Below are 57671 nucleotides of genomic sequence, written 5' to 3' on the forward strand. Positions count from 1 at the left end.
TTCTTCCTTCTTCCTTCTTCCTTCTTCCTTCTTCCTTCTTCCTTCTTCCTTCTTCCTTCTTCCTTCTTCCTTCTTCCCCTTCTACCCCAACAAACAAGCTGCGGGAAAAATCAGATATTCTAAGAAAAACAACTTCCAGATAAACTGATAAAATGCAGCAATTTCTATTTTATCGTCCAAATCAACTTTGACACTCCAAAACCACATCAAACCCAAAGCCACCAAATGAGAAACTGCCAGAAACACTAAATTAACATTAGACAATACGATCGCTCCCGCCAAAGTCGCGCCCAAATAACAAACCGTCAACACCCAGCGAGATAAATTAAACACGGCCTGCTTGCCCAGCTCAATCGTAAACGTAGTAATATTATATTGCTTGTCCCCTTCCATGTCGGGGATATCTTTAAAAATGGCGATCGCAAACGTAAACACCACGACAAAAATCGTCAGCACCCAAACTTCCGCAGGAATGTCAAAAGACACACTCTCCAAACTCCAGCCAGAAAAAGCGCTTTTCGCCGTTCCCAAACCCAACACCCAATTAAAGTGCAAAAATAACCCTAAATTTACGATCGCGCCCCGCACCGTAAAAATGCACAGTGCCGCCCAAAAAGGAAAACGCTTCAGCCGAATTGGCGGCAGAGAATAAGCAGTCCCGATCGCCAAACTAACGCCAACGGTAGCCAGCAAAAACGGGCCTTGTAAAACAGCAGTCAAAATTGCTAGAATTCCCGTGGCAATTACAATTAATTCCCCGGTTTTACGAGAAAACACTCCCGAGGCGATCGGCAAATACGGCTTATTAATTTTATCAATTTCAACATCTTCTAACTGGTTCAATCCCACAATATAAATATTGCCGCAAATGCAAGCCAACCAGGCAAAAGCTAGGGGCCAAAATACAGGATTCACAAACAGCCGCGCGCTTTGGGCGATCGCGTACAAAGCCAATACACTCAAGCTAGTGCCCACAATTGTGTGCGGTCGAGAAAACTCCCAAAACGCCCTCACCCAGCTTTGCGGAGCCGAGCCATTTTTATCAATCCAAGACTTGTTAATCGAATCGTTGCTCATAAAACTCACACCCGCACAAAAAAAATAACATTCTGTAGGGTGCGCATTGCGCACCTTACTGATTCATGTCAACAATCGCCTAAAACCCTTTATATCTCTCGTTTATAACCTAGTATCGCTCCCTCTCGCATCCCCCTTAAGAAGACTCACTTTGAGCGCTCTTCTCCCTTTTTAAGGGGAGTAGGAAGTGAGTAGGAGGCAAGTTAAGGAGCGAGCGAGGGATTAATAGTCAAACAGTAGACTGATACTAGGTTTAATCTTAAGTTGACACCCATGCTCCGAAGAACACCTTACCCCTTAAGCCAAGACTCAAAACTTCTCCGATCTATCTCTGTTATTTTACAGCACAAATCAGCCCGAAACGAATCAATCCGCTCTGATATCCACGGCTCATCAATCCGAGAGCAAGTGCAGCTTGAATAGTCGTCCAACCGCTAGTCAGCAAACCCCAAATCGCGCTCGGAGTCAAAGCAGAATCGATCACCACATCCCAAAAAGGAGCAACAGCTTTTGACCAATCAGCGGTGCGAATACTTGTCAAAGGCAAACTGCGGACAATTTCCTCGTATTCCGGCAAAGAAATCACATAAGGCAAAGCATAAACCCGGTAAATTTCTGCCAATTCCTTTCTCTCTTCATCAGTTAATTCTCCCGCCGTTTCTCCCACCGGGCGGTGACACCAAGTTGCCAAAATCAAAGTTCCGCCCGGCTTGAGTACGCGGCAGCATTCCTGCAAAAACTTAATTTTGTCGGGCATATGTTCGCCACTTTCGAGCGACCAAACCAAGTCGAATGACTCGTCAGAAAAAGGCATATTCAAAGCATCGGCTACCAAAAAATTGACATTGCTTTCTAGCCCAGCAATTTTAGCGCGTTCGGTCGCTCTGTTGGCCTGTACCGGACTCAGAGTAATCCCGGTCGCTGTAACGCTAGCGCCCGTTTTATTTGGTTCGGGCGATCTGCTAAAATTACGATCGCTCCCGCCATCCAACTTTAAATTATTTTGAGCGATCGAACTAAACTTTTCGGTCAAATACAGCGTGCTGCCGCCGATCCCGCAACCGACATCGAGAATGCGGTAAGGTTCACAGAGTGCCTTCTCTGAGGGGACTCCAGCCCAGCCCAGCAGTTCTTCTATCAAATCTATCTGAGCCTGTCGGCGCTCTTTTTTCAAATTGCCATCCGGGCCGTAGTAACCGTGGTGCATATGTTCGCCCCACACCTGCTCCCACAAACCGCTAGAAGCGTCGTAAAGTTGCTGAATTTGCTGGTAAAGTGTTGATGTCATCGCCGGATTGCAAGTTATTAAAGGAATTCTACCGTTATTTTCCCGATGTTGTCATAGAATTTGGCGATTGAGTTCGATCGACCGCAGGCACTCGCCAGACAGAGATGTCTTAATTTCAAGCCCGACGATCGATTTGTGGGCTGCCTCTAAAATCTCAAATCTAAAATCGATTTGTGGGCTGCCTCTAAAACCTCAAATCTAAAATCGATTTGTGGGTTCCCTCTAAAATCTAAAATCTAAAATCTAAAATCTAAAATCGAATGACTGTCTCGCGAACCATTGCTTTGGGCTTTCTCGCCGTCATCCTCGCAGGTACTCTACTACTGATGATGCCCTTTTCCACAATTGATGGAACTTGGAGCGATCCAATAACAGCACTGTTTACCTCTACTTCCGCTGTCTGCGTCACCGGCTTGTCGGTTGTGGATGTCGGAAAATATTACTCTTTTTGGGGGCAACTGTGCCTCGTTTTACTGGTGCAAATAGGAGGCTTGGGCTACATGACAGCCACGACTTTCTTGCTGCTGTTATTGGGTCGCCGCTTTTGCTTGAAAGACAAAATTGCCCTGCAACAATCTCTCGACAAATCCGGGCTAGCCGGCGTAGTACAACTCGTGCAGTCAATTCTAGCAACAACGCTTTTGTTTGAATTAACTGGAGTGTTTTTGCTGATGACGGTTTTTGTCCCCCAATACGGATTTAAAGAGGGTGTGTGGTCTGCTATATTTCACAGCGTTAATGCCTTTAACAATGCAGGTTTCAGCCTGTATTCAGATAATTTAATCCAGTACATCAATTCGCCTGTGATTAACTTCACAGTCAGCGGTTTAATCATATTTGGGGGAATCGGCTATCAAGTAATTATGGAAATGTACCTGTGGCTGCGCGATCGCTTCAACAAAAGCCCTATTTGCACAGTGTTTTCCCTAAATTTCAAAGTCGTTACCAGTACAACTGCTGTTCTTTTAATTTTAGGAACCCTAGCTTTTTTGGTGCTGGAATACAACAACCCAGCAACTTTCGGCCCTCTCAATTTTCCTCAAAAATTGATGGCAGCTTGGTTTCAATCTGTTACTCCCCGCACGGCGGGATTCAATACAATTGACATTGGCAAAATGAGCGAAGCCGGGTTATTTCTGACCGTTGCGCTGATGTTTATCGGCGCAGGTCCCGGCAGCACCGGCGGTGGCATCAAAACCACAACTTTTCGGATATTATTTTGCTGTACCGCAGCAGTTCTCGAAGGCCAGGAAGATGTGGAGTGCTATCAGCGCCAAATCCCGCCAGCAATGATTCTGAAAACCATTAGCGTAGTCTTCGGTTCCCTGTTGGTCGCGTTCACATCTGCAATTTTAATTGAGATGACCAATCCCCAAGTAGAATTTATCGCAGCTCTGCTTGAGGCAGTTTCAGCCTTTGCCACGGTCGGTCTTTCCACAGGAATTACAGCCAAGATTTCAGCGATCGGTAAGTTGGTTTTGATTGCTACAATGTATGTAGGTCGGGTTGGCGTGTTGCTGCTGATGAGTGCTGCCTTCGGCGACCCAAAACCCAGGTCTTTTAAGTATGCTGAGGAAAGTTTGTTAGTCGGATAAAAAAATCCTGCCTCGTTGCTGATAATCTAAACAATGGGTGACAACCCAAATCAACTTTTACTACTTACCCAAAAATCAAAAGGAGGCGGCGCTGTGTCTGCTAAAATTTAAACAGCAAGACGCTCAGCGCTGGATATTCAGTGAACCTGTCATCTTTAAATTTTTTTCGGACTTTGCGCGCCGAAAACAAGCAGTTTGCAGTTATTGGTTTGGGACGCTTCGGCAAAGCTGTGTGTTCGACTCTGCACGGCTTGGGTTACGAAGTCTTGGGAGTTGACACCGATGAAAAAAAAGTAACTCAAGCTTTGACCGATCGTATTGCTGCTCACGTTGTGCAGTTAGATTCTACAGAGCCTAGCGCTCTTGCGGAAGCTGGTATATTTGAATTTGAAACAGTGATTGTTGCGATCGGCAATTACCTAGCAGAAAGCATTACCACCACCCTAAATCTTAAGGAAGGCGGGGTAAGTCACGTAATAGCCAAAGCTTCTTCGGAAACTCACTTAAAACTGTTGAAAAAAGTCGGCGCAGATCATGTCGTTTTTCCCGAACGAGAAATGGGCTGCTCTTTAGCCCGAATTCTTACACAACCCAGCATTTTAGAACGGTTTGACCTCGACCCAGATCACAGCATCGTTGAGTTGCTTGTCCCTGAAAAGTTTGACGGTAAAACCATCTCGGAATTGGATCTCCGGCGCAGGTACGGTTTGAACTTGCTAGCAGTCGGTCGCGCCGACAAGTTCGAGATCAATCCGCAGCCAAACGAACGCTTGAAAAAGGGCGAGGCGATGGTAGTAGTTGGTTCTAATAAAGATATCAATCGCTTGCCAATTTAACAGCTCGCCATTTTACGAACATACAGCCACACTCCTCAACTCAGAAACCCGGTTTCTTAGGTTCCGAGTGCGTAATTCCTAAGCAAGTCTTGCGGGATTTGTGAAAATTTTAGCCTCCCACAAACCCGGTTTATCTTAGATAAACTGGGTTTCTCTGTCGATTTTTATGTTCTAATTTTTAACCGAAATATCTAAATTGAATTTCTCCAATGCTGGGGTTGCTTCCGCTTTGGCGACCCCATCTAAGAACATAGCCAGACAAATTGCGAAAATCTCAACAAGGTAGCAGCACCCGATCGCGCTCCCGCAACTGTCTTAAGCGCTAGCCCTGAAAATTCAGCCAACGTTCAAGATTTTTTGCAGGTAAGCTTTGCCCAAAACCACCACCGCCAAGACTAGAGCGAGTTCAACAAACCAAGGACAGACCGCCACAAACCAAATTAACGAACACACTCCAATAATTGCAGCTATGGGAGCCGGAATTCCGTCTAGCGTTCTGTTGTCAGTCCCCACAGCCACCAACAAAGCAATAAAGCAGACCGCCAACGGAATCAAGCAAGGTGTGAACATGATTTTTACCCCATCAATTTTTTTACATATGGCATCTCAGCATATTTACAATACATCAAAGATTCGGAAATGCACCATTAATTGCGATATGATTTAAGATTAACAAATTAATACTCTGGGGTGATATATTTTGTAATTTTTAGCTTCGCATCTCTCTAAAGGCAGAACTAGGTTGGCATCAGGCAGGATTTGGGAATTTTTATTTCGGCAGAAGTGCTTTTGCTTTCTACCTTGAGATTAATTGCGATGCGCCCATATCTGCAAGTTATAGTGAGGATTGCAGGCAGTTACTGTAGAGCGTGAATCAATGCTGGGCAAATTTTTTCGCAAGCCAGAATCAGAAAACAGCGATCGCGTCCCCCCGGGTCAATACCTCGCCAACGGCTTTCCCGTGCTGACCTACGGCGATACACCCTCCGTCAGCATTGAGAGTTGGGAATTTAAAGTCTGGGGATTGGCAAAACCACAAACCTTCACTTGGTCGGACTTCCAGGCTATGCCCCAAAGTAACTTTACTGCGGATTTTCACTGCGTCACCCGGTGGTCAAAACTCGACGTGCAGTGGACGGGAGTCAAAGTCACAGATTTCATGAACTACATAGAAGTCGATCCGAAAGCTCTGCACGTCCTGGAACACTGCTACGGCGGCTACACTACTAACATTGCGATCGCCGACTTCCTCCGAGAAGAAAACTTTTTCGCCCACACCCTCTTCGGCGAACCCCTATCCCCAGACCACGGCGGCCCGATGCGGCTGGTAGTTCCGCACTTGTACGCTTGGAAAAGCGCTAAATGGATTAACGGCCTGGAGTTTACCGAAACCGAAGAACTCGGTTTTTGGGAACGCAACGGCTACCACCAGCGGGGCGAACCTTGGGCCGAGGAACGCTACAGCGGTCTGTTTTGATGCGGTCGATCGGGAGCAAGGACTTGCCCAGAGGTTCTATATACGGTATTTGTTAAGGGGGTATCCGCTCTTTTACCGCTTCAATCTGGTCCCATCGCATATAGTCGATCGTATCTTTGGGAGGGATCGCGGCGCTGGATCTATTTAATTTAACCTAAAGACGTAAACCCAAAGATCGCAGTTTGTACGTAATTTACCCGATAGATAAACTACTTTAACTTTCATACGCAAGTCCCAAAAAACAAATATTCCCAGTTTCGGGTTAATATAAAACTTCTCTACCTGTCAGCGGGCAAAAATATCACCGTATATATACTTAAGTGTTTGTTATTGAGGATTTAGACTTGAGAATAAAATAAAAAATTAGCATAAACCCGCTCCAAATCAGTTTGGTTCCTCGGCGCTCCCATGCCGGCGACTGCAAGGTTTAAAGCCACAATTTGTATAATTATTGGTGTGTATTTTGAGGGAGCGCTCGCCCTGCAAGCCGATGCGATCGACAGCATTTGTGAAGGATGTGTAAAGGCTGGGTAAAGAATATGTCAAAAATTACATAAAGTGCCAAAAATACAAAAAAGTATCGCATAATGAAATTATTAAGAGCCTATCGAAAAAGGAACAGATTATGAATACCAAACTATTATCCGCCCTCACAGCTACCGCAGCCGCCACAGCTATGTTGGGCGCCGCAGCTCCAGCTCACGCATTCTCCTTTGGTACCAACGGCATCTCATTCCAGCAAGACACAAGTGTCACCTTTAAGTTCAAAGAATCTCACGGTCAGTACCAATCCTCTTTGGGAGTCTACACTGTGAATGACTCGGCGATCTCTAAAGTGGCCAACCTGTTTTCGGAAACTAAATCCTCAGACAACGAGTGGGAAAACGAATGGAAAGGAACTCTGGGCAATACAGTCACGGGTCCTGCCTCGGTAGTATTCACATTCCTGGCAAATCAAATTTATACTTTGGGACTCGACAGCGGCGACGATGGCACTGTCTACTCAAGCTCAGCCTTGAACTCCAACACCCAGCTAGCCGTGTTTGGCGGGCAATCGCAACTGTGGAACGCACTCGGCAAAGAAACAACGAACGTCTTCCAAGCTGCCGGAAACTTCACAAACGGAACAGGTTCTCTGTTTAATGGAGGCACGCTAATCTCCTTCGACGATCGCGGTAACAGCAACGACGCAGACTTCCAAGACTTCGCAGTGAGCGCAGAAGCAGTTCCCGAACCAATGACAATGACTGGTTTGGCTCTCGGTTTGGGTGGCTTGGTTGCAGCCCGCCGCCGCCGCGCTAGCAAGACTGCTTCCTGATTTTTTCAACTGCAACAATCTGCTCAATTTCGTTTGGCAAAATAGAATACAATTTGGAGGCGCGCTAATATAACATCGGCTCGCCTTTTGCTTGATTTGAAAAGTCAGATGCCAGAAGTCAGAGGGAAGTTCGGCAACGAACCAGTGTACGGGATTTAACGGATTTAAGGGATGGATGTTGAGGGAAGAAGTTAAGGGGGAAGAAGTCCGAGGGGAGAAAGAGCATTTTTCCCACTCTCCGACTCTCCCTGTCTCGCCCTCTCCCAACTCAAAATTCAAAACTCACTCACGGTCAAATGTTCGATCGTACAAAGTCACTGGTACGGGTTGAGGAATTTTAAGGTCGGCCCGGACGCACGCTACTTTAATCATCACCACAGCCCTGGTTTTTGTCCGTCCCACCTGTGCTTCTTCCGGCAGCGTCCAATAGCCGACAATAAGATGCAAAGAACCATCGTTAATGCTTGAATTATCAACTTCCGGAGTTGGTGGCGACAAAACGCCTTCGACTTCGGAAATAGCTTTAAACAAGGTTTCAATTACTAGAGAAGGTCGGTATCGCAGGCTAAAATTAAAGGCAGGTCTGTTCGCCTGTGTGGCAGGGCTGTTAGTACCCCCACAGAATTGGTAAATACGATCGCATTGGGCATGATAACTCGCTCTCCCCGAGCGCTCAGAATTTGAGTTAAACGCATCGAAATCTTTTCAACAGTACCTTCAAAGCCTTCTAAAATTATCTGATCTCCCAATTGAAACGGTTCGTACAACAGCAGCAATATTCCCGCTAAAAATTTTTTGAAGATATCTTGGAAGGCGAAACTAATAGCTACTCAACCCAGTCCTAACAAACCGATAATATCTCCCGGACGCAAAGCCGGGAACGCAATCACGCAGACGATCGAACTTTCAGCCGCCCCAGTGAGAGTGTCAAATAATTCAAGAACGCCACGCTAACACAAAAGATTGAGATCGATCGCCCGACAGGAATGTTTGACTCTCGCTGTGCGGGTGACTCCATAGACTCGCTCGCTAATCGATCGAACACAATCAAAATTTAAGATTAGCCTCGCCGCCCCCGATCGAGTAAAATCACAGCACTTGCCCGCCGATGGCTTAATCTGCTAAAACTAACAAAGTTTGATGATTTCTCAGAAATAACATACATGGTTGCTACATCCGTCAAGATTAAACACGAAGTCAAAGACTTGTCCCTCGCCCCCTTGGGAAAGCAACGCATCGAGTGGGCCGGCCGGGAAATGCCCGTTTTGCGGCAAATTCAAGAACGCTTCGCTAAAGAAAAGCCTTTCGCTGGCATTCGCTTGGCTGCTTGCTGCCACGTAACCACAGAAACCGCTCATTTGGCAATCGCCATCAAACTCGGCGGTGGCGACGCCGTACTGATCGCCAGCAACCCCTTGAGCACTCAAGATGACGTAGCGGCTTGCTTAGTTCAAGACTACGGCATTTCCGTCTTCGCCCTCAAAGGAGAAGATGCGGCTACCTACGAACGTCACGTCTACACAGCCCTAGACCACCGCCCCAATATTATCATCGACGACGGCAGCGACGTGGTAGCTGCCCTGATCCAGCACCGCCCGAACCAAATTTCCGACTTAATCGGAACTACCGAAGAAACTACCACAGGCATCGTGCGCCTGCGAGCAATGTTGAAAGACGGTGTGCTGACTTTCCCCGCAATGAACGTCAACGACGCCGACACCAAGCACTTTTTCGACAACCGCTACGGCACCGGTCAATCTACCCTAGACGGCATTATCCGCGCTACCAATATTTTGTTAGCCGGTAAAAATATTGTGGTTGCAGGTTACGGTTGGTGCGGCAAAGGCACGGCACTGCGCGCCCGCGGCATGGGCGCTAACGTAATTGTCACCGAAATCGATCCGATTCGGGCGATCGAAGCAGTGATGGACGGTTTCCGCGTCATGCCGATGGACGAAGCAGCAACAGTCGGAGATATATTCATTACCGTTACCGGCAACAAACACGTCATTCGTGCCGAACATTTCGAGACCATGAAAGACGGCGCAATTGTTTGCAATTCCGGTCACTTCGACATTGAAATTGACCTCAAATCCCTTGGCACAAAAAGCACCGACGTGAAAACAGTCCGGTCTTTCACTCAAGAATATCGCCTCAATAATGGCAAGTCGATTATTGTGTTGGGCGAAGGCCGTTTGATCAACTTGGCAGCAGCCGAAGGACACCCCAGCGCCGTCATGGATATGAGCTTTGCTAACCAAGCTTTAGCCTGCGAATATCTGGTTACGAACAAAGGCAAACTAGAGCCTGGTATTCACTCAATCCCCGTGGAAGTTGATAAAGAAATTGCCCGTCTCAAATTGGAAGCAATGGGTATTCACATTGATACCTTGACTGCCGATCAAATTGAGTATACCAACTCTTGGACTTCGGGCACTTAATCATCGATCTATCCCCACCGTAGGGACACGGCAATGCCGTGTCCCTACTTCATAAATTTCCTTCTTCCAACTTCGGCATTCGGTCTTCCTGACATCCGTTACATAATCCGTTGCCGAACTTCCTTCTGCTATACCTATTACCAATTATTAAATCAAAATGGTTGAATGGATAACTAACACAATGCAGTCGATGGGTTATCTCGGAATTGGCCTGTTGATGTTTTTGGAAAACCTTTTCCCCCCCATACCCTCAGAATTGATTATGCCTCTGGCAGGATTCACGGTATTCAAGGGCGGAATGGAGTTTTCACCGGCGATCGCAGCAGGGGTAATCGGTACAGTTCTGGGGGCGATTCCTTGGTACTATGCGGGTAAATTATTGAGCGAAGAACGCTTGAGGAATTTAGCCGACAAATACGGCAAATGGATCACTGTATCGGGCGCCGATATTGACAAAGCGAATAGATGGTTTAACAGACACGGCAACAAAGCCGTGTTTTTGTGTCGCCTCGTACCCGGAGTTCGCACCCTGATTTCCCTGCCCGCTGGCATCAACAATATGCCTTTAATTCCTTTTTTACTTTACTCAACAGCCGGCACTCTTTTGTGGGTGAGTTTCCTGACTTTTGCCGGATATAAACTCGGGGAAAATTATGGACTTGTCGATGATTATCTGGGCCCTGTTTCCAAAATAGTTGTGGTGAGTATTGTCATTTGGTTTATTTTGTGGGTTGTCAAAAAAAATATGCAGAAGGAAAAATATCGCAAATAAATGCAAATTTTGTGAAAATAATCTGCGTTGATTCGCGTTCATCTGCGGCGACAATCACCATTTTGACCCAGCCCAAAAACGAATACAAGTTTCCTAAAGGATTCGTGAGCGACCCCAAGTTTTAGACCCGAGTTCAAAATCCCAGATGAATCTGTGGAGTAAATCTAAAATCTAAAATCTAAAATCTAAAATCCACTTTGACCCAGCTCAAAAACGAATACAAGTTTCCTACAGGATTCGTGAGCGGCCCCAAGTTTTAGACCCGACTTCAAGATCCCAGATGAATCTGTGGAGTAAATCTAAAATCTAAAATCTAAAATCTAAAATCCACTGACTCGCTTCCAGCATCTTCCCAACATTAGGGCTGAAAGATAGAGAGGCATATTTGATAGAAACTTCTGCTATATTTGCTACTTTTTTAAAGTTACTTTTAAATTTACGATCGCCCAAAAGTCACAGTGACGGCCAGCCGATCGCCCAAAAATCCAACTTAAATTTATACAAATATTTAGGCGTGTTTGAGGTTTGGGCAGATAATCGTGGCAAAATAGGGAACATTGCTATCCGCGCTGTTAAGATATGTACGAAAAGATTGTAGCCCCGACAACTGGTTCTAAAATTACTTTCAAAGACGGTTCGCCGATCGTCCCCGATGACCCGATTATTCCCTTCATTCGCGGTGACGGTACGGGTGTGGACTTGTGGCCAGCATCCCAGAAAGTCATGGATGCTGCGGTAGAAACAGCTTACGGCGGCAAGCGGAAAATTAACTGGTTCAAAATATATGTAGGCGACGAAGCTTGCGATGTCTACGGGACTTACCAATATTTGCCGCAGGATTCCTTAGACGCCATCAAAGAGTACGGAGTCGCCATCAAAGGGCCGCTGACAACCCCAATTGGAGGCGGCATTCGATCGCTAAACGTAGCTTTGCGGCAAATCTTTGACCTTTACGCCTGCGTGCGACCCTGCAAATATTATGCTGGAACACCATCGCTGCACAAAACTCCTGAACTGCTAGACGTAATTATTTACCGGGAAAATACAGAAGATATTTACCTGGGAATTGAATGGCCCAAAGGCAGCGAAATCGGCAAAAAATTGATTGAATTCCTCAATAATGAGTTAATTCCGGCAACACCCGAACACGGCAAAAAACAAATTCGCCTCGATTCAGGAATAGGAATTAAACCAATTAGCAAAAGCGGTTCTCAACGTTTAGTGCGGCGCGCCATCGCCCACGCTTTGCGGTTGCCGAAAGACAAGCAGCAAGTGACTTTGGTGCACAAAGGCAACATCATGAAATACACCGAAGGAGCTTTCCGAGATTGGGGTTACGAACTGGCAACCACCGAATATCGCGATCAGTGCGTGACTGAAAGAGAGTCTTGGGTTCTCGCCAACAAAGAACAAAATCCTGACATTAGCTTGGAAGACAATGCCCGCCTAATAGATCCGGGATATGATGCTTTGACTCCAGAAAAACAAGCTAAAATTCGTCAAGAAGTTGCCGACGTTTTGTTTGCAATTTGGGACAGTCACGGCAGCGGTCAGTGGAAAGAAAAGATTATGGTCAACGACCGAATTGCTGACAGTATTTTCCAACAAATTCAAACTCGACCGGGCGAATATTCGATTTTGGCGACGATGAATTTGAACGGGGATTATTTGTCCGATGCGGCGGCAGCAATTGTCGGCGGATTGGGCATGGGGCCCGGCGCGAATATTGGTGATGAATGTGCTGTTTTCGAGGCAACTCACGGCACTGCACCGAAACACGCGGGTTTGGATAAAGTCAATCCCGGTTCCCTGATTTTGTCCGGGGTGATGATGTTAGAATACATGGGATGGCAAGAAGCCGCAGATTTGATTAAGAAGGGTTTGGGAGCGGCAATTTCTAACGGTGAAGTTACTTACGATTTGGCGAGGTTGATGGAGCCGCCGGTGCCTGAGTTGAAGTGTTCGGAGTTTGCTGAGGCGATTATTAAGCATTTCGCCGATTGAGTTTGAGGGCTTTTTTTGAACGGGCTAGAAGCCCGTTCCACAACCAGTAAACTTGCTTTGTGGGGTGGGCGGGACGCCCTCCCGAAAATACAATTTAGATGCGGGGTTTATAATGATGGAACAGCCATTCCGCGCTCAACGGCGGGACGCTTCTGCACGGTTTCTACCCAACGTTTGAGGTGGGGGTGGTTGTCGAGGGTTAATCCTTGAAATTCGTAAATAGCAACCCAGGGATAGGTAGCAATGTCGGCTATAGAATAGTCGCCGCAGATGTATTCGTATTTTGCTAGTTGAGTGTCTAATACTCCGTAGAGGCGCAATGTTTCTTTTTCGTAGCGCCCGATCGCATAGGGAATTTGTTCGGGTGCAAAGCGTTTGAAGTGGTTTAGTTGACCAAACATCGGGCCGACGCTGGCCATTTGAAACATCAGCCACTCCATAACTTGAAAGTATTTTTGTTTGTCGGTGGGCAGAAATCTGCCACTTTTTTCGGCAAGATAGATCAGAATAGCCCCGGACTCGAAGACGGTGAGGCCGTTATCTCGATCGACTATCGCCGGAATTTTGCTGTTGGGGTTGATGGCGATGAACTCGGGGCTAAATTGGTCGTTTTTTGTGATGTCGATGACGTGCACGCTGTAGGGTAAACCTATTTCTTCGAGCATGATCGAGACTTTGCGGCCGTTTGGTGTGGTAAAAGTGTAGAGGTCGATCATAAGTTGTCCGCCTTTTCTCAAGCAAGTATAAACTATATTATAATAATTTAAGGCAAATATCTAATCATAATGGACATTATTGAAATTCTCAAAGACGATTATCAAAGATTTCCCCAAAATCAGACTTACAGCATTTATGCAAAAGATGTTTATTTTGAAGACCCTGTGAATCGATTTACAGGAGTCGAACGCTACCGCAAAATGATCGGGTTTATGGGGACTGTTTTTAAACAAATTAAACTCGATTTGCACGGCATTTCGCGATCGGGAGATACTATCGAAACTCGCTGGACTCTGAGCTGGATCGCACCGCTACCTTGGAAACCGAAAATGGCGATCGCCGGTAGGAGCGAACTTAAAGTCAACAATGACGGTTTAATCGTTTCCCACATCGATTACTGGAACTGTTCGCGACTAGACGTGCTCAAACAACTGGTAATACCATTTTAAATTTTAGATTTTAGATTTTAGATGGGGAATGAGAGTAACCCCTTTGAGTAAGGTGCTTATACAGCACCCTACCGCAGGGCCCCGTGCATCAGTCCTGTTAAATTAATTTCTGTTACATTCCGTTACAATATAGAAGTAAAGAATTTTCAGGCGAGCTAAACAATCAATGCGCTTAATATTAATGACCGGAAAAGGCGGCGTCGGCAAAACCTCCGTAGCCGCTGCGACTGGGCTGCGATGTGCCGAATTGGGATACAAAACCCTAGTGCTGAGCACAGATCCCGCTCACTCCTTAGCCGACAGCTTCGACATGGAACTCGGGCACGATTCGCGGCTGGTAAAACCGAATTTGTGGGGAGCAGAATTAGACGCTCTCAGGGAATTAGAAGGCAATTGGGGAGCAGTTAAGCGCTACATTACTCAAGTCTTGCGAGCGCAGGGACTCGAAGGCGTGCAAGCTGAAGAATTAGCCATCTTGCCAGGAATGGATGAAATCTTCGGTTTAGTGCGAATGAAGCGGCATTACGACGAAGGCGAATTTGATGTTTTAATTATCGATTCTGCTCCGACTGGCACAGCATTGAGACTGCTAAGCTTGCCGGAAGTTGGCGGCTGGTACATGAGAAAATTTTACAAGCCGCTGCAAGGCATATCAGCCGCCCTTCGACCTTTAGTTGAACCTATTTTTAGACCGATTGCGGGTTTTTCTTTACCCGACAAAGAGGTGATGGATGCACCTTACGAATTTTACGAACAAATCGAAGCTTTGGAAAAGGTTTTAACTGACAATACTGTGACTTCGGTAAGGTTAGTTACCAATCCAGAAAAAATGGTAATTAAAGAATCTCTGCGCGCTCATGCCTATTTGAGTTTGTACAATGTAGCCACAGATTTAGTAGTAGCTAACCGAATTATTCCCGCAGAAGTAACTGACCCATTTTTTAAACGGTGGAAAGAAAGCCAGGAACAGTACCGTCAGGAAATTCACTCAGATTTCATGCCGCTGCCAGTTAAGGAAGTGCCACTTTATTCTGAAGAAATGTGCGGTTTGCCCGCTTTGGAACGCTTGAAAGAAACGCTTTACAAAGACGAAGACCCCAGTCAAGTTTATTACAAAGAAAATACGATTAAGATCGTGCAGGAAAACAATCAATATAGTCTGGAACTGTATTTGCCCGGAATTGCTAAGGATCAGATCCAGTTGAGCAAAACGGGAGATGAGTTGAATGTTCGGATTGGGAATCACCGCCGTAATTTGGTGTTGCCGCAAGCTTTAGCGGCGCTGCAACCTTCGGGGGCGAAGATGGAGGATGATTATTTGAAAATTAAGTTTGCTTGATGCTACGGGTAGGGACACGGCATTGCCGTGTCCCTACAATTAATCGGGCGGTAGTTACATCTCTCGCGAGCATTATGGCTGGGAGTCCTTGCCCGTGCTACGATTATTTTGGGGTAGGGAAACGGCATTGCCGTGTCCTCCGTTACTGCTGGCTAGACACAATTAACAGGACTCAGCACGAAGGACTTCGTTTAATGCTTCATCAATCACTGCATCGCTGACACCTCGACGCTTCAAACTTGCTACTAAGGCTGTTACTGTCTCGCTTTCAAATCGTTCTAAATCAACGCGCAAACCTTGACCGATATAAGCACGAATTAATGGCTGATAACCCGAAAAACCCAACAATGGTGCAACTTTCTTTAGATCTTCCACAACATCTTCGGGCATACGGATCGTTACGCTAGTCATTGGACGGTTGCGGTTTAATCGCTGCTTTAATGCTTCAACCTTCATACTCTGCCCTCTCCTGACGAGTTGCTTTACGTGCTGAAATAATCCGAATGACATTTTCTTCACGCTCAATGTGAACCACATACAGTAGATTCCACCGACTATCTAGCCCAATCACAGCATCACGCGCTTCCTCATTGCGGCTGGCATCAACGACAACTAGAAATGGGTCAAAGAAGCATTCAGCAGCTTGTTGAAAAGTAACCCCATCATGATTTGTGGGATTGATCCGCGCTTTTCCCTCGTCCCATACAAAGGTAATGCCATTGAGCACGAAGTATACATTCATGCTCCCTAGTATAGGTAAAATGTATTTACAATGTCAATACGTTATTCACAAAAAACGATTTTTTTCAAACTACTGCCGCAGCCTGTGCTGCTTGTTGGGGCTTTTCACTGTTTCTGCATGAACACGAACGACAGGGGTTTGTTTATTTTTTTCACTATTGAATAGCTTGTATCCGAGCCGCTCATAAAGACGAATGTTGCGGCTCTTTTGCCCGTGAACAATTCAAAACGCTGCGCCTGCCCAAAGCAGGATTCGATGTGTATCATAGCAGACCATAACTCTTCGCGGACTCCAACGAAATGTCTGGGAGATTACGAAGCATATCATCCCATGTCTTCTGTGCTTGCAATGCTTCTATAACGACTTGAAGCGGCTCTGAGAATATGGCTGGAAAATCTGCCTCTTCGGAAAACTGAATCTTGAATGCTAATTGCTCTTGGGGTGGAGTGAACTGAGCGTTGACTGCTTCTTTGTTACCTCTTGCATCAACTCGATACCAACCAACTTCAGGTAAATGGATGGCATTGAAACCGTGCAAACTATACGGCGCACCCTTGTCATCAATACTCAACCGCTGGTAGCAAAGACCTGCTGGAATTTCATTTGCTCTTAGTAACGCTGCTAACAAGTGACTTTTCGCATAGCAATACCCTGTTTTGTGCTGAAGTACATCTGAAGCTCTACAGGTCACAGGACTCATTTGATAGTCATAACTGTGACGAATTTCATCTCGCACCCACTCAAAGCAAGCCTTAGCTATCGCCGTTGGTGTCTCATATCCCGATGCGATTTGTTTAGCACATTCCCGAATTTTAGGATGCTGCCAATCAATAACTTCACTCACTTTCAAGTATTCTTCCATGTCAACCGCTAGGAACGCTACAGCCTCAATTGTAAACACCTTACCAACAAAGTTCAACTGTCTTGGGCACTAACATTTCCATCCTCTGTACCCTCTGCGCTCTCTGCGGTTTGTTCAATCTTTTCCCCATTAACCTCAATCTTTTTCTGCTGACGTTCCGAGGCAGCTTTTTGCAGCATTTTCAATTTTTCGGGATCGGCATTCGATCGCCAAAACAACTTATGAGCCTTAATTTTAACGCAATTTTCCTCCAAACACTTCACCCATTCCCGATGCTTTTTAACTGCGCCACGATCTAGAATCCCTAATTTTTCTTCTTGGCGAGTGAGTTTCGCAAACTTGTCATAATGGGGATAACTAGCAGTAACAAAAGCTTCTTTTCTAACTAAAATGGGCGGATTGTACACATCAGAATAGTCTTGATAGCTGACAGAAAGGTTGCGCAAATGTATGTGCATAGCTGTGTGGAGGGCTGGATGCGGGTTAGTGTCAAAATCGGGATAAAATAAATAGGAAATTTGAGGTTTGCGAGCGTAAAATTTGATGATTGTCGCGCCGTCAAGTCTGCCAATTGTGCGGTTGGCGCAGCCTTCGTAGAGCCGGAGTAAAGGGTCTAGTTCTTCTAAAGCAGAGACATGAACTGAAAGGGAACCGGGCTGTTTGTAGCCGATCGCACTATCTTCGCAGCAATCTGCAACAATATCAGCTTTGCCCAAACTATATAGCATTAAATCAGCCAAAGTGCAAGCTTTTTGATAATTGTCAAACAAACCTTTGATGTCGTTGCGGATTTGAGCCGGGAGTCGGCGGATTGAAGGTCGATCGCCCAAACCGTTGAGAGCGAGATATACCAGCAAATCCTGGCGGCGCTTGTCGGCGATTGTCTCCCAATCATCCGCATCCGTTGCTTGCAAAATCACTCTCCAAGCGCGATTAAAACTGTGAAATTCCTCCTTAATTGGCGATTCTTCCGCTAATTCGCCTTTAACCGGAAGGCGGCCCCGATCGCTCACAAAAGCCATCAAAGGAGCCAGCATTTCCGCATAATCCTCAAACCGCTTAACTTGCGATCGCACTCTGGGAGTCGATAAGTGCGATCGAAACCGAGAAGCACGAAAACCTTCACCCTCCGCAGCATCCCGAAACACAAAATAAATCCCCAAAGCCACAGGAATTGCATCAACACTCAAAACTTGGTCGATATAAACCTTCAACTCTTCTTGTTCGTAATACTTCTGAAAAGTATTTCGAGAAGTAATAACCCCATCCCCATAAGCAATTTGACCTCTAGCGCTATCATCAATCAAAACTTGAGCCGCTACAACTAATAAATTCTTAGTTAATTCCCAAGCATTCAGCAAAGCTTCTCGGCGTTCCGCCAAAGATTCAATTACATTAATCACATAACCAATATTCACAATATCGGCACAAGTTCGCGGAGTATCCGGCTGATAGTATGGGTCCCAACCAGAAATAGCATAACCCTCTTGTGCAATATATTTAACATCGCCGCCGTAACCGCAACCGTAATCAAAAAAAGTCGTCCCATCGATTGCTAAATCAGCTTCTAAAACCAAACGCAAAGGTTTAGAAAGAGAGTGCCGTACCATCGCAGCTTTGTGTCGCTCGATTTTAGGAATTGAAAGGTCGCTATTCTCCTCTTTCAAACGCTCGACAACAGCATGATCTTGAATTTCCACACCGCAATATCCCAAATATTTGAGCCAACCCTCGCGAGTGCCGATAACGCTAGTATTGTCAAGCAGCCCCCATCCTTCCTCGCTGCGAGTGAGTCGAGAAAACTTTTCGTAATTCGGATAATCCGCAGCTACAAAAGTTTCCTTGCGGTGCAAAACCGGGGGATTTTCGCTGTTGCTGTAATCGAAATATTTAACTTCCCCTGTTTCCAGATTAATTTGGAGGCTGGTTTGCAAAGCAGGGTGAGCATCTGTATCGAAATCAGGGTAAAAAAGATAAGATATTTTAGGTTGATGGAGTGAAAATTTAACTAAAGTTGCTTCATCAATATTTTCGAGAGTGCGTCTGGCACACTTTTCGTAGATTCCGAGGACAGGGTTGAGTGCTTGCAAAGCAGAAACATGAACGTAAAAAGCCGTAGGTAATTTTTTTCCAACCTTGCTTTCCCGACAGCAGCGAGCCACTTTTGCCACCATATTGTCAACACAAAAATCATTAATTTGGTCGGGCGGTGGCGGCACAGCCTTTACATAATCTTGCTCAGAAATTGCCTCGTTTTCATACAATAAAACTTCCCGAGCAAAAATCATCAAAGGGGTTAGCATTTCTCCATTATTTTCTAATGAATCGCTCTCTAAAATAGAGTTGGTACTGGTATCGTAATTCATAGCTAAATTAATTATTTTTTAATTAACCGCAGAGAAAGCAGAGGACACAGAATGAAGGAAGACAGAAAGAATCTATTTTTTAGTTTTTTACAAAAGGAATATAGTTGATGTAGTGGCAATTTCAATTGCCGAATTTATGTCTTAGTCTCTTATAGAGGGACGATACTTAGTGTAGTAGTAGCGATTTTAATCGCCGACGTATCTCCCAACTAAAAACAGACTTAAACATTAACAAAACATTCGAGTTTCCACAAATTCTTGAACCCGGGCTAAATGACTGGACAAACTCACTAAGATGTTCTCAATCTTCTCAATACTTGACAATTTCCCCCCTGATGGTTCAGATTGAATGCCTCGCGCTTGATGCTCCAATTGTGCGGCTAAATCCGACATCAGAGCAACTCCCACATTAGCCGAAGTTCCCTTGAGACGGTGTGCTTGATATTCCACAGTTTGCCAATCTTTAGCTTCTACGGCTCTTTGGGCAGCAGCCACATCAGCTTGCGCGTCTGCCACAAAAGCTTGCAAAAGTCGCTCGGGCAATTTAATATTAACTCGTCCCAGTTGCTCCAATCTGCTCTTGTCGAACAGTCCGTCGCAGTCTCTATCTTCCCAAGTTTGAAGTGCGATCGCCCTTGGTGCCGGCACAGCCACAACCTGCGCTTTTTCCAAAACTTCTGTATAACTTGTTGCTAATTGAGATTTATTTTCCGAATTAATACTTTTAACTCCATACTTATTTTCAAACTGAACATTTCGGGCTTCATACTTTTTCAGCGCCGCTGCCAAAGCATCTAAATCTACAGGTTTGCTGAGATAATCGTCCATCCCCGCCGCCAGACACTTTTCTCGTTCCCCCGGCATAGCATGAGCAGTTAAAGCCATCACAAAAGTATGCCGATCGCTTCCTTCGATTTCCCTCAACTTTTGCGCCGTTTTGTAACCGTCAAGTACGGGCATTTGACAGTCCATCAGCACTAAATCATAGCTTTTTTTTGCCAGCAAATCCAGCGCTTCTTGACCGTTGACCGCGCAGTCAGCGTGATAGCCTAAAACTGCCAACTGTTCGACAAGCACTTGTTGATTGATCGGGTGGTCTTCCGCCAGCAAAATTCTCAAGGATGACGGCGAATTGGGAGTAACATATTGAGAATTAACTGCTGGCAACTTGTAAGTATTAGCAGCCTCCAACCTCCCAAACTCTCTCGTTCCCTTAACCGGTGCCAGCACAGCCTCAAGCAGGCGGCTCGGCCGCACAGGCTCGATCAAATACCCGCTAAAACCGCGACTGCAAAGCGCTTCAGCGTTCGGCTGTTCCCGCAAAGCAGTCATGGCGATTAACGAACCCACTGTCGAGGTAGATCGCACTTCCCTAGCAAATTCCTCAGCATCCAACTCTGGCATTTGCAAGTCCACAAGCACCACATCCCAGCTTTTTTCCCCCTCCCCCGAATGTTGAGAAATCCTGCCCTGGGCCTTGTTCAACCAGCTCAAAGCCTCAGCAGCAGTTTCTGCCTCGTCGCAGCGGGCACCCCAACTTTGAGCGAGCGATCGCACTGCTGCCCTCCTCAAAGCGCTTCCAGAGACTACTAACAGCTTCTTTCCCGCAAGTTCGGGCTCTTGAGGCTCAACTTGCAACTGTTTTTCCAAAGGTACAGTAAACCAAAAAGTCGAACCGCTGCCTAGCAAACTGCGAACTCCAATCTCGCCTCCCATCATCTCCACTAACTGCTTGCAAATAGCCAAACCCAAACCCGTTCCGCCGTAAGGCCTAGTAGGAGAATCGTCTACCTGAGAAAAAGATTGGAACAGCTTAGTTTGCCCTTCTGCCGAAATTCCAATGCCAGTATCCCGCACCGAAAATAGCAATCTTGCCCCTTGTCTACCGTCTGCCAGTCGGTTGCCCTGTTTCACAGTTACGTGAACTAGAACTTGACCGCGATCGGTAAATTTTATGGCATTCCCCGCCAAATTCAGCAAAACTTGCTTCAATCGGCCAGAGTCGCCCACCAACTTTCTCGGCACTGAACTGTCAACTAAAATATTCAATTCAATACCTTTTTCCTCTGCCAAATGCGCTGTCATTTCTATCACCGACTCAACGCAGCTATCCAAATCAAAATCCGCCTTTTCCAGCCGCATTTCTCCAGCTTCAATCTTAGAGAAATCGAGGATATCATTAATAACGTTCAGCAAATGTTCAGCACTGCGGTAAATAGTCTGAGCGCACTCCTGCTGTTTCGGTTCCAGAGTAGCGCGCAGCAGCAATTGAGCCATTGCCAAAACCCCATTCATCGGAGTGCGAATTTCGTGACTCATGTTCGCCAAGAATTGCGACTTCACCCGGCTGGCTTCTAAGGCAGTTTCCCGCGCTTCCACCAACTCATTAATCTTGTCGGCAACCATCACAATTCCCCCCACTTTTTCGTCGGGATCGTACCAAGGATGAGCAGCCCACCGCAGGTACAGAACCGATCCGTCTGCTCGTTCCCAGGCATCTTCGCTCACAGACACTACCTGGCCTTTGAGCACTTCTTGATACATGGCTTTCCAGCGATTTGGCGTATCTGGAAACAATTCGTAATGGCTGAGATTATTTAGGGAGGGCAACTCCAAATTAAATTGACTAACCCATTTTTTAGAGTTAGCCATATAGCGCATTTGTGTATCGAACATCGCCATTGCTACAGGCACGCAAGTAATAATTTGTCTCAGTTGCTGCCGTTCCCTTTCCAGAGCATCTTCCGCCTGTTTGCGCTCAGTAATATCGCTAATCATACCGGCCATTCGCAGCGGTTTTCCATGATAATTCCGCTGAGCTTTTCCCTGAGAAGTGCAGTAGCGGTAAAAACCCGAAGAGTGCAGCAGGCGAAACTCTACATTATAGTCTATTTCTTGTTCCAAGTGAGCGGCGATCGCCCGGACGATGCCGTCCTTGTCCTCGGGGTGCAGGCGGTTGTAGAGAGCTTCCATAGTCCTGCCAAATTGCTCTCGCGACAAACCGATAATTTCCAAAAGGCGATCGTTCCAATAAACCTCATTTTTACTTAAATCCCAATCCCAAATTCCGTCGTTCACTCCCTCTAAAACTAACCTGTACCGTTCCTCGCTTTCCTTAAGTTTTTGGCTGGTATGAAAAGCCTGAGATTCGGCGCGGTAAACGCGCATAGCATTATACAAACTGCGGGATAAACTCTCGGGAGAAAGCTTGTTTTTAGCGATATAATCAGAAGCTCCAGCCTTCATCAATTCCACAGCAATTTGTTCGTCGCCTTGACCTGTTAGGACAATTAAGGGAACTTTTAGCCCAGCTTCCCGTAGGTTTTGTACCAAACTCAGTCCGTCTCCGTCCGGCAATCCGTAGTCGAGGAATACGCAGTCAAATTCGCACTCAAATATCTGATTTAATAGCAGGCCGTTTTCTGTCTCCTCAACCTCGCTTAAATGTTGAGATTTATTTTGTTTGGATAGTTTCGCCCCTACCTGGGTAGAATTTTTACTTACCGAGAGTTTTGCCAGGGTATCGGCACAGTTTTCTGCTTCAATAACTTCTGCCGAAACGCCTGCCGACTTGAGCGAGCGTTTGACCGCCATCCGATCGACTGCATCGTCATCAACAATCAGAATTTTGATAAGTTTGTCCATAACAACCGAATTGTGGATTACTCCGAAAAAGCTGCGGTCTACAAAAAGTAATTAAAATAAATGCACCGCTGAAAAATCACCAAAGCTACCTTGAAAAATTTCCTGTTAAAATTTATGTTAATTTAGGGAATTTCGCTTAGCATCCAGTATCTATTGAGGGTAGCCATAACTTCCACGAAATTAGAAAAAGTGACAGGTTTAAGAATATAGCCCGCTACATTCAAATTATAAGCTTCTACTTTATCTCTATCTTCATTAGAAGTTGTGAGGACGATCACCGGAATCGACCTCAAACATTCATCCAGTCGCAATTCTCGCAAAAACTCGATCCCGTTCATTCTCGGCATATTTAAGTCCAGCAGAATTAACCGGCGCGCTTGAGGCATTGCAGGCTCGATTTTCCCTTCTCCGCGCAATATAGACAGAGCTTCTAATCCGTTGGCTGCCATGTAGAGAGGGTTAACGATGTTATTTTTTTTGAACGCTCGCCGGACGTTCATTACATCAACCTCATCATCTTCAACCAAGAGGATATGAATTTTTTTGTCTTCCATAAATTAGTCACTTTGCAGATGTTTTGTAAGCATCAGTCTCGTTGGCGAGGTCGATCGCGCACCGATCGCGAACCCAGCAAGTCTCATCTCTATTGTCCTTTGTCAAGAATCATTTATGCCTCAGCCGATCGCGGTATCTACCTGCAGGGGTACTCGCCCGTCCGGGGCCTAAGTGGAGCAGCCGAGATCCAAAAACTCGCCAATAACGCCCGATCGAGCTACTGTAAAATCTAAAACTTATCTACATTATTAATCGCCATGTCAGCCGATCGCAAACTCTACGAAGGCAAAGCCAAAATCCTGTACTCCACCGAAGACAGCGAAATTTTGCTGACCCACTTCAAAGACGACGCCACAGCCTTTAACGCCCAGAAACGCGGCAGCATCGTCGGCAAAGGCGAAATCAACTGCGCCGTATCCGCGCACCTGTTTCGGATGCTAGAAGCCAAAGGCATTCCCACACACTTCATCGACACGCCGGCCCCCAACCAAATGCGAGTCTGTCGCGTCCAAATCTTGCCCTTGGAAGTCGTAGTCAGAAATATTGCCGCCGGCAGTCTTTGCAAGCAAACAGGACTCGCCCTAGGCACAATTGTCAATCCGCCGCTGGTGGAATTTTATTACAAAAATGACGATTTGGGAGACCCGCTACTGACCCGCGGCAGAATCCAGTTAATGCAGCTAGCTACCCCCGAACAAGTAGACCAACTAGAAATCGCCGCCCGCGAAATTAACGAAATACTCAAAGAATTTTTCACCGAGTGCGACATCACCCTAGTAGACTTCAAACTAGAATTCGGTATCGACCAACATCAAAATCTGATCCTCGCCGACGAAATCAGTCCCGACACGTGCCGCCTCTGGGACAACACAGAAACTGACCCCGATGCCCGTGTTATGGATAAAGACCGATTCCGGCGCGACTTGGGATCGGTAGAAAGTGCTTACCAGCAAGTTCTCCAGCGGGTTTTAGCTCAGAAAGTTTAGAGGCCTTAACAATGCGCTAAAATTGCACAGTTTGTCACCCTTCTGCTTTCGATGTCAGCAATCAGCGGTCAACAGTCATCAATTAGCGGTCAGCGCGAAATTCAACCGACTTATATAACTAATGACTAAGACTAATGAATAATGACTAATGTGGTGTGTTGATTGCCCAAAAAAGTGAACAAAAATGCGTTTATCTGCTGTATTGGTGGCAGTTTTTACTGCCTCAGCAACATTCGGGTTATCAAATTCGGCAAACGGCCAAACATCCTACTCTGAATCAGCAGAGGAAGCTTTGGCTGCCGTTCCGCCCGCCCCGTCGATCGAATTACCCGATCGCCCCATTCCAGAATTAACCCAAAATCCTCCTCAAAACCGCAAAGCCGCTAAAACCAGCAAAGCCGAAGCCCTAAAAATAGCGGCGGCCCCTGACAGAGGAGAGAACGACCGCAAACCCCCAGACCGATTCACAGACCCGGCCTCCCCGGTTTCGCCTTCCTTGCTTCAACTCAAACCCGAGCTAGCATCCAACCCCTCCCCTGCCTCTAGCAGCCAAAACGCCTTGGCAGAGGCGCAACAGGGCAGCCCGCTCCCCCCATCGGAAGCGGCTGTAACGCCCGCCTGGATCGCAGCAGAGCTAGGGAAACCAGAGGAATCAGGGGCGATCGCTCAAAACGCCCCAGTTCCCCCCAGACCGGCCCCGACCAGACCGCCCGCCAACACCGTTCCTCCATTGCCCCCAGGCCCAGCACCGCAGCCCAGACCAACCCCCGCACCCGCCGGGGCGGCCGAACCCCAAGTGCTAGTTGCAGAAGTTACCGTCACCGGGGCGACGGGAGACTTGGAACGCGAGATTTACCGAGTCATCAGCACCCAACCGGGACGCACGACCAACCGCACCCAACTGCAACAAGACATCAACGCCATTTTTGCCACGGGCTTTTTCAGAAACGTGCGGGCAGTACCCGAAGACACCCCGTTGGGCGTCCGGGTGACTTTTATTGTGCAGGCAAATCCGGTGCTGCGGGGAGTGACAATCACCGGCCAGCAAGTGCTGCCCCAAAGCGTAATTGACGAAAGCTTCCGCGATCAGTACGGCCAAATTCTCAACCTCCGCCGCTTTGAGGAGGGAGTGAAAAAAATTAATGCGTGGTACCAAGAGAACGGCTATGTTTTGGGCCAAATCACTGATGCCCCGCAAGTAGGAGAGGACGGCACAGTCACCCTGGTAGTGGCAGAAGGCCAGATCGAATCCGTTGATGTCCGCTTCCTGAACAAGGAGGGAGAGGCAACGGATGCCACGGGTCAGCCGATCGGAGGCAACACCCGCCGCTTTGTCGTCACCCGCGAAGTAGAACTCAAGCCCGGAGACATCTTTAACCGCACCAAGGCGGAAAGAGATTTGAGACGGGTGTTTGGTTTGGGAATTTTTGAAGACGTGCGGCTTGCCTTGGAACCGGGAACGACTGACCCCCGCAAGGCAAGGGTAATTGTCAACGTCATCGAGAAAAATACTGGTTCTCTGGCTGCTGGTGCGGGTTTGAGTTCCGCGACGGGTTTGTTCGGTACGCTGAGTTACCAGCAGCAAAACTTGGGCGGTAGGAACCAGAAGTTGGGCGCTGAAGTACAAATCGGCGAACGCCAAACGCTGTTTGACCTGAGTTTTACTGACCCCTGGATTTCGGGCGATCCTTACCGCACTTCTTTCACCGCTAATGTTTTTAGAAGACGATCGATCAGCGTGATTTTTGACGGCGGCGAACGGGAAGTCAGATTGCCCAACGAGGATCGACCCCGCATCGTTCGCACCGGTGGCGGCATCAATTTCACCCGTCCCCTGTCGCGCAATCCTTTTGCCGATTCTGAGTGGACTGCTTCACTCGGTTTGCAGTACCAGCGAGTCTCAATTACCGATCGCAAAGGCCGTCGCGAATCCGAGGACGAACTCGGCAACCAGTTGAGTTTTAGCGATTCCGGCTCCGACGACTTGACAACACTGCAAGCAGGTGTTGTGCGCGATCGGCGCAACGACGCCCTCCGCCCCACTAGCGGTTCTTTGCTCAGGTTTGGGGTGGAACAATCGATTCCTGTAGGTTCCGGCAGCATCCTGTTAAACCGCCTGCGGGCCAGCTACAGCTTTTACCTACCAGTCAGGTACACTAACTTTGCCTCCGGCCCTCAAACCCTGGCATTCAGTTTTAGAGGCGGCACCGTATTCGGAGATTTGCCTCCCTACGAAGCCTTTGCCTTGGGCGGCGCCAACTCGGTGCGCGGATACGACGAAGGCGACCTGGGAGCCGGTCGCAGCTTCCTAGAAGCCAGCGTTGAGTACCGTTTCCCGATTATTTCGTTTATCGGCGGAGCGCTATTTTTGGATGCGGGCACCGACTTGGGCACGGGCAAAAATGTCCCGGGCGACCCGGCCGGTATCCGCGAAAAGCCCGGTAGCGGTTACGGTTACGGCCTCGGCGTGCGGATTCAATCTCCTTTAGGGCCAATCCGGATCGATTACGGTATCAACGACACCGGCGACAATCAAATTCACTTTGGGATTGGTGAGCGATTCTAAGGAAAGCAGTTGATAGTTGGCAGTTGGCAGTTGGCAGTTGACTACTGACTACTGACTACTGACTACTGACTACTAACTAATGACTAATTACTAATGACTCAACGTACCTTAAAATCTGAATTTGAACTGTCGGGAATCGGTTTGCACAGCGGCGAACAAACTCGCGTCCGAGTTTTGCCTGCTGCGGTTGGGGAAGGTCGCTATTTTGTCAGAATAGACTTGCCCGGTGCTCCAATAATTCCTGCAAAAATTGATGCGGTTTGTCAGACTGCACTTTCAACTGAACTGGCAGGTATCGAGGCTCAAATTCGCACTGTAGAGCATCTATTAGCCGCTTTGGCGGGGATGGGAGCGGATAATGCTCGAATTGAGGTTGATGGGCCGGAATTGCCGCTGCTGGACGGTTCGGCTCTGGTTTGGGTAGAGGCGATCGCCCGTACCGGCTTAGTTCCTCAAGAACCGAAGCAAGACCCCACATCCTCCTGCGTCCTAGAACAGCCTATTTGGGTGCGTCACGGGGATGCTTTTGCAGCGGCTTTACCGTCAGTCGAAACTCGCTTTAGTTACGGAATTGATTTTGAAGAACAGGCGATCGGCAATCAATGGTACAGTTGGTCGCCAGAGGCAGAAAGTTTTGCTAGCGCGATCGCCCCAGCCCGCACTTTTGGACTTGCCCGCCAAGTTGACCAATTGCGACAAGCAGGTTTGATCAAAGGTGGTACCCTAGAAAACGCCCTAGTTTGCGATCGATCCGGCTGGCTCAACCCGCCTTTGAGATTTGCCAACGAACCGGTGCGCCATAAAATCTTAGACTTAGTAGGCGACCTCAGCCTGCTGGGAACTTGGCCAAAAGCTCACTACTTGGCTTACAAAGCCAGTCACAACTTGCACGTCCAACTCGCCTTAGCACTGAAATCCCAAGCTTGGGCCGTGAAGGAGACAAGTTAGAAAAGGTGGCAGCCAAGTCACCGTTACAATTCACAACCCAAGACGCGATCCCTCGCGTTTCTACCACACTCAAAAGTCTTCAAGCAATGTCCACGCTGACTGAAGTTAACACCCTCAATACTGCTAATTCTGAATCCGTTCCCACCGAAAACGGTGAGGATTCTCCAGCGGTTAAATCTACTTTTACTCTCGAAGAAATTCAGAAATTATTGCCTCATCGCTATCCTTTTGCACTGGTTGACAAGATTGTTGATTACGTGCCGTCCGAGAGGGCTGTAGGAATTAAAAATGTGACTTTCAACGAACCGCATTTTCAAGGGCATTTTCCCGGACGGCCGATTATGCCGGGGGTATTAATTGTTGAAGCGATGGCTCAAGTTGGCGGTATGGTTCTGGCTCAGTTGCCCGACATTGAGCAAGGATTGTGGATGTTTACGGGAATTGATAAAGTCAAATTCCGCCGTCAGGTTGTACCGGGCGATCAGTTGCTGATGACTGTAGAATTGCTGTGGGTAAAACGCCGTCGCTTCGCAAAAATTCAGGCTCTGGCTGAAGTAGACGGACAAAAAGTTTGTGAAGGAGAATTGATGTTTTCGATGGTAGATTAAATTGGGGAATTGGTGAGGGCTTGCGCGTAGTTTTGAGTTGTGAGTTTTGAATTTCAATTAAAACCGCGAAGCGTTCCGAGGAACGAAGTAATCTTAAAATTTGAAAAATTCCCTCTTCCCTCTTCCTTCTTCCCTCTTCCTTCTTCCTTCTTCCTTCTTCCTTCTTCCTTCTTCCGTCAACATCCATCCGTTAAATCCGTTAAATCGGTTCAATCCCTTACACTGCGCCTTGCCAAACTTCCTTCCCACTTACCAGCAAAAAACAGACAAATGCTTACTTTGATTCACCCAACTGCTGTGATTCATCCCGGTGCTGAACTTCACCCGACTGTAGAAGTGGGAGCTTATGCTGTAATTGGAGAAAGAGTGAAAATCGGGCCGGAGACTAAGATTGGTGCTCATGCAATTATCGACGGGCTAACAGAAATAGGTGCTCGAAATCAAATTTTCCCCGGTGCGGCGATTGGTTTGGAACCTCAAGATTTGAAATACGAGGGTTCTCAGACTAGGGTGAAAATTGGCGACAGCAATCAGATTCGGGAATACGTGACAATTAACCGCGCTACTGGAGCGGGGGAAAGCACGACAATTGGCAATCATAATCTATTGATGGCTTATGTTCATGTGGGGCACAATTGCGCGATCGCCGATCGAGTAATTATCGCGAATGCTGTAGCCTTAGCCGGACACGTTAAAATCGAGTCTCAAGCCAGATTGAGCGGTGTTTTGGGCGTTCATCAGTTTGTCCACATCGGCCGCTTGTCTATGGTGGGCGGCTTGAGCAGGATCGATCGAGATGTGCCTCCTTATATGCTAGTCGAGGGGAATCCTTCGAGAGTGCGAGCAATCAACAAAATAGGCCTCGAACGCGCAGGTTTTACCGCAGAAGATTTGCTAGTTTTGAAGAAAAGTTTTCGTATTTTATACCGTTCTGGCTACACTCTAAATCAAGCTTTGGAAGAGTTGGATTTGTTGCAGGAAAACCCCCATTTGCAGCACCTGCGGAGATTTGTGCAGCAGTCTATAACGAAAGGGCGGCGCGGTTTGATTCCAGGCAAGAAGTGAATGAGGTAGAATAAACCTATGAACTAAGCGACTGTTGCCCTATGAATGTATATACTTCAGTCAAATCTACATCTCCTGAAACAGAACAAGATGGCTGCATTAGGTTCTCAGATGTTAGTTGGCAGCAATTTGAAGCGATAGAAGCAGCTTTTAAAGATGTCAGAGGTGTGAAGTTTTTCTATCTCGATAAAAGACTGCAAATTATGACTGTCTCGCCCGAACACGAAATAATCAAGAAAACTCTCTGTATGCTCCTAGAGGCATATATGAGAGCAAATGGGATTCGATTTTACGGCAAGGGCGGGCCGACTCTGGGTGACAGAGAATTAGGCGGTAGAAAAGAGCCGGATGATTCCTATGATATAGGAACCCAAAAAATAGTCCCAGATATTGCTATTGAAGTCGTAATTACCAGTGGCGGGATAAATACTCTAGAGTTCTACAAAAGATTGGGCGTTCGGGAAGTCTGGTTTTGGCAAAATAGTCAGTTATCTCTCTATTACTTAACAGGTGAAAATTATGAGCAGGTGGCCAGGAGTACATTCCTTCCCGATCTAGACTTAGAATTACTCCTACGCTGTGCTAATATGCCCGATCAATATGATGCTGTTACCGAGTTATTAGCAAACATCTCACCTGTTTAAAGTCAGAATATGAAAATTTTTATTAGCACTGGTGAGGTTTCTGGCGATTTGCAAGGATCTTTGTTAGTTGCAGCCTTAAAACGTCACGCTGTCGCCGCTGGTTTGGAGTTAGAAATAACAGGATTGGGCGGCCCTCGTATGGCAGAAGCTGGGGCTACTATTTTAGGCGATACTGCGGGCATTGGTTCTATGGGTCTTATAGAATCTGTACCCTATATTTGGCCGACGATTAAAGTTCAGCAAAAAGCTAAACAATATCTCAAAAACTTCCCCCCCGATGCTGTTGTATTGATTGATTATTTGACTCCAAATCTCGGCATTGGCAGCTACATCCGCCGCTGTTTGCCGGATTTGCCGGTGGTTTGGTACATCGCACCTCAAGAATGGGTTTGGTCGATTTCTCCTCGCAATACCGATCTGATTGTCAATATTTGCGACAAACTTTTGGCAATTTTCCCCGAAGAAGCTTGTTATTATCAAAAAAAAGGAGCCGAAGTTAGTTGGGTTGGGCATCCTTTGGTGGATAGAATGCAGTCTGCGCCCAGCCGGGAAGTTGCCCGCAAAACTTTGGGAATTGAGCCGGAACAGGTGTCGATCGCCCTAATTCCCGCTTCCAGACACCAAGAACTCAAGTACCTGATGCCGGTTATATTTGAGGCCGCTCAAATTATTCAAGCTAAATTGCCGGAAGTTCATTTTTGGATTCCGCTTGCTAACAAAGCTTTCCGCAGCAAAATCGAACAGGCGATCGAGAATTACGGTTTGCGGGCTACTTTGTTAGAAAATCAAACTCTGGAAATCTTGGCGGCTGCGGATCTGGCGATCGCTAAATCTGGTACTGTTAATCTGGAGCTAGCTTTGCTCGACGTTCCGCAAGTTGTCGCCTACCGCGTCAGTCTGATTACGGCGATTATTGCTCGCCACGTCCTGAAATTTTCGATTCCTTTTATGTCTCCGCCCAATTTGGTGCAAATGAAGCCGATCGTCCCAGAGTTGCTGCAAGACGAGGCGACTGCGGAAAATATAGTGAACCACGCACTGGAATTGCTGCAAAATGCCGATCGACGCCAGCAAACTTTGGCAGGTTATCGGGAAATGCGCGAAAGTCTCGGAGATGTGGGTGTGTGCGATCGGGCCGCTGCGGAAATAATGAAAAATGTTAAATTAAATACAGCAAATTAAAGCAACTTTGTTATTGAAATGTTATGCCAAGCAATCGGAAAAAGCGACCGATCGCTGTTGATTTATTTGCAGGCGCGGGCGGCATGACACTGGGCTTTGAACAAGCAGGTTTTGACGTACTTGCATCAGTCGAAATTGACCCAATTCACTGCGCTACACACGAGTTTAATTTCCCGCTGTGCTCTATTGTGTGCAAAGATGTCGCAGACCTTACGGGATCGGAAATTCGGAAAAAATCGGCGATCGGCCGGCGCGATATAGACGTAGTAATCAGCGGTTCGCCCTGTCAAGGATTCTCTATGATGGGCAAGCGCGATGTGGACGACCCGCGAAATTCTCTAATTTTTCACTTTCAGCGCTTAGTTTTGGAACTCAAACCGAAGTTTTTCGTAATGGAAAATGTGCCGGGGATTGCATCAGGAGAACACAAAGAACTCCTGAATGTTTTAATTAGCTCTTTTCTGAAACGTGGTTATAAAGTAGAAGAAAATTATCAAGTTCTCAACGCTGTTTACTATGGAGTGCCGCAAGCTCGCAAACGATTGTTTTTGATTGGGTGCAAAGAAGGTTATGAGCTACCCAAATACCCTCAGCCAACGACTGTACTGCCAAAAATTAAAATTCCTAAACGCTATAAAAAAATTAATTTACCTGCTGTCCCGACAGTTTGGGATGCGATTGGAGATTTGCCGGATGTGGAAAAGTACAGCGAGTTGCTGCACCGAGATTGGGTGATGGCGGAGTACGGAAAGTGCAGCACTTATGCGAGTATAATGCGCGGAATTGATGGTTTGGATGATGATTATTCCTACGATCGCGAGTACGATCGACAAATCCTCTCTTGTAGTTTGCGAACTAAACATTCTCTGGAATGTATGGAAAGGTTTCATGCTGCCAAACACGGCGAAAAAGAGCCGATCAGCCGTTTTTACAAGCTTCACCCCGACGGAGTTTGCAACACTCTCAGGGCGGGAACCGACAGGGCGAGGGGGGCTTATACTTCGCCGAGGCCGATTCACCCGATCGCGCCTCGGTGCATTACCGTCAGAGAAGCTGCGCGGCTGCATTCCTATCCTGACTGGTTTAGATTTCACGTCACAAAATGGCACGGTTTTCGCCAAGTCGGAAATTCTGTACCGCCGCTATTGGCGAAAGCTGTAGCAGCCCAGATTATTAGCGCTTTGGGCGTGACAGCAATTAAGCCGAATCTCAAGCTCAAATGGGGAGATGATTCGTTGCTTAAACTGAATTGGTCGGAAGCAGAACACTATTATCTAAAAAGTTAAGCATGAGATTTAACTATCTCTAATTGGGAATTGGTGAGTAGTAATTGGGACTTGAGAATTGCAGTCCTGGACGCATCGGGACCCTGAAACCGGGTTTTTTACCTTGGGTGCGGTCTACAACGCGTATTTTCGTAAAAAAACCCGGTTTCTAAACAATCGTGCGTCAGTCCTAAATTGGTAATTGCTAATTGCTAGTTGGTAAACAAGTAGTGATTTTTGCCTTTCATCTGCTTTTACAGACCGGGTTAGATCAAATCGCATCACTACTTATGCAGGACTACCCCCAATTAAGCGCGGGCTACCGTCCCCTGTATCAGTGGGCACAGTTCGATGACCGGCACGAGATGTCCCCCGGTAATTAAACAAACCGGGAATGTATTCCGGCCCATTGTGCAGTTTTTTAAGGTGACCGTGGGGCAACTATTTCGACTACGCCTCTGCTATCCAAGGCGTAGCGATCGTCCTATACATCAAATAGCAACATCAACATCTAGATACTATTTAAGATTTTAGATTGTGAAAGTCTCCCGATAAAACATTTTGATAAATTTCGCTGAGTTTTGCAACAATTACGAGTCTTTTGGAATTCTAGAGCTATCGTGTAAAAAGTGTATTTTCAGGAGACTCAACTACTATGGGTTGGTTTAAAAGACTGTTCGGACTCGAAAAGCCTGAAGCCCCGGCTGAACCGATGGCACAAGTAGTACAGCAAGCTGCCCAAACGCAATCTATCGCTCCTGCTAAAGTCGGCCCAGACGGAAATTTTGACGAAAGTGGCTTAGCGAAGCGGGTTGCTTTAGCTTTTGACGGCGATGCCGAAGTTGCTGATATCGATACTGTTCATGTGGCTCAGCTCAGCAGCACGGTTGTTCTCAAAGGTCAAGTTCCGACTCAGGAAATTCTCGACAAGTTGGTGGCGATCGCCTCTGCTGAAGAAGGCGCAACAAACGTGCAAACCGATCAGGTGACAGTCGGCTAGAGCCTATTGGCTCACCTCTGCGATCCCTCCTCGCTTCCCTGTTTAAGGGGAGTTGAGAGGGGATGCCAGAGGCTGGTCAAAGCTGGGAAACTAGATCTCGAAAGTTTTTTAGCCATAACTTAGTTGCTGGAGTCGATCGAACTTGACCGCCAGCAAACCTTGAGATCCCGCTGTAGCGGGCTTTTTTGTGCGCTCTGACCGTGAAAATATTAATTTTTTTTAACTTGACTGGTTATTTGGTTAAATGGTAAAATAGAATACAGAAAGTAAAAAATTTTTACTGACTAAAAAGCAAACCTGACCTGACTGCCCATTTTATCTCCATACATATAAGGATCAAAAAATATGAAACTTACTTATCGCGGCGTAAACTACGAGTACGACATTCCGACAGTAGATATGATCGAAGGCGAAGTCGCGGGCAAATATCGGGGCCAAAACTGGAACTACCGCTATCCGAGACACATTCCGGTGCCCCAAAAATCCGGCGGCCCAAACTATACCACAAAGGGAGATTCTCAAGCTGGCGATCGGGATGTCGCCGCAGCTAGCGCCCCAGCGGCGGTTAATTCTTACCCAACTGTTGTGGAAGTGGCGCAAGTCCACCGGGCGAATATTTGCAATATTCTCGATCGCAGAACGCAAGCAGCCAAAGCCAATGGCGATGAAAGACTCCTGCGCTTGCTAGAAATTGAGTGGAGACAGATGGTCTGTTAGAGAAAAGCTTCAGAAAACAAAGCGTTTGTCAAGAGGGGGAAATCGAGTTAAGCTCAATTTCCCCCTCTTCCCATACAGCACTTGTCAGATAGGTGAAGTACAAATAAACCAGTTTCTGTCACCCCTTGACACAAACAACCTGCTTCAAAGTCGCCACAACTTCCACCAAATCCGACTGCTGACTCATCACTTCGTCAATCGGCTTATAAGCCCCCGGAATTTCATCTAAAAATTGCTCATCTTTGCGGCACTCAACCCCCTCAGTCTGCCGCACCAAATCATCCAGAGTGAATACATTTTTAGCTTGAGTGCGAGACATCAAGCGCCCCGCACCGTGACTGCAACTACAGTAACTTTCAGCATTTCCCTTCCCTTTAACAATGAAAGACTTCGCCCCCATAGAACCCGGAATAATCCCGTAATCATCTACATCCGCGCGCACGGCACCCTTGCGAGTCACATACACATCTTCCCCAAAATGCACCTCTTTTTCCGCATAATTGTGGTGGCAATTCACCTCTAATAACGGCTTAACAGATTTGCCTCCCGCGACGTGCTTTTCCACAATTCGCTTAAACCGATTCATCATTACATCGCGATTAAAACGAGCATAATCTTGCGCCCACTGCAAATCGTGCCAGTAAGCAGCAAACTCCCGCGTACCCGCTACAAAATAAGCCAAATCTTTGTCAGCCAAACTAATTTCTGCCAGTTTAGCTAAGTCTTTAGCAGTCTCGATGTGCTGCTGTGCTAGCAAGTTTCCAATGCCGCGAGAACCAGAGTGCAGCATCAGCCAAACAAAGTTTTCACTATCAACGCAAACCTCAATAAAATGATTGCCACCGCCGAGGGAACCCATTTGTTTTAAGGCTTTATTGTTTTGATGCTGCACACCTTGATGAAGTTCCTTAAATTCACCCCATTTTTGCCAGTTAGTGACAGTTTTTTCTACTTCTTTATTTTCCGCCAATCCCACAGGAATTGCCGCTTCGATATCGAGTCTAATTTGTTTGAGTTTGCCTTCTAATTTGTTGGCGGTGAAAGGCATTTTCACCGCCATCATACCGCAGTTATGGACAAATACTCCCGCAGTTAACGCAAAGTTGCCGTATTCGGGAACTGTTAGGCAATAGACATCTTCCTTTTCAACTAAAGGAATAATATCAACTACTTTGTGGTTGTAGCCGTGCTGATTTTTTCTGTGGTTGTGAAGTCCGATAGGGGTTTTAATTTTATCTCCACAAGTCTCACAAGTGTATAGCCGATTAGCAAGTTCTTTACTCTTTGCTTTACCCTTTTCACTCTGATTGTAATTAATTAAATACTGCTTTCCTCGTTCGCCATTTGCGGCAACTGACTCTTTGAAGTGTTCGGGGCTATCCTCCATATACTTAAGGATGTTTTTCGTTCCGCGTTCGGCGTAATACCTGTGTCCGTCTGAGGTTTGAGCTTTATTAGCTAGGGCTTGCTTTCTTTTGTGTTCAAATTCCAGGGATTGCCAATGGGTATTTCTATCAACTAATGAGCGGTGATAGGCAGAATGGTCGTTATTACCCATGAATTCTAAATTTTCTGGTCTATTATCTGTGGCATCAAAGTTTTTGTGATGAATCACAGTTCTCTGATTGTGGAAAGATGGTATGTCTCCTAACAAACCAGAACGAGCAATCATCCAATGAGCTTTTTGCCATCTACCTGAATAATTTTGCTGTACTAAGGTATACCCATCCTTATCTATTTGGGAATAAAAAGGCATCAATGACGTTCCTGTTGTCAAATCCCGCGCTTCTCGGTATTCACCATTCCGCAACATGAATTGATGATCGGGAGTGCATTTGATTTCTTCTCCATTATCCAGTACCACTTTAACCAGTTCGGCATTTTTTCTAGTTAATTTGGCTGTAGCCTTAGCAGCAACAATTCTGCCTGTTGCTGTACAGGAGTAGATCGAAAATTCTTTTTCACTCCTAGCCAATTCCCCGATCGCATAAGATTTGCCATCAACTAGAGGAATTTGTGTATCATCAGTAAAGCAACCAATATCAACGCCCACAGCAGCGGGAATAATCGCTTCTTTTGTGGCAATTACGGAACCGACTAAAGCACCTTTTCCTAAATGTACGTCGGGCATTAGTGCGACGTGTTTGAATACAAAGGGCAAAGATGCTACGTTTGCGGCCATCTTGGTCTCTTTTTCGCCTAGGGCGTGATTTGCCCAAGATAGCACGGGTTTTGGGGTTGATATGTCTAATTTTTCGTAGGGCATTTTTGTTTAAGTTTGTTTTGCTAATTTTTGTGTATTACATATTGTAACATACACAATTTATGATGTCAAATACACCTGACAGACTAATTCTCGTAGGGTGCGTCATATCAATTCCGGTTTCATGAGCGAGATGATAGCCAACGGAGGACACGGCAATGCCGTTTCCCTACTCCAAAATAATCATCAGCACTCCATCAGAGATTTAAATATCGCCCGATTAATTGTAGGGAAACGGCACTGGTGTCCTGATTGTGGGTAATGTTAATTCCGATGCCACCGGATTTGATATCAGTCGCGTTAGGGGCGGGCAGGATGCCCACCCCACAATAAAACTGATTCTTTCTTTGTGGAACAGGCATCTTGCCTGTTCTTAAAAATTGAAAATCCTTAAGAAATACCTAAAGATTGAATGAATAATTTACTGTAGGGTGCGGATTCTTGTACCTTCGTCAGCGAACCAAACAGCTCTTTTCCCCCGAAGATAACTAATGTCTTCTGTTTAGAGTCAGGTTTTTGACTCGGCAGTTGTGAGTGAACCGACACAATGCTATCTGAATCAAAACGATAGAAATGGTGCAAATCACCGCAAAGCTGTTCTTTAAGCTCCTTAAGAGTAGGATAAAGTTCTTTACACGGACGCGGTTCGTGACCAATTAAAATAAGTTCATCTGATATCTCCATTTTGTCAATATCGATGAGGTACATTCTCCCATTACCAGTGTTAATTAGAACGCGCTCGTCCGATAGGTAGCACATATGATACCCAAAACCGTCATCCGCATCAGGCCAAGGCCATTCGCATATTCCAATTAGATTGCAGTCAGGAAAACTTAATCGGCTGAGTTGTCGTTCACAACTATTGAGAACCAAAAATTCGCCACCAGCAGGATGAAATTCTGGGGGCCCTGTTACATCGGGAAACGGAATCTCCACGCCGTGAATTGTCACACCATCATCATAAAGCCAGTAGATTTGCTGTCCGTTCTGACCGGAAGCAGCCCAAAGAGCTAACATTTGATTTTCTGGGTGCGGGCAAAACGAAAAGGTACTGCCACCAAAAGGGTCTTTGAGCAAAAACTTTCGCTGGATTTGCCATGAATTGGTATCGCGAATTTGAATTTCGACTTCCTCGAACCCAATTACTTTCATGCACCAAAAACGCACGCCGTCTGTATCAAACCAGCAGTCCTGAAATCCATTATCGTTATACAAATATGAAACTTTAACAGGAGGGTTAGGTAGTTGTTCTTCAAAAACTAGCTGGTTTTCTGCTGTCACAATTGCTAAATGATTGCCATTTGCCATAATTGCTGCCAGCAAATCGCCTTTGGGACTTAGGGCTAAACAGCTAATTTCATCGGGAAGGTGGTATTCGTATTTTGGCGACAAGTTGCGATCGACTAAAGTGACTTTTTTGCGATCGCCACTGACAATCGTCGCCCACTCGGAATTAATGGGTTGATTTATGTATGAGAACGAGCAGTCAATTTGTCTTTCATATTTTGGTAAAATCAGCATCAAGATATTTAGATATGCTGCGTAGATAGGCTCTATTTTAACTAAAATCTTGCACCATTCTCAATAATCCTTTCAGGGCGGGCAGGATGCCCACCCCACAAGAAAACTCATTCGTGCAACAGGCATCTTGCCTGTTCTTGAAAATGGTGCAAGATCTCAAGATTTTACAAATTCGGAGTCTTTCCCGCCGTCTTTTGCACGGGAATAGCAACCGCCTGCGGTTTCTTCTTCGCTGCCAACATCCCAAAGAAGTCGTGCAGCAAAATATAGAAACAGGGAATAATAAACAGCGTCAGCAAAGTTGCCAGCGACAAACCCGAAAACACCACCACACCCAAAGGTTGCAAGAATTCCGAACCTTCTCCAATGCCCAAAGCTAGGGGAAACAAACCCAAAACTGTGGTAATAGTTGTCATCAAAATCGGTCGCAAGCGCTGAGGTGCCGCCCTGAGAATTGCTGTTGTGCGATCGACTCCTTCCTCTTCCCGAATTTGGTTCGCCAACTCCACCATAATAATACCGTTATTCACGATAATTCCCACGAGCAAAATTGCCCCGATCATCACCGTCGCACCGATCGCAGTTTTGGTCACATAAAGCCCGAATACTCCCGCCGCCAAAGCCAGCGGCACTGTCAGCAAAATCACCAGCGGATCAACCAGAGAATTGTACTGCACCGCCATCGCTACAAACACTAAAAAAGTCGCCAACCCCCCCAAAAGCTTGAGAGAAGTTTGCAATTGCTGATTAGTTTCAGCAGCCGAACTCGGCACAATTCTTATTCCTGGCGGCAACTTTAGTTCTGATACAACTGCATCGACTTGCTGGACAGCATCGCCCAGACTCGCACCCTTATTCAAGTTTCCGACAACTAAGAAAACTTGCCGCTGATTGAGACGCTGAATTTCTGCCGGCGCTTTGCCGATCGTAATATTTGCCACGTCGCTTAAACGGATGATGCTATTGTTGCCAGATAACGGAATTTGTCCGAGTTGGGCAATAGATTTTACAGAAGTGCGATCGAACTGCACGCGCACGTCTATTAAGCGGTTTCCCCGCTGCACTTGAGTCGGAACAGTACCTTCAATTGCTGTCTGAATTGTCTCTCCAATATCTTGGGCTGTCAGCCCGTACACAGCGGCCCTTTCCCAGTCTGGACGAATTTGTACCTCTGACTGCGGCGGGTCTGCCTCCGGCCGAAACCGGGCTAATTTTACCTTCTCATCTAATGCTTTTAATATCTGACGGCCTGCTTCCTGCAATGATTCTTCAGTGTCCCCCTGAACCACGACATCAATTTCGCCACCCCGCACGGGAGAATTAGTTAAAACTAAACCCCTAATCGATTCTGGAACTAGCCGCAGACGAGTTCCTTTAGGAAGGTCAATTTTTTTCAATTCTTCAGTCATTCTTTCTGTAAAATCGGTGGTATTGGTACCTGATTTGAGCGTAATTGTGCTGCTTCCCCGAAGCAAATTTTCAGACGTACTGTTGCCGAACAGCAGCCCTCCCGCTGTCGTTAAAGTGTACTCTGTTTCTGGCTGTTCAAGCAGAATCTTATCGACAGCAGCAATCACTTTTTGATTGGTTTCCAAGTTAGTCCCCGGAGGAAATGAAGCAAATAATCTGGCTTGACTTGTATTAACTCTCGGCAAAATTTCTTGGGGAATTTGTCCTAGCATCACCCATGTGCCACCGCCTAAAATGACAAAAGCTACTACAATTATAATTAACCGCAAACCCAGGACTTTCGAGAGCATTGAACCGTAAGCCCGCGTGCCGTTTTCAAAGCCGCGGTTGAAATGTTTTATCGGCCCGAACTGATTGATACCGCTGGAATAAGACATTCCCATCAAGCGAGAAGTCAGCATCGGCACTACCGTTAAAGCTACTAGCAGAGACGCTGCTACTGCAAAGCTAATTGTCAAAATTAATTCGTTAAATAGCAGCGAAAAGAAGCCGCCAATCAGCAAAAATGGCAGCACTGATACTAAGTTAGCCGCTGTGGAGGCAACCATTGCTGATTCTACTTCTTCACTCCGCAACACTGACTCTTCTATTGTGCGTTCTTTTCTATCTTTGATTCTGCCTTTTTTCAGATGAGGGTTGCTGTCTAGACCGACTACAATATTTTCTAAAATAACTACGCTGGTGTCGATCGCCTGACCGATTCCTAGTGCTAAACCGCCTAAACTAAATAAATTCAGCGACATACCGAACAGCCGCATTAAAATAATGGCTGCTAGAGTACACAGGGGAATAGTCAGAGAAATAATCAGGGTTTGTCTCAGGGAACCTAAAAAGAACAAAACTGCGATCGCGGCAAGGACTGCCCCGGAAACCCCCGCATTCGCCACATCGGCTAAGGAATTGCGGATAAATCTGGATTCGTCTAAAGTAGTAACTACGGTCATGTCCGCCGAAATTAAGCCGGACTCCTGCATTTCTTTGATGCGATTTTTTACTCCGTCTACAACAGTAATGGTGTTGGCGTCCGGCTGTTTCAAAATGCTAATTTTAACGGCGGGTTTTTGATTGAGAAAAACTTTGACTCGCTGTTCTTCCGTGCCGTCATTGACTCTGGCAAAATCGCGCAGGTAAACTCGTTTTGGCGGGTTGGAACCGGATACTTGAAAGGAAAGATTGGCGATTTCAGAGGCTGTTCTAAAGCGGCCGATTGTGCGCGTCAGCGGTTCGTTAGATTCTTGCCGCAGCCGGCCACCGGAAGTGTCTAAATTGCGATCGCGCAAAGCATTAAAAACGTCATTAAGATTAACTCCTAAACTTTGCAACCGGTTCAGGTCAATATTAACTTGAATTTCTTCTTGAACGCCCCCGGAAACGTCAACGGAAGCTACTCCGGGAATAACGTTAATTTCCCGGGCTAATTCTTCATCGGCAAATACCCGCAAATCTACCCCTTGTCGCGAGTCTGAAGTCAGGGCAAATTCGTAAACCGGCTGTTGAGAAGGGTCAAATTTAAATAGAGTTGGCGATTCAACTGTATCGGGAAGTCGGTTGCGGATGCGGTTGACGGAGGCTGTCGCGTCGTTGAGGGCTTGGTCGATATCGCCGCCCGGTCTGAAGAATAAATCGACGCTGACTTGTCCTTCGCGGGTGCGGGAAAAAACTTGCGTGACTCCTTCTGTGGCTGAGAGTCCTTGTTCGAGGGGGCGGGTAATTTCGTCAACTGCGACTTCTGGCGAGATTCCGGGGGCGTCTAGGCGCACGGAGATGCGGGGATAGGTGATGGAGGGCAACAAGTCAACGGGCAGTTGGGTGATGTAGAAAATGCCCACGACTATAATCGCAAGTGTCAGCATGAGAGTGCCGATGTGGCGGCGAATGGCGGTCGCGCTAATGCTGAATCCGGTTTTGTCGGCTGTCATTCGATTTTAGATTTTAGATTTTAGATTTTAGATTTTAGATTGAAAAGTTTACCGCGTCAGTCAGCCTGCGAAGGAATGAATCGGCGGGCCCCAGACCAAATTCTTTTCGATCGGGCTTTAATTTCTCTCTAGAATCAGAGAATATTTACGCTCGGCACCTTACAAGTATAATAAATTTTAATAAACTCTCAAAAAGTTTTTTTGAATATTCCTTTAGAGGTAGTCGATCGCGCAAATGGGTTTATACTCAGCACAATCTCTAACCGTGCTTTTAAAATAGCCCTAATTCCGGTAAAATCTCGCCTTACGGCTGAGGCTTGTAACAGCAGCTAGAGCGCCTAAAGCTCTGTAAAGCTTACTGAGGGAGTAAGAATCATGCTAAATGGAAAATGCTATGGGCAATCGCAGGCTCAAAGAAATTTGTGAGGATCTTTGGATATTTGTATTAAGAATCAGAGTGAAATGCTTGTATTTTTGGGTGCAAAATAAAAGTAATATTTTACTTTTTTTTATTAATCTTTTATTATACATTCTCAAATTGATTGTTTGGGCTGCCGTGGTTTTCGGTTTAATGTCAATTCTGGGTCATTTCTGCAAAGTTGACATACACATTAACCGATCGCGCATTACTCTCCACTATCAGTGTCCTGAACCAGTCATAAAGCCCGATCCTCCCGTTGCTTATATACTCAGCAGGGTTTCACGTTTCAGACCTTGCTGAGTATACACCACCATTTTTACCGTCAAACCGCTCCTAATGACTAATCACTCATGACTACTGACTTCTTTCACTGTACTTGAGATCCGTGGGCGCGGGGGTCGGAGCTACTTGTTTTCACAGGCCCTGTGGCGGGAGTAAAATTAGAAACTTGACCTGCTGCTTGGACGTGTGGCAGTGGTTTTCCTGCAATTAAAGCTTCTAAGTTAGCTTCCATAATAGTGCGCGGCATTTCGCCCATCGTTTCAGCAACGGGGCTGCCTTTATCGTTCAAATAGACAAAGTGCGGAATGCCGTCTACTCGATATTTGGTGATTTCTGGCAGCCATTTGTCATTGTCTACATTCAGCATTACAAAATTCAGCGGTTCGGCATATTTATCTTTGATTTCGCTCAAATCGTTAGCCATTGCCTGACAGCTACCGCACCAATTAGCATAAAATTCCATGAGTGTGGGTTTGCCGTTTACCAAAGCTGTTTCTAATGGCGTCGAAGCTTTTGCCATTTCGGTGAGACTGCTTGACGGCGTTTGAGTTCGCAGCCCCAAGAAGATAGATACTGAAAGGGCGATCGCTGCTAACACGATCGTTAAGTTTCTGATGCGCGTAGCGACTTTTGTTTCGGGATTTTTGGCGGCGGGGGCAGCAGTTGAGTTGGGCGAATTCTGAGTCATATAATAGATTGCGGTTTTATTTCTAGGTTTTTATTTTAAATAATAGATTCAAATTATACCACATTTTGAGATAATCAGACCCATCTTATAAAAATTTTTACTAAGCCCAGTAATTAGACCAAGTGCGCTAAAACATAAGATAACAAAGATTGTTTGTAAATTATCGAGGACTTGCAGGGTGAAAAAACGGGTAACACTGACGTTTCCCCAACGATCGATCCAAATGCCTGTCACCTATCGACTGGCAAAGGATTTTAATGTTGCAGCCAACATTATCCGCGCTCAGGTGGCCCCGAACCAAGTGGGCAAACTGGTGCTAGAGTTATCAGGGGATATCGACCAACTAGAAGCGGCGATCGACTGGATGCGATCGCAAAACATCGGCGTTTCGCTAGCCAGCCGGGAAATACTCATAGACGAAGATATATGCGTTCACTGCGGTTTGTGTACGGGGGTTTGCCCGACAGAAGCCTTGACCCTTGACCCAGAAAGCTTTAAACTAAGTTTTGCTCGATCGCGGTGTATCGTTTGCGAGCAGTGCATCCCTACTTGTCCGGTGCAAGCTATTTCTACTAACCTCTAGGCCCTGTACAAACTCATCGGGATCGTCATCTTTTTTTCCTGGTTCCCCTAATTTTCCCATCGGATGAAAAAAACCTCTTGGGTTTCCCTAACTCTACTTTTTGTTACTTATTTCACCTTTGGCTGGAAATTATCTGAGTTTGATGTTCCCCCGCACCAGACTTGGTTTTTAGCCATAGCTTCAATTTTCGTGTTGGCTATCGCCTTGTCGTTCCCGCTGAGAAACACAAAAGCCTTAATTAGGGCGTGGTTTTCGAGCGATATCGGTGCTTTTCTTTCTATTATTGTAGGAGCTTTTGTGGCAGTGGTAGTTTTTGCCTGGATGCACCTTTTTGCTACTTGTTTACTCTTGATTTCAGCCGGAGCTTTGGCAAGACTCGATATTCAAATGTCTGGTTGGAAAAATTGGCGGGCTTTTGCAGTATTAATTACCATTTCTTTAGCAGGTGTGGGGTTGGGTGGAGCGATCGAGTTTTGGTTAAAAACAGGCAGGCTCGTATTCTCTTAATTGGGAACGGGCAATTCACCAAATCAAATTCTACAACTCGCAACGGATATTTAGCCGCAAACTATCAGAGCGCCCATCAATAAATACAGCTCATTTTTTTTTACCCCCCACCCCCGGATTAATGCCCCGTTCCGCGGCGTAATCATAGCAGTTTTCAAGCCAGGTGAGGTACAGCTTGTCAATAGCCGATTCCCTGTTGCGCGTTACAAATTACCAATTCTCAATTACCAATTACCGACGAACCTGGAGTGGAACTGAAAACCGCTATCGCAGTATTTGAGGTGTAGCGACTATTGCTGAAAATCTTATTCCCAAGATAAGATCCCGCAACTCCGGCAGCCAAAAACTCGATCGCAATAAAAAAGCAGCTTTAGGGAGCTGCTCGTCAGAATGCATGAGGTATTGTTTTTAGAATAGGACAGGTTGAATTCGATCGGTGCTGGGTTACATTTTTTGATACGAGAGAGTTGATGAGTGAATGGACGATCGTAAAATCGTCACATAGGAGGATAGCATTGATGCTAAATTTCCCGACAATCAAGTTAGCGTTTAACTGTCCTTGCGCCCTACAGCCCTTCAGCGGTGGGGCCATTTTATTTTTAGGGAGAACTCAAGAGCCGACTTTAACGCATCAGACGAGTCTGCCATTAGTTCTTGTATAAAATCTCCGTATCGCCACATCCTCATACTTATAAAGCTTACGCATCAGATCCGCTCAAACCCGGTTGATTCCCAAACATGGCGCGGTTAAACTGACACTCTCAGGCAAAAATAAGTATTTTTACTCAAGTTATACGATTGTAAATTTTAGATTTTAGATTTTAGATTTTAGATTTGAGAACGACTTATGAATATGCTGGTTTGGATCTGGCGTATGGTTGCATTATTTTTTGGGAAGTGCGATCGCAAGTCCTCAAAAACCTGTTAATTTCTCAGAAACCCGGTTGCTTAATGTATCAATTGAGATCGAGCCCGGTTTCTGGTTTGATAACTTTTTTTATTTCCTCGATCGCCCTAGCCGCAACTTCTTCAGGCCTTTCGCCTCCACGGGTGGAGACTCGGACATCTGCTTGAGTGTAGAAACGCTCTCGCTCGTTCAAAAGGCTTTGCAGCTTAGATTTAATCTCGCCCTCCTGCAGTAATGGTCGAGCGGTGTCCGAACGCAGTCGATCGTACAGTTGATCTACAGGCACATCCAGCCAAACCACTACACCGTAGTGCAAGTAACCCCAATTCCTCGATCGCGCCACAATGCCGCCGCCCGTAGCCACGACCGAATTTTTATAAGCAGACAATTCGCCGAGCACTTTAGTTTCTAGTTCCCGAAAAGCCTCTTCCCCTTCTCGCTCGAAAATCTCAGCAATTGACTGATTAGCAACTCGAACAATTAGTTCATCAGTATCAAAAAAACGGTATTTTAATTTTCTTGCCAAAATCCGCCCCACCGTTGTTTTTCCCGCACCCATCATCCCGACGAGATAGATATTTACTCCCCTCAACAAATCCACTGGCAAATCCTCCCATATTTTTCTATTTTTTTAGGTTAATCGATCCGTCACTGGGGCGATCGTCGTCCTCAAACTCATCACCCTCATCCAATCCCCAATCATCCTCTGTTTCTGCACTAGGATTTTTCGGTGCTTCCTCAGCCGGTTTAGGTATCGCCTCTTGCGGGGGAACGATCACCCGATACTCTGCATCGTAGATAGACTCTGTTTGCCCCACCCCAGACTGGTTTGGATCTCGATAGCCGTAAGAGTATACCGAGCCAGCCCAAGACTTGCTTTTCGGTTCCTGTTTAGCTTCGTAATCCCTCGGATTTGCCTCTGCAACGTCATTTACCTGCGGTTGCTCTGGAAAATCGCGATCGTCCCCCCAATCGTCATCGCCACCTTGAGAGCCGGATTTTGAGCCATCTGAAACCCAATCGTCCTCATCGTCTGCAGCTTGATAAGTCCCCGGTTGAGCGTAATCCTTCGCCCCATCCGGGTTCGGAGTTTCTTGCTGGAAAGTCCGGGCACTGTAACCTGCCGGCGTTCCGTACTCTGTTCGGTAAGAACCAGCAGCCTGAGTTTGGCTATTTTCCCTATTCAGATCCGGGTCAATTTCCTGTTTTCTAGGAGGGGGAGGCGGCGTGTAAGGCGTTCTCCTGTCGTCTGCGAAAGTATCGGGACGGCTGCGAATGTCGCGGCCGGTGCGGTTTTGCGTTAAAGATAGATAATTTGAAAAAGCGACCAAACCAGAAATCAATAAAGACGTGACAGCTCCCACCGCCATGCTCAGCAAAATCCAGATAGATAAGGGCAAAGCAGGCGATCGAACTCCCAAAAACACCAGCGATAATGCCGGCTCCACATTTTGGAGGGCAAAAATAGTTAGCCCTACCACAATCACTAGCAAAAAAACACCACGCATATCGAATTTTAATTTGTAATTTGTAATTGGTAATTTGTAAATGACTAATAACTAATAACTCATGACTAATGACTAATTACTAATTACTACTCTTCTTCCTTCCAGCGTTTGATAGGAACGCAATCAATCCCCAACTGGTCTAAAGCGCGAGCCACCACAAAGTCTACCAAATCTTCAATAGTTTGCGGATTGTGATACCAAGCGGGAATCGCTGGTACAATTCTAGCTCCCGCTTCTGCCAAGGTAGTCAAATTCCGCAGGTGAATCAAGCTAAAAGGCGTTTCCCGAGGCACGAGTACCAATTTTCTCCCTTCCTTGAGTTGAACGTCGGCCGCTCTTTCGAGTAAATCCGAGCTCAAGCCAGCCGCCAACTTGCCTAGTGTACTCATGCTACAGGGAATAACGATCATCCCTTGGGTGCGAAACGAGCCGCTAGCAATATTAGCACCGACATCTTGCCAGGGATGGCATCGGAGTTTACCCATTGTGGGTACTCCTGCTTTTTCTCGCCAGAATTCCTCTTGAAGCGTCGGTTCAGCAGGCATTCGGATGTTCTGTTCGCTTTGCCAAACCATGTAAGTAGATTTCGATGCTACCAGTTCCACAGCGCGATCGGCTTCCAACAGAAACTTTAGAGTTCGCACCGCATAAATCAGTCCCGATGCACCGGTAACTCCTACAATGAGGGGGTAGTTATTCGTCATTAATTATTTGTTAGTTGACGGTTGACTGTTGTTAGGAATTAGTTGTTATATCAAATCTGTTAGCATCGGAATTATTCATATATCTCTTCTCGACCTCTGCGTGAATCAGCGTCCATCCCTTGTCATCTGCGGTTAATACATTGTCTTTTTTTCACCGCAGATACAGGCAGATTAACACAGATTAACGCAGATAAACTATATAAATTCCGGTTGCACCGTCCGTGATTGTTGAATTTTGACTGCATTTGACGCCCGACGATGCTACCGGATTGGATATTAGTCCTTAATTATTTATTGATAATTGCTGAGTATAGTTGGCAGCCCACTTCTCAATACTTAGTTGCCCGACAATGACAACTAAGTATTGAGAAAAGTTAACTGTCAACTGTCAACTGTCAACTGATTATTCATCATCATCAAAAGCTTGGCTGCCGCCGCCAACTGCAACTAAATCAATTTGCTGGCGGTAGTAGTCAACACTCTTGACTTGAACTTCTACCCGATCGCCCAAACGGTACTGATTGCGGTTTTTGCGGCCCACCAGAGTTTGCTGGCGCGATCGATATTCGTACCAGTCATCCTTCAGCGAAGAAACGTGCACTAATCCCTCAACTCGCAGGATGTCGCTCTCGGGCGGCCGCACCTCAATTTCCACAAAGAAACCGTAAGACTGCACGCCTGTAATCAAACCCTGGAAAGTTTGACCGGTGCGTTCTTTCATCAATCCGGTTTTCTTCAATCCCTGCAAATCGCTTTCGGCATCCTCAGCCACCCTTTCGCGTTCCGTCAGGTGTACCACGGCCGATGCAAACTCTGTCTCAAATTCGTGGTGCAAGTCTGGAGGGAGAACATTCCAAGTAATTTGACCGTGACAGGAGGAATGGTGCAAGTCAACTTTTTCCTTAGCCCGTGTTGTGCGGCTGCTGCGGCCTTGCTCGAACACCGCTTGCAACACCCGCAGCACCAGCAAATCGGCGTAGCGAGAAAGCGGCGAAGTGCAGCGGGTGTAACCCTCTGACAGCCCCAAACCGAAGTGCGGCTTGGGAGTTGTGCTGTAAACAGCGGGCTTCATCGTGTCTTCTAGCAGGTAGGTGAGAACTCTTTCGGACTTCAAGCCGGCAAACTGCTGGGTAAATCGCTGAAAGTCAAAGGGCAGAACTTCTTCTTCGGTTTCGAGATACAGTTCGCCTCCGAGGTTGTTCGAGAGTTTGATGAACTCTTGAATGTCTGCCGGGTCTGGCATCGGCTGGACGCGGTAGATTGCTGGGACTCCCAAGGCTTGCAGGTGGGTGGCGACAGCTTGGTTGGCGAGTACCACCAACTCGGAGACAGCCGACTGGGCGGGGGGAGCCGTTGCAAAAGCTCCCAATTCGCCTTCGTCGTCGAAGTGAGAGTTAGCGTCGGGCAAGTTTAGTTCAAAAGCTCCCCGCTTGAGCCTTGCCTGTCTGGCGGCCTGTGAGGCGGCCCCCATTTGATCGAGGAAAGGACGGAGGGCGGATGATAAAGGGTGCTCTTCGGCATCGCCTGGTTCGAGAATTGCTTGAGCTTGCTGGTAGGTGAGGTGGTAGTCAATTTGAATGACGCTGGTTTGAATTTCGTATTCTAGGAGTTCTCCTGATTCGTCTAGGGTCAGCAGTATGCTGAAGGCCAGCCGTTCGGTATCGGGCAGCAGAGAGCAGCGCTCGTTGAGGATTTCTGGCAGTACGGCGATGATTTTGTCTCCCAGATGGGCGGCGGTGCCTCGCTTGCGGGCTTCGCGGTCGATCGGGGTTTCTGGCTGCACGTACTCGGCGGCGTCGCTGATGTGGATTCCTATTTGCCAGCGGCCGGGCTTCAGGGTTTCGATCGACAAAGCGCGTTCCACTGGCGGATCGGAGAGGAATGATGTCGGGTCAAACTCGTTTTCGGCTGCTCCTTCGGAGAGATTTTCCTGCTCAGCTTGAGGGGCATCGTTAAATTCGCTGTTGGTTGTTCCCGGTTCGTTTTTGCTGAAGGTAACTGTCAGGATGTTACGCAAGTCTAGCCGTTTTTTGATGTCGGTTTTTTTGACTTTGCTGGGCAAGTTTTCGGCTGCTTTGATGACGGCGGCGGGGAACGATCGCGGCAAGTCGTGTTTGCAGCATACGATGTCGAGGTCGTCAGCGGCTTCGGCGTCGGAACCGAGTACCTGTACTACTTTGCCGACTGGCCGATGGGTGCCGAGGGGGTAGCGTTTGACTTCGACGTGTACTAGGTGGTCGATCGCCTCTTGGAGATTTGTGCCATTTGCGAGCAAGTCTAGTTCAAACAACAGGCGATCGTCCAGTGGGATTGCTCTGTAGCTGACGCGGCCGGTGGGGGTGGCGGTTTGCTTGACTCGCGCCAGTACCGAGGGGTTGGCGCGTTCGAGGATGAGCATGACTTCGCCTTCGGGCGATCGGCGGCGGCTACCTTCTTTGATTATTTTGACTAAGACTCGATCGCCATTCCAAGCTGTCGAGAGGTGACTTTCCCGCACGTAAACGTCTTCTGAGCCTTCAGCGTCTTGAATTGCAAAGCAAAATCCTTTGCTCGAACAGCGCAGTTTTGCTTCTACTACGTCTTCTTCAGCTACTCGGCGATAGCGACCTTTGTCTTTGACTAATATGCCAATTTTCTCTAGAGCTTCTAATGCGATTTGAAGTTTGAGTTGACTGGTGGCGTCGTTGCAGTCGAGTTTTTTCTCCAATGCTTTAGGGGCCACTAATTTGTCTTCTGTAAAATTTGCCAGCAGTGCAGCGATAGAAAATTCCATGTAGCGATCGATCCTCTTGTTTCCAGCAATTAGTCTAATTTTGGCGAAATCAGCCGCACTCCCTAGGGCCCTCGCAGTGCCTGCTTCCCAACAAATGCGCGGGTTAATAGGTGGAGACGCGAGCACAGCCACCTTGTTTGAGCGCGAGGATTTTTTGAGCTTCTCTCCCGACACGGGCTTCGTGCTAATTGTCTGCTGTCTGTCTTGAACTGACGGCTGACGGTGCAGAAAACTGTCCCGCACGCTATTCCCCAATACAATTTTTTAGCGTTGGTTTGTTTGCTTTTAGGTCAGCAGCGCCGAGCACTTCGCGAATTAGAAAGCCCCTGTCGGTTCTTAAAAGATGGCTCGATACTGAAAGCGACGGCTTGAGTCGAGGATGAGCCGATGGAGAGATGGAGAGGGAGAAAATTTGCATTTCTTCCTTCTGCCTTGTTCCTTCTGCCTTGTTCCTTCTGCCTTTTGAAGTGCCTCTTGCTTCTTGCTTTAGCAAAGAATTTACCGGCTCAAGGCAAAATTGCTAGTAGCTCGCTGCTGCGATGCCCCTGTTTTTTGCACGCGATCTGCCCTTGCGGACGGAGGTGCAACGAGCGGGTCGGGAGCAATCTGTGCTGTAGAAAGTGCAAGGTACACAAAACCGGAGACTTTTACTACTTTTGCTTAGTTGCTGTGTCATCTCCTATAGATAGAAATGACGCCCGATGCTTGTTAGCTTAAACCGCTGGATGTGGGATGGGGTTTAGTGGCGTGAAAGGTTGCGCGGATGACTCACCTTTAATTTATTGTATGTTGAATATGTGCTTTCAGAAAATTGTTTTCTTTGGGCTGTACTACACTTAAGTCATAAGCCCCTCCTGGTTTCGGGGTCAAAAAATTATGTTTGCTGAATTTCGCGCCCTTTATCCCGCTGGACAGTTAATCTGTGAGTTGCTGACTGTTCATCACGGTAAGTTTGTTGTTCGCTGTCTGGTTCAGGTTGACGGCAAAACTCTTGCTACGGCTATGTCGGCTGCTGAGTCTGTTGAGGATGCTGAAGACCGCGCCCGGTTGCGATCGTTCGCTGTCCTCGGATTTGCCGATCCCGCGAGTGCGATCGCAAGTGTTTCTCCGGCTCCGGTTGCTCCGGTTGCTCCGGTTGCTGCTGTTCCCGTTCCTGTTCCGCCGACAAGTGTTCCGGTTGCTCCGGTTGCTCCGGTTGCTGCTGTTCCGGTTCCTGTTCCGCCGACAAGTGTTCCGGTTGCTGCTGTTCCCGTTCCCCCTCCTGCTGCGGTTCCGGTTCCTGTTCCGCCTGCTCTTGCTCCTCTTCCTGTTCTAGAAATGCCTGTTGCCGACAAAGTTTCGCCACCACATGAAAGCAATTTTGTCAATACAGAAGCGAAATTAAATGAAGAGCCGATCGCACCTGTACCGGAACCGCTGCCACCAACGGTCGATCGCGTGGAGGCTACTGGATTTGTACCGAAGCAGTTAGACTCGGACGCTTGGCTTTCTTCCAGCTACGGCGAACCGATCGCGGAACTGGATGTGCCGACTGCTAGCCCAAGTGAACTGCTACAGGGTGCGGCCGAAGTCAGGGAATTGCAACCGATCGCGGTGGGAATCCCGAGCGATGCGATCGAGGACAATTCTGATACGATCGCCCAAATAGACGCCATCCTCAAACGCCTGCAATGGAAGAAAAAACAGGAAAGCGACTGTCTCGAACAAAATTACGGCAAGTCGTCGCAGAGAGAGCTTTCTAGCGAACAGTTAGTAGATTTTCTAGAATATCTGGAAATCTACAGCAGAACCACTGAGGAAATCAAGCGGTTGGGCTGGACTCCCAACCAAGGAAAAGATTATCTCAAACAAGGTTATGGCAAAGAAGCGCGGCACTTCTTAAATCGAGAAGAATTGTTCGACTTCCTGCAATATCTCGAATCTTTGCCCTAGTAATTATGTAGGGTTTCTAGGTGTGATGTTTTTTTAGAAAAAGCTACATATAGCAGTTTTCTATTGTATGAAATACAGTAGGAACACGGCACAGTGTCCCGTGTCCTGCGCCCCAGCATCTGTAATTCACTCCACTGAAAACTGCTATATGACTGTTAAAAATTAAAAATCAAAAATGAGGAAATATTCTTCATTTTTGATTTTTAACTTTTCATTTAGACGACAGCGGCGATCGGGCGGCTGGCGGAAGGACGGCGATCGATCACTTGATCGACTAATCCGTAGTCCTTTGCTTCTTCAGCAGACATGAAGAAATCCCGTTCGGTATCTTCTTCAATGCGGGAAAGCGGCTGACCGGTATGGTTGGCAAGATGTTCGTTCAGGCGGCGTTTGTGGTACAAAATCTCTTTGGCCTGAATTTCAATATCGGTTGCTTGTCCTTGAGCTCCGCCTAGAGGTTGGTGGATCATAATCCGGGAGTGAGGCAAACTCATCCGCTTGCCTTTAGCGCCGGCACTCAACAGAAAAGCGCCCATGCTGGCTGCCAAACCGAGACAAATGGTGCAAACATCGGGGCGGATGTGGTTCATGGTGTCAAAAATGCCCATACCTGCTGTCACCGAACCCCCAGGGGAGTTGAGATACAGGTAAATATCTTTCTCGGGGTCTTCGGCGTCTAAAAATAGCAATTGGGCAACGATCAGGTTAGCCAAGTCAGAGTCAACCTGTTGACCCAAGAAGACGATGCGATCGCGCAGGAGTCGCGAGTAAATGTCAAAGGCGCGTTCGCCGCGACCGGATTGTTCTATAACTGTTGGGATCATTGACCGGGCCTGCCTATTACGTATCTTTTTTTAATTTTAGCGATTAGGGCTCAGTTATAGTTAGCGATCGGTGGCGTGCGAGGGAGAAATAGGCGAAATCCTTGACCTGGGCGGGGTTGGGGCGGTAATTTGTGGAAGTTGTGGCGCGTGTGGGATCGGATTTCCGATCAAAGGGCGATCGATGTTGAGGAAGCGGACATCAATAAACGTTAAATGTTGTTATGTGGCGATCGTATCATTGCGAGAACTGAAATCGCTCGATCGCGGCTGACACTAGGAAAATGGTCTAGAAACTCATTTAGCCAATCACCAGCTTCGATACAATCAAGCACAGTCTTCATCGGGACGCGAGTACCCATAAAGACAGGATTTCCCCCTAAAATACCGGGGTTGCTATAACAATCTTGTGTGTGGAGGTCATATAAAAACCTTCGGGAGTCATGAATTTGATGACGGTGGGCGATCGTCCAATTCTACTAAAGCTAATTTTACACAGGCCCGAACAGCACTCCAATCGCGTTCGGATAAATGCCCTATCAAAATCAGGTTGGCAGAAGGCGGTAAAGTAAGAATGAAACTGCGGAAAACAGATACAATTCTCAAACCTGCGGATGCCCAATCTTGCAGAGTATAGTCAGTAGAGCCAAGATTTGTTGTCTGGGTAGTGATTAACCCAACTATGAAATCAGGGCGGTTTCTATGATAAGTAGTCGAGGACAAAACCACAACAGGGCGACGTTTAACACCTGTGACACCAGGAAAATCTGCTGTTACTACATCACCAGGATTGAATTTCACTAATCCATCTCCTGACTCTCCGGGAAAAGTGTAGCTGCGTATTGCAAAGAAAAGGTTGTTACATCGAAACAATCTTCCTCAGTCCACGTATCACTTTGTTCGACGACAGCGACATTATGCTGCGATAACTCGTTGAGGATCAGAGTTGCCAAGCGTAACCGTTCCGTTGGTGACAAAGTGTGGACAACTTGAAGATAGATTTCTTGAGCAGTAATCGGCATAAAAAATCCTCCTGCCTTCAATTGTAACCTAAACAGGCGTCTCGATCGGAAGCTCGCCCTTTTCTCATATCATGAGAAGAGGTATATCCACTACAGACGAAACTACTTAAATTTTTATCGCCCAACCACGGCGGTACATTTCATACAAAATTAACCACCAAAATAATACCGCAGTCACGGCAAATGCTAGGGAACCATTCAGCGGCCCCGCCTACGGCACAAACCAGTTTTCATAAATCCAAGTGTAAGTTGTTGGAGCATTTTCACCAGTACCGATATGAGTTTTTAACAGGATTCTGGCGACAATACCGGAAGCAACAAACAGGAAAATTGCATTCAATCCCATGATTTCAAACGGCCTACCCCATTTCCAATCCCGCACTTAAATTGTTTCGTAGCAAGCTGCTAGCAATAGCAAAGCCCAACCAGCAGTAAAAACTACATAAGAACTTGTCCAAAGTTGTTTGTTTATCGGAAATAAAAATCCCCACAAGTGGCCTATTACCACGCAACAGAGGCCGGAGATTGCTAAGTTTACACTGGTGCGGGTTTTGATTGGCTGCACGCGCAACCACTCTCCTGTAAAGTAGCCTGTGAGGACTGTGACAACTGCGGGTAAGGTACTCAACAATCCTTCGGGGTCGAAGGGGCCGCCTTTGTACAGGTGTTGGCTACCGAGAATTAGCCGATCGACATATCCCCCTAAATTTCCTTCTGGCGTGAGTTCGCCGGCAGTGTACCCCCCTACAGCAAATACGGTTAATGCACCCCAATAGCCCAAAAGCACGGAGATCGCGAGCAGTTTTTGATTGCGGGGGGAAAGGTTGAGAATGGCGATCGCACTGATGAAATAAGCTAAGCCGATGCGCTGCAATACTCCCATGATGCGGATTTTACCGAAGTTTTCCACTGGGGCGCTGTTGAGAAGTACGTCAAGGGCGATCGAAGATGTGTTTAGCAGCAATCCTAATACAAACAGAATAGCGGCGCGCCGTGCAATTCGCCAGTAAATATTTGTGTTTATTTTTGTAGTAGTTTGGCTATATTTTGACAGGGAAAAGGACATCGCGCAGCCAACGATGAACAGGAAAAACGGAAATACTAAGTCTGTGGGAGTGCAGCCGTGCCATTCTGCGTGTTCTAGCGGCCAGTAAATGTGTTTCCAACTGCCGGGGTTGTTGACTAAAATCATGGAGGCGATCGCAATTCCGCGAAAAACATCAAGGGATTTTAAGCGCATGGGGGAGAAGGAAGAGGTTCGAGGGAAGAAAGAAAAACTACTAATTACCAATTATCAATTACCCAGAACCCATTACCCCTTAATTAAATTTCAATTCCTTCCAGAGTCATAATGACCGCATTCTTCATCAACATATCGCAGCGTTCTGCATAAAAAGCTGCTGCCTTATCATACTTGTTGACTTGCAAAACGCGCAGAAACATTTGCCTTGCTTGCGCAAATTGCTGCTGGTAGTGAAAAAAAATTCCCTGTTCAAAATAAGTTTGAGTTTGTGCTTTTAGTTCGATCATTGTCGCCGAGTCGCCATCGTAAATTTCAAATACAGCAACAGGTGTTTGTTTTCCTTTGACTTGAACGCGATCGAGAAACCGGCACTTGTAATGTTGAGGATCGTCTATCCGGCAAAGGGTTTGGACGCTAGCTACAATAGCAACTCCATAAAGCTTTGTCAATCCTTCCACGCGGGAAGCTAAATTAACGGCATCAGAAATTACCGTACTTTCCATTCGTTCCGCTTCGCCAATCGTACCTAACATTAAAGTCCCCGTATGCAAGCCAATCCCTATCGAAATAGGTTGATAGCCACTGTTTTGCCTGTGTCTGTTATAAATTTTCACTTGCTGCTGCATCTCAATTGCTGCTTGCACAGCATCTTCAGCCCTGTTAGGAAACAAAGCCATAATCCCGTCACCAATGTATTTATCTATAAAACCGTTGTACTCGCGGATAACTGGGCCAACTCGGCTTAAGTAAGAGTTAAGAAATTCAAAGTTTTCTCGGGGAGACATACTTTCGGACAAACTTGTAAATGAGCGAATATCGGCAAACATAATCGTCATTTCTGCTTGTACAGAGTCTCCTAGTCTGGCATCAACGATGCTTTCTCTTTTGAGAAACTTCAAAAATTCACGCGGTACAAAACGGGCTGATGCGGTGGCTATTTTTTCGAGTTCGCTTTTGCTGGACTCGATTTGATTGAGCGATCTAAATGCTCTCAGTGCGGTGACTACTGTGGTAAATAATTTTTTGTTAGTAAGTTCTGTTTTGGTTTTGTAATCATTGATATCGTAGCTGACAATTACTACATCTTCTGGTATTTGTCCGGGCTGTCCAGTGCGTAAAATAATTCGCACTACTTGATTATTTAAAATATCGCGGATGTATTTAACTACTTCCAAGCCTGCTTCTTCTGTTTCCATAACTACATCGAGTAAAATCAATGCTATGTCGTAGTTATTTTGGATTATTTCTTTAGCTTCTTTTCCTGAGTAAGCGCTGATAAATGTTATACTTTTACCTTCAAACTTAAAATCGTTCAAGGCTAGTTTAGTAATATTATGAATTTCTATTTCATCATCGACAATTAATATTTTCCAGCTTTCTTCTAGCGGTTTTTGTTCCGCCTCGTCTTCCTCGGCAAATATTAATTCATCGTCGCCCGCCGCGATTAATTCGTCATCGCCCGCAGCCAACAGGTTTTTACTAGCTTCTGACATTTATCGTTCTCCTAAATAAAACTTATATTCATGTTGGCGGCCTAATAACTAACTGCTCATTTTAGCGGGAAATTCAATCATAAATTTTGTGCCTCTTTTTACTTGACTTTCGCAGCGAATTGTGCCGTTGAGTTTTTGAGTAACAAGGTTATAAATAATGTGCAGTCCCAATCCGGTACCGCCCTGACCTCTTTTGGTGGTAAAAAACGGTTCAAAAATTTTACTGAGATTTTCTGGGGCAATTCCTTTGCCGTTATCGGCATATTCAAATATTAGCCGATCGCCCTCTAGTTTGAAATCAAAGGTCAGAATTCCTTCGTCTTCTCTATCGTAAGCGTGAATTAGGGAATTCAACACCAGATTTGTCACTATTTGACACAGCACGCCAGGGTAACTGTTCAGTAAAATATTTTCATCGCACTTAATCTCTATTTTGTGTTTAGTTCTTTTGAGTTTGGCACTTAAGGATGTCAAAATTTCCTCTAGATAGTTTTTTAAGTTAAACGTGCGTTTGAGTTCGCTCGACTGATCTACTGCGACTTCTTTAAAACTGTGAATCAAGTCTGCCGCCCGCGTGAGGTTCGATAAGATCATATTACTGCTTTGCATGGCGGTATCCAGAAACTTTTCTAACTCAGAGCGTTTAATTTGGCCGTTGGTGTAAAGCTCAAAAAATTTTGTGGCTTTTTCAGCGAGCAGAGAAGCGGCGGTGATGCCGATACCGATTGGAGTATTGATTTCGTGGGCAACACCTGCAACCAACCCTCCGAGAGCGGCCATTTTTTCCGATTCTACCAGCTTATTTTGAGCCGATTTTAGGTCTTCTAAAGTTTGGGATAGCTCGGAGGTACGCTGTTGTACTAAATTTTCGAGATTCTGATTGAATTGGTGCAAGTTGGCGTAAAGTTGAGCGTTTTCGATCGAGATAGAAATTTGAGAAGACAGCAGTTTTAATATTTCTAATCTGTCTGGCGTAAAAGCGCCTGTAGTCAGATTGTTTTCTAAATATAGAATGCCGCTGAGTTGACCTTGATTGATTAAAGGAGTGCAAAGAATTGATTTAGGTTGAACGGCAATTATATAGGGTGTGCGAGTAAATTGTCCTTCGCGGGCGGCATCGTTTAAAACTACGCTTTCCTGGGTACGAGCC

At 46.5% G+C, this 57671-nt stretch carries 51 protein-coding genes and 1 pseudogene (1 of these 52 running past the window's edge); 24 read left to right on the plus strand and 28 right to left on the minus strand.

Going from position 1 to position 57671, the window contains the following annotated elements; genetic code table 11:
- Positions 1-81: 81 nt before the first annotated feature.
- The gene (locus QUA20_RS19555) at positions 82-1140 is read right to left on the minus strand and encodes a homogentisate phytyltransferase (RefSeq protein ID WP_445304689.1); all 1059 of its coding nucleotides are present in this window, start codon (positions 1138-1140) and stop codon (positions 82-84) included.
- A 271-nt stretch (positions 1141-1411) separates the two neighbouring features.
- Entirely contained in the window at positions 1412-2365 is a 954-nt protein-coding gene (locus QUA20_RS19560) for a methyltransferase domain-containing protein (RefSeq protein ID WP_333190733.1), read from the minus strand.
- 260 nt (positions 2366-2625) lie between these two features.
- Here QUA20_RS19560 and QUA20_RS19565 point away from each other — a divergent pair, with 260 nt between their 5' ends.
- On the plus strand, positions 2626-3960 hold the full coding sequence (locus QUA20_RS19565; RefSeq protein ID WP_333190734.1) for a TrkH family potassium uptake protein: 1335 nt from the start codon (positions 2626-2628) through the stop codon (positions 3958-3960).
- A gap of 140 nt (positions 3961-4100) precedes the next feature.
- Positions 4101-4796, plus strand: coding sequence for a TrkA family potassium uptake protein (locus QUA20_RS19570; RefSeq protein WP_333190735.1), 696 nt, complete (start codon positions 4101-4103; stop codon positions 4794-4796).
- A 336-nt stretch (positions 4797-5132) separates the two neighbouring features.
- Here QUA20_RS19570 and QUA20_RS19575 read toward each other — a convergent pair whose 3' ends face one another.
- On the minus strand, positions 5133-5366 hold the full coding sequence (locus QUA20_RS19575; protein ID WP_333190736.1) for a hypothetical protein: 234 nt from the start codon (positions 5364-5366) through the stop codon (positions 5133-5135).
- A 307-nt stretch (positions 5367-5673) separates the two neighbouring features.
- Here QUA20_RS19575 and QUA20_RS19580 point away from each other — a divergent pair, with 307 nt between their 5' ends.
- From QUA20_RS19580 to QUA20_RS19590, 3 genes are all read left to right on the plus strand, one after another.
- Positions 5674-6273 (plus strand): sulfite oxidase-like oxidoreductase, encoded by a 600-nt coding sequence (locus QUA20_RS19580; protein ID WP_333190737.1) that lies wholly within the window; start codon positions 5674-5676, stop codon positions 6271-6273.
- A 408-nt stretch (positions 6274-6681) separates the two neighbouring features.
- Entirely contained in the window at positions 6682-6807 is a 126-nt protein-coding gene (locus tag QUA20_RS19585; protein WP_333190738.1) for a hypothetical protein, read from the plus strand.
- 91 nt (positions 6808-6898) lie between these two features.
- Positions 6899-7591: a PEP-CTERM sorting domain-containing protein gene (locus QUA20_RS19590; RefSeq protein ID WP_333190739.1), complete on the plus strand. Its 693-nt coding sequence runs from the start codon at positions 6899-6901 to the stop codon at positions 7589-7591.
- Between the two features lie 282 nt (positions 7592-7873).
- Here the strand turns inward: QUA20_RS19590 and QUA20_RS19595 are convergent, their stop codons facing one another.
- Positions 7874-8122: a hypothetical protein gene (locus tag QUA20_RS19595; RefSeq protein WP_333190740.1), complete on the minus strand. Its 249-nt coding sequence runs from the start codon at positions 8120-8122 to the stop codon at positions 7874-7876.
- An 11-nt stretch (positions 8123-8133) separates the two neighbouring features.
- Positions 8134-8415: a mechanosensitive ion channel domain-containing protein gene (locus QUA20_RS19600; protein ID WP_333190781.1), complete on the minus strand. Its 282-nt coding sequence runs from the start codon at positions 8413-8415 to the stop codon at positions 8134-8136.
- Positions 8416-8754: 339 nt separating this feature from the next.
- On the opposite strand from QUA20_RS19600, the gene ahcY reads away from it, so the two are divergent.
- The 4 genes from ahcY to QUA20_RS19620 all read left to right on the plus strand — a co-directional run bounded on the left by ahcY (position 8755) and on the right by QUA20_RS19620 (position 12808).
- On the plus strand, positions 8755-10032 hold the full coding sequence (ahcY, locus tag QUA20_RS19605; RefSeq protein WP_333190741.1) for an adenosylhomocysteinase: 1278 nt from the start codon (positions 8755-8757) through the stop codon (positions 10030-10032).
- Between the two features lie 157 nt (positions 10033-10189).
- Positions 10190-10804 (plus strand): DedA family protein, encoded by a 615-nt coding sequence (locus QUA20_RS19610; protein WP_172188648.1) that lies wholly within the window; start codon positions 10190-10192, stop codon positions 10802-10804.
- A 385-nt stretch (positions 10805-11189) separates the two neighbouring features.
- Entirely contained in the window at positions 11190-11402 is a 213-nt protein-coding gene (locus QUA20_RS19615) for a hypothetical protein (protein WP_333190742.1), read from the plus strand.
- Entirely contained in the window at positions 11384-12808 is a 1425-nt protein-coding gene (locus QUA20_RS19620) for an NADP-dependent isocitrate dehydrogenase (RefSeq protein WP_333190743.1), read from the plus strand. The genes QUA20_RS19615 and QUA20_RS19620 overlap by 19 nt, the downstream gene beginning before the upstream one ends.
- A 107-nt stretch (positions 12809-12915) precedes the next feature.
- Here the strand turns inward: QUA20_RS19620 and QUA20_RS19625 are convergent, their stop codons facing one another.
- The gene (locus tag QUA20_RS19625; RefSeq protein ID WP_333190744.1) at positions 12916-13524 is read right to left on the minus strand and encodes a glutathione S-transferase N-terminal domain-containing protein; all 609 of its coding nucleotides are present in this window, start codon (positions 13522-13524) and stop codon (positions 12916-12918) included.
- A gap of 69 nt (positions 13525-13593) precedes the next feature.
- Here QUA20_RS19625 and QUA20_RS19630 point away from each other — a divergent pair, with 69 nt between their 5' ends.
- Positions 13594-13974 carry a DUF2358 domain-containing protein gene (locus QUA20_RS19630; protein WP_172188642.1) on the plus strand — a complete coding sequence of 127 codons (381 nt, stop codon included), beginning with the start codon at positions 13594-13596 and terminating at the stop codon, positions 13972-13974.
- Positions 13975-14140: 166 nt separating this feature from the next.
- Entirely contained in the window at positions 14141-15313 is a 1173-nt protein-coding gene (locus QUA20_RS19635; protein ID WP_333190745.1) for a TRC40/GET3/ArsA family transport-energizing ATPase, read from the plus strand.
- A 162-nt stretch (positions 15314-15475) separates the two neighbouring features.
- Here the strand turns inward: QUA20_RS19635 and QUA20_RS19640 are convergent, their stop codons facing one another.
- From QUA20_RS19640 to QUA20_RS19665, 6 genes are all read right to left on the minus strand, one after another.
- Complete coding sequence (locus QUA20_RS19640) at positions 15476-15769, minus strand: hypothetical protein (protein WP_333123183.1); 294 nt, start codon at positions 15767-15769, stop codon at positions 15476-15478.
- A complete protein-coding gene (locus QUA20_RS19645; RefSeq protein WP_333190746.1) occupies positions 15759-16055 on the minus strand; it encodes a BrnT family toxin in 297 nt (98 codons plus the stop codon). Before QUA20_RS19645 ends, QUA20_RS19640 begins: the two co-directional genes overlap by 11 nt.
- 262 nt (positions 16056-16317) lie before the next feature.
- A complete protein-coding gene (locus tag QUA20_RS19650) occupies positions 16318-16917 on the minus strand; it encodes a transglutaminase family protein (RefSeq protein ID WP_333190747.1) in 600 nt (199 codons plus the stop codon).
- Positions 16918-16970: 53 nt separating this feature from the next.
- Positions 16971-19283, minus strand: coding sequence for a DNA phosphorothioation-associated putative methyltransferase (locus QUA20_RS19655; RefSeq protein ID WP_333190748.1), 2313 nt, complete (start codon positions 19281-19283; stop codon positions 16971-16973).
- Between the two features lie 228 nt (positions 19284-19511).
- Entirely contained in the window at positions 19512-22928 is a 3417-nt protein-coding gene (locus tag QUA20_RS19660) for a response regulator (protein WP_333190749.1), read from the minus strand.
- 122 nt (positions 22929-23050) lie between these two features.
- A complete protein-coding gene (locus tag QUA20_RS19665; protein ID WP_172188630.1) occupies positions 23051-23482 on the minus strand; it encodes a response regulator in 432 nt (143 codons plus the stop codon).
- A 258-nt stretch (positions 23483-23740) separates the two neighbouring features.
- Between QUA20_RS19665 and purC the strand changes: the two genes are divergently transcribed.
- From purC to QUA20_RS19715, 10 genes are all read left to right on the plus strand, one after another.
- The gene (gene purC, locus QUA20_RS19670; protein WP_333190750.1) at positions 23741-24469 is read left to right on the plus strand and encodes a phosphoribosylaminoimidazolesuccinocarboxamide synthase; all 729 of its coding nucleotides are present in this window, start codon (positions 23741-23743) and stop codon (positions 24467-24469) included.
- Between the two features lie 184 nt (positions 24470-24653).
- The gene (locus tag QUA20_RS19675) at positions 24654-27035 is read left to right on the plus strand and encodes a BamA/TamA family outer membrane protein (RefSeq protein ID WP_333190751.1); all 2382 of its coding nucleotides are present in this window, start codon (positions 24654-24656) and stop codon (positions 27033-27035) included.
- 93 nt (positions 27036-27128) lie between these two features.
- Entirely contained in the window at positions 27129-27983 is an 855-nt protein-coding gene (gene lpxC / locus QUA20_RS19680; protein ID WP_333190752.1) for a UDP-3-O-acyl-N-acetylglucosamine deacetylase, read from the plus strand.
- An 86-nt stretch (positions 27984-28069) separates the two neighbouring features.
- Positions 28070-28591, plus strand: a complete 522-nt coding sequence (gene fabZ, locus QUA20_RS19685) for a 3-hydroxyacyl-ACP dehydratase FabZ (RefSeq protein WP_172188664.1) — start codon at positions 28070-28072, stop codon at positions 28589-28591.
- Between the two features lie 270 nt (positions 28592-28861).
- Positions 28862-29656 (plus strand): acyl-ACP--UDP-N-acetylglucosamine O-acyltransferase, encoded by a 795-nt coding sequence (gene lpxA / locus QUA20_RS19690; RefSeq protein ID WP_172188620.1) that lies wholly within the window; start codon positions 28862-28864, stop codon positions 29654-29656.
- A 41-nt stretch (positions 29657-29697) separates the two neighbouring features.
- A complete protein-coding gene (locus QUA20_RS19695; protein ID WP_333190753.1) occupies positions 29698-30300 on the plus strand; it encodes a Uma2 family endonuclease in 603 nt (200 codons plus the stop codon).
- Positions 30301-30309: 9 nt separating this feature from the next.
- The gene (gene lpxB, locus QUA20_RS19700; RefSeq protein WP_333190754.1) at positions 30310-31482 is read left to right on the plus strand and encodes a lipid-A-disaccharide synthase; all 1173 of its coding nucleotides are present in this window, start codon (positions 30310-30312) and stop codon (positions 31480-31482) included.
- Positions 31483-31505: 23 nt separating this feature from the next.
- A complete protein-coding gene (locus QUA20_RS19705) occupies positions 31506-32768 on the plus strand; it encodes a DNA cytosine methyltransferase (RefSeq protein ID WP_333190755.1) in 1263 nt (420 codons plus the stop codon).
- Between the two features lie 634 nt (positions 32769-33402).
- Positions 33403-33747, plus strand: a complete 345-nt coding sequence (locus QUA20_RS19710) for a BON domain-containing protein (RefSeq protein WP_333190756.1) — start codon at positions 33403-33405, stop codon at positions 33745-33747.
- Positions 33748-34092: 345 nt separating this feature from the next.
- On the plus strand, positions 34093-34464 hold the full coding sequence (locus tag QUA20_RS19715) for a DUF4278 domain-containing protein (protein ID WP_333190757.1): 372 nt from the start codon (positions 34093-34095) through the stop codon (positions 34462-34464).
- Between the two features lie 118 nt (positions 34465-34582).
- Here the strand turns inward: QUA20_RS19715 and QUA20_RS19720 are convergent, their stop codons facing one another.
- The 5 genes from QUA20_RS19720 to QUA20_RS19740 form a co-directional block, all read right to left on the minus strand.
- Positions 34583-36730, minus strand: coding sequence for an RtcB family protein (locus QUA20_RS19720; RefSeq protein WP_333190758.1), 2148 nt, complete (start codon positions 36728-36730; stop codon positions 34583-34585).
- Between the two features lie 194 nt (positions 36731-36924).
- Positions 36925-37089, minus strand: coding sequence for a hypothetical protein (locus tag QUA20_RS19725; protein WP_333190759.1), 165 nt, complete (start codon positions 37087-37089; stop codon positions 36925-36927).
- A 28-nt stretch (positions 37090-37117) separates the two neighbouring features.
- Positions 37118-38248, minus strand: a complete 1131-nt coding sequence (locus QUA20_RS19730) for a hypothetical protein (protein ID WP_333190760.1) — start codon at positions 38246-38248, stop codon at positions 37118-37120.
- 164 nt (positions 38249-38412) lie between these two features.
- Entirely contained in the window at positions 38413-41637 is a 3225-nt protein-coding gene (locus QUA20_RS19735; RefSeq protein WP_333190761.1) for an efflux RND transporter permease subunit, read from the minus strand.
- 788 nt (positions 41638-42425) lie between these two features.
- Positions 42426-43028, minus strand: a complete 603-nt coding sequence (locus QUA20_RS19740; protein WP_333190762.1) for a thioredoxin family protein — start codon at positions 43026-43028, stop codon at positions 42426-42428.
- A 178-nt stretch (positions 43029-43206) separates the two neighbouring features.
- Between QUA20_RS19740 and QUA20_RS19745 the strand changes: the two genes are divergently transcribed.
- Positions 43207-43611 (plus strand): NIL domain-containing protein, encoded by a 405-nt coding sequence (locus QUA20_RS19745; RefSeq protein WP_006635751.1) that lies wholly within the window; start codon positions 43207-43209, stop codon positions 43609-43611.
- Between the two features lie 63 nt (positions 43612-43674).
- A complete protein-coding gene (locus QUA20_RS19750; RefSeq protein WP_333190763.1) occupies positions 43675-44118 on the plus strand; it encodes a hypothetical protein in 444 nt (147 codons plus the stop codon).
- A 956-nt stretch (positions 44119-45074) separates the two neighbouring features.
- Here QUA20_RS19750 and QUA20_RS19755 read toward each other — a convergent pair.
- The 4 genes from QUA20_RS19755 to QUA20_RS19770 form a co-directional block, all read right to left on the minus strand.
- The gene (locus QUA20_RS19755; protein WP_333190764.1) at positions 45075-45626 is read right to left on the minus strand and encodes a shikimate kinase; all 552 of its coding nucleotides are present in this window, start codon (positions 45624-45626) and stop codon (positions 45075-45077) included.
- A gap of 22 nt (positions 45627-45648) precedes the next feature.
- The gene (locus QUA20_RS19760) at positions 45649-46533 is read right to left on the minus strand and encodes a LapA family protein (RefSeq protein WP_333190765.1); all 885 of its coding nucleotides are present in this window, start codon (positions 46531-46533) and stop codon (positions 45649-45651) included.
- A gap of 86 nt (positions 46534-46619) precedes the next feature.
- On the minus strand, positions 46620-47237 hold the full coding sequence (locus QUA20_RS19765) for a flavin prenyltransferase UbiX (RefSeq protein WP_333190766.1): 618 nt from the start codon (positions 47235-47237) through the stop codon (positions 46620-46622).
- A gap of 403 nt (positions 47238-47640) precedes the next feature.
- Entirely contained in the window at positions 47641-50010 is a 2370-nt protein-coding gene (locus QUA20_RS19770; RefSeq protein ID WP_333190782.1) for a ribonuclease R family protein, read from the minus strand.
- 876 nt (positions 50011-50886) lie between these two features.
- Between QUA20_RS19770 and QUA20_RS19775 the strand changes: the two genes are divergently transcribed.
- The gene (locus QUA20_RS19775; protein ID WP_333190767.1) at positions 50887-51942 is read left to right on the plus strand and encodes a hypothetical protein; all 1056 of its coding nucleotides are present in this window, start codon (positions 50887-50889) and stop codon (positions 51940-51942) included.
- Positions 51943-52157: 215 nt separating this feature from the next.
- Here the strand turns inward: QUA20_RS19775 and clpP are convergent, their stop codons facing one another.
- From clpP to QUA20_RS19805, 7 genes and pseudogenes are all read right to left on the minus strand, one after another.
- Positions 52158-52790, minus strand: coding sequence for an ATP-dependent Clp endopeptidase proteolytic subunit ClpP (clpP, locus tag QUA20_RS19780; RefSeq protein WP_333190783.1), 633 nt, complete (start codon positions 52788-52790; stop codon positions 52158-52160).
- Positions 52791-52975: 185 nt separating this feature from the next.
- The gene (locus QUA20_RS32055) at positions 52976-53230 is read right to left on the minus strand and encodes a DUF433 domain-containing protein (protein ID WP_445304690.1); all 255 of its coding nucleotides are present in this window, start codon (positions 53228-53230) and stop codon (positions 52976-52978) included.
- Entirely contained in the window at positions 53205-53564 is a 360-nt protein-coding gene (locus QUA20_RS19785) for a type II toxin-antitoxin system PemK/MazF family toxin (RefSeq protein WP_333190768.1), read from the minus strand. The genes QUA20_RS32055 and QUA20_RS19785 overlap by 26 nt, the downstream gene beginning before the upstream one ends.
- Positions 53564-53785, minus strand: coding sequence for a hypothetical protein (locus tag QUA20_RS19790; protein ID WP_333190769.1), 222 nt, complete (start codon positions 53783-53785; stop codon positions 53564-53566). Before QUA20_RS19790 ends, QUA20_RS19785 begins: the two co-directional genes overlap by 1 nt.
- Before the next feature lie 106 nt (positions 53786-53891).
- Positions 53892-55025 (minus strand): annotated as a pseudogene (locus QUA20_RS19795) (acyltransferase family protein).
- An 83-nt stretch (positions 55026-55108) separates the two neighbouring features.
- Positions 55109-56521 carry an adenylate/guanylate cyclase domain-containing protein gene (locus QUA20_RS19800; protein ID WP_333190770.1) on the minus strand — a complete coding sequence of 471 codons (1413 nt, stop codon included), beginning with the start codon at positions 56519-56521 and terminating at the stop codon, positions 55109-55111.
- Positions 56522-56569: 48 nt separating this feature from the next.
- Positions 56570-57671, minus strand: the 3' end of a protein-coding gene (locus QUA20_RS19805; RefSeq protein WP_333190771.1) for an ATP-binding sensor histidine kinase. Its footprint extends 4406 nt past the window's final position; the window shows 1102 of its 5508 coding nt (coding positions 4407-5508); its start codon lies off the right edge, out of view; the stop codon is at positions 56570-56572.

The organism is Microcoleus sp. Pol7_A1, from assembly GCF_036701085.1.
Lineage (GTDB): Bacteria > Cyanobacteriota > Cyanobacteriia > Cyanobacteriales > Microcoleaceae > Microcoleus > Microcoleus asticus.

Coding starts and splice junctions, on each gene's coding strand:
- QUA20_RS19560 (WP_333190733.1), bottom strand. CDS start 2,365: ATGACATCAACACTTTACCAGCAAATTCAGCAACTTTACGACGCTTCT.
- QUA20_RS19565 (WP_333190734.1), top strand. CDS start 2,626: ATGACTGTCTCGCGAACCATTGCTTTGGGCTTTCTCGCCGTCATCCTC.
- QUA20_RS19575 (WP_333190736.1), bottom strand. CDS start 5,366: ATGTTCACACCTTGCTTGATTCCGTTGGCGGTCTGCTTTATTGCTTTG.
- QUA20_RS19580 (WP_333190737.1), top strand. CDS start 5,674: ATGCTGGGCAAATTTTTTCGCAAGCCAGAATCAGAAAACAGCGATCGC.
- QUA20_RS19585 (WP_333190738.1), top strand. CDS start 6,682: ATGCCGGCGACTGCAAGGTTTAAAGCCACAATTTGTATAATTATTGGT.
- QUA20_RS19590 (WP_333190739.1), top strand. CDS start 6,899: ATGAATACCAAACTATTATCCGCCCTCACAGCTACCGCAGCCGCCACA.
- ahcY (WP_333190741.1), top strand. CDS start 8,755: ATGGTTGCTACATCCGTCAAGATTAAACACGAAGTCAAAGACTTGTCC.
- QUA20_RS19610 (WP_172188648.1), top strand. CDS start 10,190: ATGGTTGAATGGATAACTAACACAATGCAGTCGATGGGTTATCTCGGA.
- QUA20_RS19620 (WP_333190743.1), top strand. CDS start 11,384: ATGTACGAAAAGATTGTAGCCCCGACAACTGGTTCTAAAATTACTTTC.
- QUA20_RS19625 (WP_333190744.1), bottom strand. CDS start 13,524: ATGATCGACCTCTACACTTTTACCACACCAAACGGCCGCAAAGTCTCG.
- QUA20_RS19630 (WP_172188642.1), top strand. CDS start 13,594: ATGGACATTATTGAAATTCTCAAAGACGATTATCAAAGATTTCCCCAA.
- QUA20_RS19635 (WP_333190745.1), top strand. CDS start 14,141: ATGCGCTTAATATTAATGACCGGAAAAGGCGGCGTCGGCAAAACCTCC.
- QUA20_RS19640 (WP_333123183.1), bottom strand. CDS start 15,769: ATGAAGGTTGAAGCATTAAAGCAGCGATTAAACCGCAACCGTCCAATG.
- QUA20_RS19645 (WP_333190746.1), bottom strand. CDS start 16,055: ATGAATGTATACTTCGTGCTCAATGGCATTACCTTTGTATGGGACGAG.
- QUA20_RS19650 (WP_333190747.1), bottom strand. CDS start 16,917: ATGGAAGAATACTTGAAAGTGAGTGAAGTTATTGATTGGCAGCATCCT.
- QUA20_RS19655 (WP_333190748.1), bottom strand. CDS start 19,283: ATGAATTACGATACCAGTACCAACTCTATTTTAGAGAGCGATTCATTA.
- QUA20_RS19660 (WP_333190749.1), bottom strand. CDS start 22,928: ATGGACAAACTTATCAAAATTCTGATTGTTGATGACGATGCAGTCGAT.
- QUA20_RS19665 (WP_172188630.1), bottom strand. CDS start 23,482: ATGGAAGACAAAAAAATTCATATCCTCTTGGTTGAAGATGATGAGGTT.
- purC (WP_333190750.1), top strand. CDS start 23,741: ATGTCAGCCGATCGCAAACTCTACGAAGGCAAAGCCAAAATCCTGTAC.
- QUA20_RS19675 (WP_333190751.1), top strand. CDS start 24,654: ATGCGTTTATCTGCTGTATTGGTGGCAGTTTTTACTGCCTCAGCAACA.
- lpxC (WP_333190752.1), top strand. CDS start 27,129: ATGACTCAACGTACCTTAAAATCTGAATTTGAACTGTCGGGAATCGGT.
- fabZ (WP_172188664.1), top strand. CDS start 28,070: ATGTCCACGCTGACTGAAGTTAACACCCTCAATACTGCTAATTCTGAA.
- lpxA (WP_172188620.1), top strand. CDS start 28,862: ATGCTTACTTTGATTCACCCAACTGCTGTGATTCATCCCGGTGCTGAA.
- QUA20_RS19695 (WP_333190753.1), top strand. CDS start 29,698: ATGAATGTATATACTTCAGTCAAATCTACATCTCCTGAAACAGAACAA.
- lpxB (WP_333190754.1), top strand. CDS start 30,310: ATGAAAATTTTTATTAGCACTGGTGAGGTTTCTGGCGATTTGCAAGGA.
- QUA20_RS19705 (WP_333190755.1), top strand. CDS start 31,506: ATGCCAAGCAATCGGAAAAAGCGACCGATCGCTGTTGATTTATTTGCA.
- QUA20_RS19710 (WP_333190756.1), top strand. CDS start 33,403: ATGGGTTGGTTTAAAAGACTGTTCGGACTCGAAAAGCCTGAAGCCCCG.
- QUA20_RS19715 (WP_333190757.1), top strand. CDS start 34,093: ATGAAACTTACTTATCGCGGCGTAAACTACGAGTACGACATTCCGACA.
- QUA20_RS19720 (WP_333190758.1), bottom strand. CDS start 36,730: ATGCCCTACGAAAAATTAGACATATCAACCCCAAAACCCGTGCTATCT.
- QUA20_RS19725 (WP_333190759.1), bottom strand. CDS start 37,089: ATGCCTGTTCCACAAAGAAAGAATCAGTTTTATTGTGGGGTGGGCATC.
- QUA20_RS19730 (WP_333190760.1), bottom strand. CDS start 38,248: ATGCTGATTTTACCAAAATATGAAAGACAAATTGACTGCTCGTTCTCA.
- QUA20_RS19735 (WP_333190761.1), bottom strand. CDS start 41,637: ATGACAGCCGACAAAACCGGATTCAGCATTAGCGCGACCGCCATTCGC.
- QUA20_RS19740 (WP_333190762.1), bottom strand. CDS start 43,028: ATGACTCAGAATTCGCCCAACTCAACTGCTGCCCCCGCCGCCAAAAAT.
- QUA20_RS19750 (WP_333190763.1), top strand. CDS start 43,675: ATGAAAAAAACCTCTTGGGTTTCCCTAACTCTACTTTTTGTTACTTAT.
- QUA20_RS19760 (WP_333190765.1), bottom strand. CDS start 46,533: ATGCGTGGTGTTTTTTTGCTAGTGATTGTGGTAGGGCTAACTATTTTT.
- QUA20_RS19765 (WP_333190766.1), bottom strand. CDS start 47,237: ATGACGAATAACTACCCCCTCATTGTAGGAGTTACCGGTGCATCGGGA.
- QUA20_RS19770 (WP_333190782.1), bottom strand. CDS start 50,010: ATGGAATTTTCTATCGCTGCACTGCTGGCAAATTTTACAGAAGACAAA.
- QUA20_RS19775 (WP_333190767.1), top strand. CDS start 50,887: ATGTTTGCTGAATTTCGCGCCCTTTATCCCGCTGGACAGTTAATCTGT.
- QUA20_RS19790 (WP_333190769.1), bottom strand. CDS start 53,785: ATGCCGATTACTGCTCAAGAAATCTATCTTCAAGTTGTCCACACTTTG.
- QUA20_RS19800 (WP_333190770.1), bottom strand. CDS start 56,521: ATGTCAGAAGCTAGTAAAAACCTGTTGGCTGCGGGCGATGACGAATTA.